Here is a 57,671-nt window from a genome sequence, read left to right on the forward strand (position 1 = left end):
CCGGGGCACCTTGTAGCCGGCGAGGTGCTGCCGGCAGGAGGAGCGGACCGATTCCGGGTCGGCGCCCACGCCCGGATCGAGAACCACGACGGCGATCACATCCTCGCCGCCGGAAGCGGCGGGCAGGCCGACGGCGGCGGCGTCGAGGACCCCGGGGATGCGGCGCAGCGCCTCCTCCACCTCGGACGGGTAGACGTTGAACCCGCCGGTGATGATCAGCTCCTTGATCCGGTCCACCACGGTCACGAAGCCGTCGGAGTCCATCGTGACGATGTCGCCGGTGCGCAGCCAGCCGCCGGGGAGCAGCATCTTCGCCGTCTCCTCCGGTCGGTTCCAGTAGCCGCTGAACACCTGCGGGCCGCGGACCAGCAGCTCGCCGGCCTCGCCGGGGGCGCGGTCGCGGGTGGGGTCCTCCGGGTCGACGATGCGTACCTCCGTGGACGGGAACGGCACCCCGACGGTGCCGGGCCGGCGGGTCGGGGCGACCGGGTTGCCCAGGGTGATCGGGGAGGTCTCGGTCATGCCGTACCCCTCGACGAGCAGGCCACCGGTCACCGACTCCCACAGCTCCACGGTGGCCGGCGGCAACGCCATCGCGCCGGAGATGGCGTACCGGACGGAGGTGAGGTCTACGCCGCGTTCCCGGGCGGCGGTGGCCAGTCGCTGGTAGATCGGCGGTACTGCCGGCAGGAAGGTCGGCGGGCGGCGGCGGACCGCGTCGAGCACCTGGTCGAGGTCGAACCGGGGGAGCAGCACCAGGGTGGCCCCGATGCTCACCGAGAAGGTCAGGCACAGCGTCAGCCCGTACGCGTGGAACAGCGGCAGCACGCCGTACACGGTCTCCTCGCCGTCGCGCAGGCCGGGCACCCAGGCGCGGCCCTGCGCGGCGTTGGCCCGGAGGTTGCGGTGGGTGAGCACGGCGCCCTTCGGGACGCCGGTGGTGCCGCCGGTGTACTGCAGCAGCGCCACGTCGTCGACGACGGGGGCGGGGTGGTCGGCGGGCAGCGGAGGTGCGGCGGCGACCAGCGCCGACCAGGACCGCGCGCCCGGCGCCGTCGCGGTCATCGCGGCGCGGGCGGCCCGCACCTTGGGCAGCGGCAGTCGCAACGCCCAGCGCTTGAGCCGGGGCAGCGCCCCGGTCAGGTCGACCGCGACCACGGTCTCGACCGCGCCGCGGCCGGCGACCAGCGGCGCCACCTTGTCCCAGGCCACCGCCACGCGGGCGCCGTGGTCGGTGAGCTGCTGCGCCAGTTCCTCGGCGGTGTAGAGCGGGTTGTGCTCGACGACCACCGCGCCGAGGCGCAGCACCGCGTAGAAGGCGACCACGTGTTGCGGGCAGTTGGGCAGCACCAGCGCCACCCGGTCGCCGCGCCCGACTCCGAGCCGGCGCAGCCCCTCGGCGGCCCGGGACACCTGGTCGGCCAGTTCGGCGTAGGTGGTGGTGGCCCCGAAGAAGTCCAGCGCCACCCGGGGGCCGAACCGGTGGGCGGCGTCGGTCAGCAGGTCCACCAGCGAGCCGGACGGCTCAGCGACGGTGGCCGGTACGCCGGGGGCGTAGCTGCGGGTCCAGGGCCGCTGCGCGGTCGCGTCCATCGCCGTCTCTCCTCGCTGCCGGATGACGGTCCTCAGCCTAACTTAACCAACCGGTAACCTACGCTCGCGTAAGTTGGCGACTTCGTCACACGATGCCGACGGATGCCGTGTCGAGAATGGGCCCCGGTCCCGGCCCGGGGCGTACCAGTTGCAGGCCGCGATCGCCGCGCTGCACGCCGAGGCCCCGTCCGCCGGGGAGACCGACTGGCCGCAGATCCTGGCCCTCTACGAGCTGCTGGAGCTGCTGGCGCCGAGCCCGGTGACCACGCTCGGCCGGGCCGTCGCGGTGGCGATGGTGCACGGCCCGGACGCACCACCAGTCTGCCTGAGCGGCGTTACCTGGAGAGCCGCGCCGCGCGCCTGGTCGACCCGCCGGCCGCTGTGGTCGTGCCGCGGGAGATACCCGGGTCAGCGGCGGCCGGCGGGCTGGTGCAATGCCCGGCGCGCCTTCACGAACACCAGCACGACGATGGCGATCAGCGCGATCCCGCCGATGATCAACAGCCAGCGGACCGCCTGGAGGAGCAGCCCGACCAGGATCAGCGCGCCGGCGATCAGGCCGACCACCCAGAGCAGCGCGCGCATCTCAGCCTCCCTGAGCACCGCGGATGAGCCCGCTTTCCCGTTCCGTACCGCCGCATGCCCGCCCGGGGCGGGTCAGTGTCGGGCCACGTAGACGGTGTTGGCCGCCTGACGGCCCTGCAACGGATTGGGGAAGCGGACGACGTGCGCCACCGAGGTCGGGAACACCTCGGTCAGCGTCCGCTGGAACTCCGGGTCGGGCGGGTCGTTCGACCAGAGCGCGAAGACCCCGTCCGGGTGCAGCAGGGCGGCGAGCCGGCGCAGCCCGTCGACGGTGTAGAAGTCGGCGTGGCTCGGGTGCAGCACCTGCCGCGGGGAGTGGTCCACGTCGAGCAGCACCGCGTGGAAGCGCCGGCCCGGCGACTCCGGGTCGAACCCGGCGCCGGTGGCCACCGCGGCGAAGAAGTCGGCCCGGACGAACCGGGCACGCGGGTCGGTGGCCAGCCCGGCGGCGAACGGGAGCAGGTCGCGGCGGTGCCAGTCGATCACGTCCTCGATCGCCTCCACCACCACCAGGGACCGCACCCGGGAATCCTCCAGCGCGGTGCGGGCGGTGTACCCGAGCCCGAGCCCGCCCACCACCACGTCCAGGGACTGCCCGTTCAGCGGCGCCAGCCCGAGCCGGGCGAGTTCGATCTCCGCGACGGGGAAGAGGCTGGACATCAGGAACTCGTCGTCGAGCTTCACCTCGTACACGTCGACGTCGAGCGACGGGTCGCGGCGCCGGCGCAGGCTGATCTCGCCGATCGGGGTCTCCCGCCAGGCCAGTTCCTCGAATCGCGCGCCCACGCGGTCGTCCTCTCCGCCCGTCCCGTGACGGCATGTTACCGGCCCGCCGTCCCGCCGTCGGGCAGGCGCGCTTTTCCGGCGCGGCCGGCATCGACCGGCCGGGGCCGGGTACGCCTACGGCGGCTCCAGCTCGGCGGGTCTACGGCGACCTGGGGCCGTACGCCGGTCGAGGCCGGAGGTGGAGGGAGCGGAGCGTGGCGGAGATGTTGGCCGGCCGGCTGCACATGGCCGAGCGGGCGCTGCGGGTGGAGTCGGTGCCGGTGCCCCAGCCAGGTCCGGGGCAGGTCAGGATCAGGGTGGCCGCGGCCGGGGTGTGCCTGTCGGACGTGCACCTGATCGACGGCACGCTGAGCCCGCTGCACCTGTCCGGTGACGTGGTGACCCTCGGCCACGAGGTGGCCGGGACGGTGGACGCGCTCGGCGACGGTGTGACGGGCTGGCAGCCCGGTCAGCGGGTGCTGCTGCAGGCGGGGGAGCGGGACCGGCGCGGCACCCTGCTCACCCGCGGCGTCGACTACGACGGCGGCTGGGCGGAGTACGCGCTGGCCCGCGAGGACACTCTCGTGCTGATCCCCGACGCCATGCCGTTCGAGCACGCCTGCATCGTTCCCGACGCGGTCTCCACCCCGTGGGCGGCGGTGACCGACACGGCGCGTACCCGACCTGCGGAGGCGGTCGGAGTCTGGGGTGTCGGCGGTCTGGGCGCGCACGCGGTGCAGCTGCTGCGGCTGGTCGGCGCGGCACCGATCATCGCGGTGGACCCGTTGCCGGCGGCCCGGGACCGGGCGCTGACCCTCGGCGCCGACCTGGCCCTGGACCCGAAGGACGGCGGATTCCGGGACGCCGTGCTGGAGTTCACCGTGGCCCGGGGGCTGGACATCGCGTTCGACTTCGCCGGCGTCACCCCGGCCCGAGAGCAGGCCATGACCGTGCTCGGCCCGCGGGGCCGGCTGGTCCTCGCCGGCATCGCCAACGAGCCGGTCACCATCCGGTCGGACAGCCGGTTCAACTACAGCCGCCAGGCGGTGCTCGGCCACTACGGCTCCGAGGCGGAACACGTCGACCAGTTGGTGGCGCTCGCCGCTCTGGGGCGGTTCGACCTGACCGCCTCGATCAGCGACGTGCTGCCGCTGGCCGACGCGGCCGAGGCGGTGCGCCGGGTCCACGACAAGCAGGGCGACCCGATCCGCCTGATCCTGCGCCCGTGAGCGGCCCGCACCCGATTGGCTCCGGTCGGGTGCGGAGCGGGCGGGTGTCAGTCGGCCGGCCGGCTGGCGACCACGACGGTGTCGAGGGCGTCGATGCTGCCGCCGTCGCTGGTGGGGACCGGGCGGTGGGCCGTCTCGGCGCGCTGGATGCGCAGCCCGGCGAGGCCGTCGACGACGGTCTCCGGGGTGAGCAGGACCGCGGGGTCCTGCGGACCACCGGTGCCGCCGGTGAGGTTGGCGAGGTCGTGGCCCACGACGACCAGGGTGCCGCCGGGGCGCAGCGCCCGCCGGGCCGAGTCGAGCACACCGGCCAGGTCGGCGGCGGGCAGGTGCAGGTAGCTGATCAGCACCAGGTCGTAGCTGCCGGGCACCGGTCGGTACGCGGTCACGTCCGCGACCCGCCACTCGATCGCCACCCCACGCTGGGCGGCCAGCTCGCGGCCCCGCTCGACGGCAACCGGGGCGAAGTCCACGGCGGTCACCCGCCAGCCCCGCTCGGCCAGCCAGACCGCGTTGCGCCCCTCACCGGCCGCCAGGTCGAGTGCCGTGCCGGGGGTCAGCCCGGCGACCGACTCGACCACGAAACGGTTGGCTTCGGCGCTCCACACCAGTCCCGGCGTGCTGGCGTACCTGGCGTCCCAGGCCTTGCTGTCCACGGTGTCTCCTCCTTCGGCGGCGCACCACCGCCCCCGTGACCGTACCCGCTGCGGCAAGGGCTCCCACGTGGGTCAGCCGGAGTGTCAGGCCGCCGGGGCGGTTGGTGGATGGCGGGTGCGGCTAGGGGCCCGCGGGCCCGACCGGGTGAACGGCGAGGGGCGCCCGGACCTGCCGGGCGCCCCTCGTGGCGGGGTGTCAGTGGCGGGACGAGGATCCCACCGGCGCCGGGGCGACCGGCTCGCGCCGCGCTGCCGGCTCCCGCCTGCCGCGCAGCACGGCCACCGCCACGGCGATCACGGCGGCGGCACCGACGCCGGCCCAGAGCAGCGGGTTGGTCCGCAGCCCATCGGGCAGCTGCTGGCCGAGGACGAAGACGCCCATCACCACCACGAACCAGCCGAACGCCTTGCGCAGGACGTCCGCCGGGATCTTCCCGGCGAGTCGACCGCCGAGGACGCTGCCGACGATGGCGGCGGCGGTGACGGCGGCGGCCAGGCCCCAGTTGATGTGTACGCTGGACAGGTAGCCGGCGAAACCGGCGAACGACTTCATCGCGATGACCACCAGCGAGGTGCCGACGGCCACCGGCATCGGCAGGCCACCGAGCAGGGCCAGCGCGGGCACCACCAGGAAGCCGCCACCGGCGCCGACCAGGCCGGTGACCAGGCCGACGACGATGCCGTCCAGGATCACCCGGAACACCGGCAGCTCGTGCGGCACGGGCTTGCCCTCCGCCGTGCGGCGGCCGCGGATCATCGCGATCGCGGTGGCCAGCATCATCACCCCGAAGCCGGTGAGCAGGACCGCGCCCGGAATGAACTCGGCCAGCCGGCCGCCGGCGTACGCGCCGGTCATGCCGGCGAGGCCGAAGATCAGGCCGGTGCGCCAGCGCACCCGCCCGGCACGGGCGTGCGGGAGCACGCCGACGGCGCTGGTGGCGCCGACGACGAGCAGGGAGGTCGCGATGGCCTCCTTGGCGGGCAGGCCGGCCACGTACACCAGCAGCGGCACGGCGAGGATCGACCCGCCGCCACCGAGCAGCCCGAGGCTGACGCCGATCAGGACGGCCAGCCCGACGGTCAGGATCAGGGTTGTGCTCATGCCCGCCCCCCGCGCAGTTGACCGACGATGGTGTCCAGGTCGCAGCTCGCGCCCCGGTTGTACGGCAGCTTGCTCAGCAGCATGCCCATCGCGCAGGTGTTGGTGAGGGCGGCGAAGGTGAGGCCGGCGCCGATGAAGCCGGCGACCCACTTCAGGCCCGGCACGAAGACCGAGCCCACCACGCTGGCCAGCACGATCGAGCCGGCGACCAGGCGGACCTGCCGCTCCAGGTCCCAGCGCGGCCGGCCCTGGTTGGTCGGGGCGTTGGCCGCCTGCCAGGCGAGCATGCCGCCGTCGAGGACCTTCAGGTTCGGCAGGCCGACGGTGGTGAGCGCCTGCTCGGCCTGGGTCGCACGGGCGCCGGAGCGGCAGATCAGCACCACGTCCTCGTCGAGGTGGTTGCGCAGCTCCTCGCGGTGCTCCTTGAGCAGGTCGAGCGGCACGTTGTAGGCGCCGGGAATGTGCGAGGTCTCGAACTCGCCAGGGGTGCGCACGTCGAGCAGCCGGGGGGACCGGCCGGAGTTGATCAGTTCCCGCAGGCTAGCGGCGTCCAGGGTGGCCGGGCGAGTGGTCTCCGAAGTGCTCATATCTCCTCGTTCTGGGACAAACCGCCAGGGCTGGCGGCAGGGTGGGCTGCCGGCCGGCGCCGGTGTCGGCGCCGGCCGGATCCGGTACGGGGTCAGGCCCGGTCGGCCATGGCGACGCCGGCCGCTTCGGCCTGGTCGAACTTGTCGTCGATGACGACGACCTCGCGACCGGCGTTGGCCAGCAGCGATGCGGCGGCGGTGGCGCGGTAGCCGGAGCCGCAGTGCACCCAGACCGCCCCAGCCGGCACGTCGGCGAGCCGCCGGGGCAGGTCGGGCAGCGGGATGTGCACGGCGCCCTCGACATGGCCGGCGCGCCACTCGTTGGTCATCCGTACGTCGAGCACGACGTCCGGGGCGGGCAGTCCGGCGGGGATGTTGCCCGCACGGGCCGCCACGAGGGCGGGGAAGTCGGTCATCCGCAGCTCCCGCAGCTGGTCGGGCGTGGCCGCCCACTGCTCGGCCGCGCCGGTGGCCCGTGCCGCCGGCCGGTCGATGCCGATCCGGACCAGCTCGCGCTGGGCCTCGGCGACCTGCTCGGGCGTCTCCGCGAGCAGGGTGATCGGGGCACCCCAGTCGATCAGCCAGCCGAGCCAGGTCGACATCGGGCCGTCCAGCCCGAGGCTGACCGTGCCGGCCAGGTGCGAGGTCGCGTACGCCTTGCGGTGCCGCAGGTCCACCACCCACTCGCCGGCGGCGATCCGGTCGCGGAGCTGGTCCGCGTCGGCCCGGGCGACCGGGGTGAGGTCGACCGGGGCGGGCCCGGCGTTGTTCGCCACGCCCATGTGTGCGTAGTACGCCGGGTAGGCGTCGAGGCCGGCGAGAGTCTCGGTGACGAACTGGTCGGCGGCGAGGCGGAGCACGGGGTTCGCCTGCTTCTCCCGCCCGATGGTCGAGTCCGGGGCGTCGGCCTGGCTGGCCGAGCAGAAGCTGCCGAAGCCGTGCGTCGGCCACACGTGCGCGCCGTCGGGCAGCAGGTCGGCCAGCCGCTTCGCCGAGGCGTGCTGGTGGTGGGCCAGCTCGTGGGCGTGCTCCTTGCCGAGCAGGTCGGTGCGCCCGGTGGTGCCGAACAGCAGCGAGCCGCCGGTGAAGACGCCCGCCGGCTGCCAACCCGCGTCGCCGGCCTCGTCGAGGATGTAGGACAGGTGGTGGAAGGTGTGACCCGGGGTGGCGACCACCCGCAGGCGCAGGGCGTCGGAGACGCTCATCTCGTCGCCGTCGCTGACCGGCATCCGGTCGAAGCCGACGTTGTCCGCCGCGGCCACCAGGTACCGGGCGCCGGTGATCCGGGCGAGTTCCAGCCCGCCGGAGACGTAGTCGTTGTGGATGTGCGTCTCCACGACGTGGGTGATCCGCACCCCCTTGGCGCCGGCGAGGTACAGGATCCGGTCGATGTCACGCTGCGGGTCGACCACGATCGCCACCTGGCCGTCCGAGGCCAGGTAGCTGCGGTCACCGAGCGAGGACGTCGCGATGACGGACACGTCGACTGCCATGTGCCGTTCTCCTTCCATTCCCTACATACCCCCCGGGGTATGTGGGAGACAGATTGCGGCCCGGGTTTCGGGCGTGAACTACCCGCCCGTGCCGCGCTCATGCGGCACGGGCGGCAGATTCCTCGGTCAGGCCAGGGCGAGGAAGAGCTTCTCCAGCTCCTCCTCGGTCATCTCCGGTTCCTCGCCCCGGTCGCGGGTGGTGCCGCAGTGGCGCATCCCCGATGCGATGATCTTGAAGCCGGCCCGGTCGATGGCCTTCGAGACCGCGGCGAGTTGGGTGAGCGCCGATCGGCAGTCCTCGCCGTTCTCCATCATCTCGATGACGGCGTTGAGCTGACCCCGGGCCCGCTTGAGCCGGGTCAGCGCCTCGCTGGTCATGTCAGGTTGAAGCTTCACCGCGTTACCTCCCATGCTCAAGATACCCCAGGGGGTACGGGCCTCGCCACTGGATACCCCCACGGGTATCGTCAACGGCAAGGGTCGACGGGGAATTCCCACCATCCCAGAGAAGAGATCCCCGGCGACCGCCCTGCTCACCCTTCCGGGAGGTTCCATGGCTCCGGCACGGCATCACCAGGTGGTCATCGTCGGCGGCGGCACCGCCGGCATCAGCGTCGCGGCGCGGCTGCGCCGGGCGGGGATCCGCGACATCGCCCTGATCGAGCCCGCCGAGCAGCACTACTACCAGCCGCTCTGGACGCTCGTGGGCGGCGGTCAGGCCACTGCGGCGGAAACCGTACGTCCGGAACGAAAGCTCATCCCCAAGGGCGCCACCTGGATCCGGGACCGGGCGACCGGGGTCGACCCGGACAACCGGAACGTGACGCTCGCCGGCGGCGGGACGGTCGGTTACGACCAACTCGTCATGGCGCCCGGGCTCCAGCTCGACTTCGACGCGGTGCCCGGCCTGGCGGAGTCGGTGGGCACGCGCGGCGTGTCCAGCAACTACCGCTTCGACCTCGCCCCCCGCACCTGGGACTTCATCCGGGCCGTACGGGGCGGCACCGCGATCTTCACCATGCCGGCCGGCCCGATCAAGTGCGGTGGCGCGCCGCAGAAGATCGCCTACCTGGCGGCCGACTGGTGGCGCCGGCAGGGCGTGCTGAACGACGTGCGCGTCATTCTGGTGCTGCCCACCCCGACCATCTTCGGCCAGCCGGACTGGGCCAAGGTTCTCGATGGCGTGGCCGCGGGTTACGGCATCGAGGTGCGCTACGAGTCGCAGCTCGTCGAGGTCGACGGCGACAGCCGGCGCGCGGTCATCCTGGACAACGCCTCGGGCACCAAGGAGACGATCGACTACGAACTGCTGCACGCCGTACCGCCGCAGAGCGCGCCGGACTGGCTGAAGGGCAGCCCGCTGGCCGACCCGGCGAGCCCGTTCGGCTACCTGGCCGTCGACCGGTACACGCTCCAGAGCACCCGCTGGCCGGAGGTCTTCGCGCTCGGGGACGTGGCCAACCTGCCCACCTCGAAGACCGGCGCGGCCATCCGCAAGCAGGCGCCGGTGGTGGTGGCCAACCTGCTCGCGGCTCGCCGGGGTGAGTCGCTGCCGGGCCGGTACGACGGCTATACCTCCTGCCCGCTGGTCACCGCCCGCAACCGCATGCTGCTCGCCGAGTTCGACTACGAGCAGAAGCCCGCGCCGAGCTTCCCGTTCATCGACACGATGAAGCCGCGCTACGACATGTGGCTGCTCAAGCGCTACGGGCTGCCGGCCATGTACTGGCACGGGATGCTGCGCGGCCTGGCCTGAGGGCCACGTCACCGAATCGCCGGCGGCCGGCCGGCTCCGGCCGGCATCATCTGAACCGAGGGAGAGAACATGAGCTACGCGATGACCGTCCGCCTGCCCGCCGGGTTCGGCCCGACCGTCGAGCGGGTCCGGGCGGCGCTCAAGGAGCAGGGCTTCGGGGTGCTGACCGAGATCGACATGCGGTCGACGCTGCGCGAGAAGCTCGGGGTCGACCTGGCCGAGCACGTCATCCTGGGCGCCTGCAACCCGCCCCTGGCGCACCGCGCCCTGCAGGCGGATCCGGCCATCGGTCTGTTCCTGCCGTGCAACGTCGCGGTCCGGGCGGACGGGCCGGACACCACCGTGGTGGAGGCCATGGACCCCCAGGTCATGGTGCAGCTCAGCGCCGCGCCCGAGCTGCGGGCGGTCGCCGACGAGGCCGGCGCCCGGCTGCGGGCCGCGTTGGACGCCCTGTCGGACTGAACCCGGGCGGGGGTGCGGGCGCCGGCCCGCACCCCCGGATCGCCGGATCAGCGGCCGGCGGCGCTCCCGGCCAGCTTCGCCCGAACCTCGTCCATGTCGAGGTCGCGGACCGCCTGGATCACCTGCTCCAGCGCGGCGGCCGGCAGCGCGCCGGGCTGGGCGAAGACCAGGATGCCGTCCCGGAAGGCCATCAGCGTCGGGATGGACCGGATCTGGGCGGCCGCGGCGAGGCTCTGCTCCGCCTCGGTGTCGACCTTGCCGAACACGATGTCCGGGTGCTTCTCGCTGGCCTTCTCGAAGACCGGCGCAAAGCTGCGGCACGGGCCGCACCAGCTGGCCCAGAAGTCGACCAGGACGATCCCGTCCCGGCTGACGGTCTCCTCGAAGTCGGCCGCGGTCAGCGCCACGCTCGCCATGTCCCACCTCCGTGTCTCGACGGCGTTCTGCATCGGGGTCAACATACCCGTGGGGGTATTTGTTCCCGGGGCTCCGCCCGTACCGCCGGTCCCGGGTGGCCGGAATGTCGGGGTGGTCGAAACGGGTTAGGCTCGACGTACATACCCCGGGGGGTATCCCCGAGAGCGAGGAGGAAACATGCGAGAGGTCGATCTGGCGCACTTCGCCGCCGCGCACGGCGAGGGTGCCGTGGTGGTGGACGTCCGGGAGCCGTTCGAGTATGTCGAGGGCCACGTGCCCGGCGCTCGGTCGGTGCCGCTGGCCCAGTTGCCCACGGTGGTCGGGGACCTGCCCCGCAACCGCCCGGTCTACGTCATCTGCGCCAGCGGCAACCGGAGCCTGGCCGGCGCGCAGTTCCTGGCCCGGGCCGGCGTCGACGCCCGCTCGGTGGGCGGTGGCACCGGCGGGTGGGTCCGCAGCGGTCGCCCGGTCGTGACCGGGGTGGGCGCGTGAGGCTCGGCGCGGCGCTGAAGGGGCTCTTCGGCAGGCGTTACGCCTCGGTGGACCCCGAGCGGGCGGCTGCCCTGGTGGCCGCCGGAGGGGTGCTGCTGGATGTGCGGGAGCCGGCCGAATGGCGGGCCGGCCATGCACCGCGGGCACGGCACATCCCGCTGGGTCAGCTGGCGGACCGGCTCGGTGAGCTGCCGGCCGACCGGCCGATCGTGACCGTGTGCCGGTCCGGGGCGCGCTCGCGGCAGGCTGCCGCGCTGCTCGCCCGCGACCACCGTCAGGTCCACAACCTGGCCGGCGGCATGCGGGCCTGGGTGGACGCCGGCTTCGCCCTCCAGGCAAAGGGTGGCCGCCCGGGCCGCTTGAGCTGAGCCCGGGACCGGGCTGAGGGTCCCGGAAAGGCGGGACCTTCGGCCCGGAATATACCCCGGGGGGTATACGCTATCGTGAGTGCATCGCCAGTCATCACTGCGAAGGAGTTCGGCACGATGTTGTTCACCCAGTACTACCTGGACTGCCTGTCCCAGGCGTCGTACCTGATCGCCGACCGGACCACCGGCCGGGCGGTGCTCGTCGACCCGCGTCGGGACATCGACGAGTACCTGGCCGACGCGCGTGCCCACGGCCTGACCATCGAAGGGGTGATCAACACCCACTTCCACGCCGACTTCCTCGCCGGCCACCTGGAGGTGGCCGCGGCGACCGGCGCGTGGATCGGCTACGGGCAGCGGGCCGAGACCGAGTACCCGAGCCGCAAGCTCAGCGACGGGGAGCGGATCAGCCTCGGTGACGTGACCCTGGAGATCATGGAGACCCCCGGTCACACCCCGGAGTCCGTCAGCATCCTCGTGTACGAGCACGCCGACGACGCCGTGCCGTACGGGGTGCTGACCGGCGACGCACTGTTCATCGGCGACGTCGGCCGGCCCGACCTGCTCGCCTCGCTCGGCGTCACCGCCGACGAGCTGGGCCGGATGCTCTACGACAGCGTGCAGCGCAAGCTGATGGGCCTGCCCGACGAGGTCCGGGTCTTCCCGGCGCACGGCGCCGGTTCGGCCTGCGGCAAGAACCTCTCCACCGAGCGGCAGTCCACCATCGGCGAACAGCGCCGCACCAACTACGCCTGCGCGCCGATGAGTGAGGAGCAGTTCCTCGCCCTGGTCACCGGCGGCCAGCCGGCCGCGCCCGGCTACTTCGCGTTCGACGCGGTGCTCAACCGCAAGGCCCGCGAGCTGTTCGACCACAGCCGGGCCCCGCAACCGCTCGACGCCGCCGAGTTCAACCAGGCCCGCGCCGAGGGCGCGCTGGTGGTCGACGCCCGCGACCCGCAGGAGTTCGCCGCCGGTCACCTCCGTGGCGCCGTCAACGTCCCCGCCGACGGCCGGTTCGCCGAGACCGCCGGCAGCGTGGTCGCGCCGGACCGCTCGGTGCTCGTCGTCGCGCCGCAGGACCGCGAGGAGGAGATCGTCGTCCGCCTCGCCCGGATCGGGTTCGACCACGTCGTCGGATACCTGCGCGAGCCCGAGGGCGCGTTCCTCGAGATGGTCGCGGACATGACCCGGGCCAGCCGGGTCACCGCCACCGAACTGCGCGCCGCGCTCGACACGCCCGAGCCGCCGGTGGTGCTCGACGTCCGAAACGCGGGCGAGCGGGAGCAGGGCGCCGTCGACGGCTCGCTGCACATCCCCCTTGCCGAACTCACCCGTCGCCTCGACGAGGTGCCCGCCGACCGGCCGCTCGTCGTGCACTGCGCCGGCGGCTACCGTTCCTCCGTCGCGGCCAGCCTGCTGCGCAACGCCGGCCGGGCGGACGTCTCCGACCTGCTCGGCGGGTTCGGCGCCTGGCAGACGCTGCACGCGGCCGTCTGAGTCCTGAACCACGGGTGACCGGGGGCGTTGCCCCCGGTCACCCGTTTCATGCCGGAGAAAAGATGATCGCGAACGACGTCACGCCGCGCCTGGGCCTGCGTGCCAACGCCGCCCAGTTCCTGCTCCTCGTCGCCGTCAACGCCCTGGTCGGCGGGCTGCTCGGCACCGAGCGCACCGTGCTGCCGCTGCTCGGCGAACGGGAGTTCCATCTCACCGCGTACACCGCCGTCCTGACGTACATCCTCGCCTTCGGCGCCACCAAGGCGGTGACCAACTTCCTCGCCGGCGCGCTCTCCGACCGGTACGGCCGCAAACCGGTGCTGCTGGCCGGGTGGCTGGCCGCGATCCCTGTACCGCTGCTGCTGATCTGGGCTCCGAACTGGGGCTGGGTGGTCGCGGCCAACGTGCTGCTCGGGGTGAACCAGGGACTCGCCTGGTCGACCACCGTCATCATGAAGATCGACCTGGTCGGGCCCCATCGGCGCGGCCTCGCCATGGGGCTCAACGAGGCCGCCGGCTACCTGGCGGTGGCCGGCACCGCGCTGGCCAGTGGTGCCCTGGCCGCCCGGTACGGGCTGCGGCCGGCACCGTTCCTGCTCGGCGCGGCGTACGTCGCGCTGGCCCTCGGCCTGTCCGCCCTGCTGGTGCGGGAGACGCGGGACCATGCCCGGCACGAGGCGGCCGGCCACCCGGGTGGCGGACGGCCGGACGGCCTCGGCACCCGGCAGGTCGTCGGCCTGGTCAGCTGGCGGGAACCGGCGCTGGCCTCGGTCAGCCAGGCCGGCCTGGTGAACAACCTCAACGACGGACTGGCCTGGGGACTGTTCCCGGTGCTGTTCGCCGCCGCCGGCCTCTCCCTGCCCCGGATCGGGCTGCTGGCTGCCCTGTACCCCGCGGTATGGGGGTTCGGCCAGATCCTCACCGGGCCGCTCTCCGATCGGCTCGGCCGCAAACCGCTCATCGTCGGCGGCATGGTGACCCAGGCCGGCGCGCTCGGGCTGGTCGCCGCCGCCGACGGCTTCGGCCTCTGGGCGGCGGCCGCTGTCCTGCTCGGCGCCGGCACCGCCATGGTGTATCCCGCCCTGCTGGCGGCGGTGGGCGACGTGGCGCATCCGGCCTGGCGCGCCCGCGCGGTGGGTGTCTACCGGCTGTGGCGCGACGGCGGCTTCGCCGTGGGCGCGCTCTCCGCCGGCCTGTTGGCGGACCTGGTGGGCATCCGGGGCGCGACGTGGGCGGTGGCGGCGCTCACCGCCGCGTCGGGCCTGCTCGTCGCCGTCCGGATGTACGAGACCCACCGGCCTTGCGGCCCGGCCACCTGAGGACGACACGCAGGGTCCACAGGGGATCGACGGAGCGTCTATCCTGTGCGCCGACGACCCAGGCGGAAGGGGCCCGATGCCGTCGCGGCAGGACCAGCTCCACTCCTACCAGTTCACCGTCCAGCGGGCGGTCGCGGCGCTGGTGATGCGGGAGACCGACCCGGCGCAGTCACCGTTCCGCCGGCTGGCCGGCGCGGGCCTGGCCAGCGTCCTGGTCGCGGTGGTCGCGCTCGGCGGCGTCGCCCTGTACGGCCTCTTCGCCGGAGGCGGCAGTTCCTGGCGCGACCCGGGCGCGGTGATCGTGGAGAAGGAGTCCGGCGCGCGGTTCGTCTACCGGGAGGGGAAGTTACACCCGGTGCTCAACTACGCCTCCGCGCTGTTGATCATCGGGGCGGAGCGCCCGAAGACGGTTCTGGTCTCCCGCCGCTCGATCGACGGCGTGCCGCGCGGATTGCCGCTCGGCATCGCCGACGCGCCGGACTCGCTGCCCGCGCCGGGGCGGCTCGCCTCCGGTGCCTGGACGGTCTGCTCGACCGTCGCCACCGAGGCGGGACGGGCCGGGGCCCGCTCCGCGCTGCTGATCGGCCGGGAGGTCACCGGGGGCCGCCCGCTCGGCGACCAGGCGCTGCTGCTGCGCCACCCGGACGGCACCCTGCACCTGCTCTGGCACGACCGGCGCTACCTGCTCCGCGACACCGACCGGGTGCTGGCCGCGCTGGCCGCGACCCGGGAACGGGCCGTGCGGGTGGCACCCGCGCTGCTCAACACCGTGCCGGCCGGCGTCGACCTGACGCCGCCCGCGCTGCCCGCGATGGGACATCCCTCCGACCGGGTCGAGGGCGCCACCGTGGGCGACGTCTACCTGGTCCGCAACTCCGGCGGTGGCCGCCAGTACGCGGTCGCCGAGCGGAACGGCATCGCCGGCATCACCGAATTCCAGGCCGCCATGCTGCTCGCCCGCACCGGCCAGGGCGACCCGAAACCGATCACACTCGGCCGCTTCGCCGCCCTGCCCAAGCTCCCGGGGCAGGTGCCCGCCGGACCCACCGCGCCGCCGACCGTGCCACCCCGGCTGGCCGCCGCCGACGGTGGCGCGCTCTGCGCCCGGGTCGGCGACGACACCGGCGTACGCGACGTCCGGGTGGGCGTCACCCCGCCGGACCTCTCCGCCGCGGCGCGGACGGGCGCCGGCCAGGGCGGGCTCGCCGACCAGGTGATGGTCGAGCCGGGCCGGGGCGCGGTGGTCGAATCGGCGGCGGCGCCCGGGGCCACCGGCGGCGCGATCAGTGTCGTCACCGACCTGGGCCGGCGGTACGTGCTCTCCGGCGCGGAGGTGCTCGGCATGCTCGGCTACGCCGGCGTCCGGCCGGTCCGGTTGCCGGCGGGCCTGGTGAGTCTGGTCCCGGCCGGCAGCCCGCTCGACCCGGCGGCTGCCCGCGCCGTCGCCGCCCCGGCCTGACCGGCCGCCCGCCCCGGCCTGACCGGCGGGGCCGGGCCGGCCGCCCGCGCTGCCGCCACTCCCTGCAGCCGTGATCAACACCGGTTGCGGGATGTCGGGGTATCCGGTGGGTGGAGGCACCGCGACATGCGCCATCTGGAGTGGAGCAACCGTCGAGCCGCGTGGGGCGACCCGCCGGTCGGCGATCGGGCGGGCGCGGGGCGCGGGACCGGTCAGGCCGCCGGCTTGCGCAGCACGGTCACCGCCCAGTCGGCATCGTCGTGCCAGGGGCGCAGGTCCCAGGTGGCGAAGCGGTGCTCCACCCGTAGCCCCGCCGCCACCGCGTCGGCGTCGAGGTCGGTGACCGGATAGCTCCGCCGGGTGTCGAAGCCGACCACCACCAGGCCGTCCGGCCGGACGTGCGCGGCGATCCGGGCCAGCACGGTCCGCTCGGTGCCGGCGGCCACGAAGACCATCACGTTGCCGGCGACCACCGCCGCGTCGAACGGCTCCGGCTCGCCCTGCGCCGCCAGGTCCAGTTCGGCGAGGTCGGCGACCAGGAAACGCGGGCCGGGATGGTCGGCGCGGGCGGCCTCGACCAGCGCCGGATCGGCGTCCACGCCGACCACCGGGTGGCCGCGCGCGGCCAGCGCGGCGGCGACCCGCCCGGTGCCGCTGCCGGCGTCCAGGATCCGCGCGCCCGGCGGCACGAGCGCATCCACCAGCCGGGCCTCACCGGCGAGGTCCGCGCCCTCGGCGGCGAGCTGGCGGAACCGGTCGATGTACCACTGCGAGTGTCCCGGCTTGGTCTCGGTCACCCAGCGGGTCGGCTTGCCCATGGCGTCACCGTATCTGATCTTGCAGGGTCGGGCGCGGGGAACGGGCGGCTCAGGTGACGGCGAGGAAGGTGGCGGCGGCGAGCGGGACGCCCGCGAGCGTGCCGGCGACGACCTGCGTCCAGGTGTGGTCGCGCAGCTCGACCCGGGACCACGCGACCGCCGCGACCAGCACCCACCCGAGATGCAGCGCCGGACCGAAGAGCAGCACCAGGACGGTGGCGGTGGCGGCGGCGCAGGCGGCGTGGATGCTCAGCTTCCACCAGTGGTTCACCACGGTGCACGCCGCGCCCACCACGAAGATGACCAGGATCATCGCGAACAGCACGGCCGGGGCGCGCAGTGCGGCGAGCAGGGCCAGCCCCACGGCCACCGAGGCCAGGCCGGTCAGCAGCGGCCGGGCCCGTTGGGTCCGGTCGCCGACGTGCCGGTCGCTCAGCGTGCCCCGGCGTACGCCGTGGACCAGCACGGCGATCGGGATGACCGCGCAGAACAACAGCGCGGTGCCGCCCCAGAGCAGGAACTGGCGCAGGTCGTGGCTGACCCGGGCGGCGCCCAGCAGCGGCATCGTGGTGACCAGGACTCCCGGGGCGAGCACCTCGGTGAGCAGTCGGGCGAGTCGGGTGCTGACGGCGCGTTCCATGGTCGCTCGCACCGGGTCATCCTGCGGGGTGGCGTCGGTCATGGTCAACTGGGCTGGCCGTGTCGAACCGGCTAATGCCTGTCGATCGACCAGTCGAGCTACATATGCCGATGAGGGCCGCCCTGCTGCGTCGGCTCGCCCGCTGGTCAACGCGGCGCTCGGGGCGGCCGAGCACGCCCTGGCCCGATCGCCGGCGTTCAGCTGGACCGCCGCGCTGGTGCTAAACGCCCCGGCCGAAGGCTGAGCCGCCGGCGTCGCCCCAGGCCCGACGCCGGCGGTGCGGGGGCAGGCCGTCAGGCGATGCCGGCCGGGGTGGTCGCGCCGGCCCGGAACGCGGACATCGGCGCGTCGTCGATCGCGTACCCGAGCGCGTCGACCACCTCGACCACGCCGCTCACCTGGCGGGTCATCCGCAGCGCGAGGTGCACCGTCGACCAGCGGTCGAGCTGCCCGGTGAGGGTCACCACCCCGCCCGACACGGTCACGTCGACCACGCCGTCGGCAACGCCGAGAGTGTGGTGCAGCACCTCGTCGACCACGTCCCGCCGGATGTCGGCGTCGGGCCGCAGGTGCACCTTCAGCAGGTCGCCGCGGGTCACGATGCCGATCAGGCGACCGAGGTCGTCGATCACCGGCAGCCGCTTCACGTGCCGCTCGTCCATGAGCCGGGCCGCCTCGACCAGCGAGGCGTCCGGCTGCACGGTGACCGGGGGAGCGGTCATCAGGTCGGCGGCCAGGGTGGCGCCGGCCTTCGCCCGGGCCTCCCGCTGGTGCCGGCTCGGGAAGATCCGCCGTTCCTGCGGCTGTCCCAGCAGCTCGACCTTGTACAGCAGGTCCGCCTCGGAGACCACGCCGAGCACCCGCCGCGCGCCGTCCACCACCGGCACCGCAGTCACGTGCCGGTCGGTCAGCACGTCGACGATCTCCCGGTACGCCGCGCCCTCTCCCACCGCCGCCACGTCGGTGGTCATCACGTCCTGCACCTGCCACGTACGCATGGCTGCCTCCTCGCTTCCACCTTTGACGCTAGGGGCGGCGGGTGGCCGGGGGCAGGGGCGCAGGGACCGCCCGGGCGGGCCGGAAGTCCCGGTGCTCAGCCGGCCGGCGCGACCGCGACGTCCATCACCGGCGGCTGTGCCGGCACGGCGGCCGCGTCGGCGGGTGGGTCGGCCGTCAGCAGCTCGGTCGGCACCGGCTCGACCTCGACCCGGCAGTCGTGGAACGTCGGCCCGCCGCCCAGGTCGGTGTCGCGCACCGCGGTGACCGCGTTGACGGTCGCCCGCCCCGGGCTCAGCCGTGCCCAGTACGCCTTGTAGGTGAATGCCAGCCCGGGCCGGGTCGCGTCGTCCACGGCCACCGCCGCCAGGAACGCGCCCCGGTCGTTGCGCACCCGCACCGCGTCGCCGTCGGCGAGCCCGCGCGCCGCCGCGTCGTCCGGGTGCAGGTGCACCCGCGGCGGGCCGGCCCGCCTGCTGTGCCACGGCAGCGAGGCGAAGGTGGAGTTCATCAGGAACCGCCCGGCCGGCGCGAGCAGCACCAGCGGGAACCGGCGGGCCAGCGCCGCGTCGCCCGCCTCGGCCGGCGGGGTGAAGCCGGGCACGGGATCCACGCCGAGCCGGGCCAGGGCCGGGTCGTGCAGCCGGGCCCGGCCGTCGGGGGTGGGGAAGCCGCCCTCGGCGTACGGGGCCGCCCCGACCGCCACCCCGGTGGTCCGGGCGTACGTCCGCCGGCCCAGCTCCTCGAAGCTGACCGGGGAGTCCCGCAGCAGCTGCCGGGCCAGCTCCTCGTCGCTGTCGCGCAGCCGGGGGTGGTCGATCCCGAGCGCGGCGGCGATCCGGCGGAAGATCTCGGTGTTCGGCAGCGCCTCGCCGGGTGCCTCGGTGGCCGGCAGGTTCAGGGTCGTGTAGTGGTGCCCGTACGAGGTCTGCAGGTCGAGGTGCTCCGGCTGCATGGTGGCCGGCAGCACCACGTCGGCGTAGTCGCAGGTGTCGGTCCAGCGCTGCTCCAGCACCACGGTGTGCAGGTCGTCCCGGCGCAGGCCGGCGAGCAGCCGGTTCTGGTCGGGGAGGGTGGCCACCGGGTTGGCGTTGAACACCACCAGCGAGGTCACCGGCGGGTCGGCCTCCCCGGTGAGCGTCGCGGCCAGCCGGCTCATGTTCACCGAGCGGGCGGGCGGGGCGGGCATGCCGGCCGGCCGCACGACCGCGTCGAGCGGCACCTGGTGGTGCCCGCTGGTGGATACGAGCGCGCCGCCGCCCGGGTACCGGAAGTCGCCGGTGACCAGCGGCAGCGCGCAGATCGCCCGGATCGCCTGGCCGGCGCCGTGGTGCCGTTGCAGGCCCAGCCCGACCCGGACCGCGGTGGGCCGGGTGGCGGCGATCCGTTCGGCGAGCCGCCGGACCACCTCGACCGGGAGGCCGCACTCGGCGGCGGCCCGCTCCACCGGCCATTCGGCGAGCCGGGCCGCCAGCTCCGGCCAGCCGACGGTGTGCGCGGCCAGCCACGCCTCGTCCGCCGCGCCGGCGTCCAGGACGCCGCGCATCAGGCCCAGCGCCAGCGCCGCGTCGGTGCCGGGCAGCGGGGCGACGTGCTCGTCGCTGCGCGCCGCGGTGTCGGTGCGCAGCGGGTCGATCGTGACCAGGTACGCGCCACGCTCCCGGGCCTGCTGCACGAACGGCCACAGGTGCAGGTTGGTGGCGAGCGGGTTGCCGCCCCAGAGCACGATCAGCTTGGCGTCCACGATGGACTCCGGCTCGAAGCCGACGGAGCTGCCGTAGATCGAGCGCAGCGCGGCCCGTGCGGCCGCCGTGCAGATGGTGGTGTCGAGCCGGGACGCGCCCAGGTACGCGAAGAGCCGCGGCCCCATCGTCCAGCCCTGCACGTACCCCATGGTGCCGGCGAAGTAGTAGGGCAGCACGGCCTCCGGACCGTCCCGGTCGATGCTCGTGCGCAGCCCGGCGGCGACCCGGTCGAGCGCCTCGTCCCAGCTCGCCGGCCGGTAGGAGACCCGCCCGGCTCCCTTCGGCCCGGTCCGCACGTACGGGGTGGTCAGCCGGTCGGGGCCGTTGACCGCGTCGAGGTAGCGGTTGACCTTGCCGCAGAGCGCGCCCCGGGTGAACGGGTGGTCGCGGTCGCCGCGCAGCGCGACGGCCCGACCGTCCTCCACGGTGAGCTGCCAGACGCAGGTGTCCGGGCAGTCCAGCGGGCAGGCGCCGGGATGGGTGGTACGGGCCATGCGGCGAGCCTATCGAGCCGCCTGCGCGGTGTGGGGCGGCGGCGAGGGGCCGGCTCGGGCAGGATGGACCGCGGGACCGGACCTGGGGAGGGCACGATGACGGTCACCGCCGACGATCTGGATGCCGCGGCGTCGCGGGTGGCGGCGGCCCTGGGGCCGGTGACCGCCGCCGACTGGTCGCAGCGGGTCGGATCGTTGGAGTGGGACTGCCGGCACACCGCCGAGCACCTCGGCGACACTCTGCTGTCGTACGCGGCCCAGTTGGTGGCCCGCCCGGACGACCGGTACGTGTGCTTCGTCGCCGCCGCCGAGCCGGACGCCTCGGCGGCCCAGTTGCTGGAGTTCGCCGTCTGCGCGGCCCGGATGCTCGCCCTGGTGGCCCGCGGCACCCCGGCCGGGGTGCGGGCGTTCCATCCCACCGGCCGCGCCGATCCGGAGGGCTTCGTGGCCATGGGCTGCGTCGAGGTGCTCCTGCACGGGGAGGACATCGCAGCCGGCCTCGGCGTGGCCGTCGACCCGCCGCGTCCGGCCTGCGCGCGGGTCGTCGCCCGGCTCTTCCCGGATGTGGCCGCCGGCCTGGCCGACGTCGACCCGTGGGACGCGCTGCGCTGGTGCGCGGGCCGGATCGCGCTGCCCGGCCGGCCACCTCGGGGCCGCTGGCAGTGGCGGGGTGCTCCGATCGGGGGCTGACCGGCGCGGGCGCCGCCGCGCACCGGGAGAGTGCGGGGTGACCTACCGTGGGCTCCGGAGTCGAGACCGGGGGAGCGCGTGCGCGAGATTGACAAGGTTGCCTGGATCCGGATCGAGGACGGTCGGGTGCTGAGCACCCGGTCCCGGGGCAAGGAGGTCTGGTACCTGCCCGGTGGCAAGCGCGAGGCGGGTGAGACCGACCTGGAGACCCTGGTCCGGGAGATCGCCGAGGAACTGGCCGTCACGGTCGTGCCGGAGTCGGCGGTGCACGTCGGCACGTTCACCGCGCAGGCGCACGGCCACGCCACCGGGACGCTGGTCCGGATGACCTGTTACACCGCCGACCACCGGGGCACGCCACGGCCGGCGAGCGAGATCGAGGAAGTGGCCTGGCTCGGCTACGCCGATCGGCCCCGGGTCTCCCCGGTCGATCAGCTCATCTTCGACCATCTGCGGGCGGCCGGCGCGTTGCGCTGACGCCTCCGCCCGCGACCCGCACGAGGCGCGGACCGCCCGCCCGACGACCTCGGGTCGCGCCCGGCTGACCAGACACGCTGCTGCGACCACTGTTGGCCCTAAACGACGTCGGGACGCGTGCGGGTGTGGCGGAACCCGGACCGGGAGGAGCCGATCCGGGAGCGTCGGCCGACGTGGCGACGGACGGAGAGCGGGGCCGCGCGGTGTTCAGCCGGACAGCAGCCGGGCCAGGGCGCGTAGCGCGGTGCGGACGGTCTGCTCGTCGGCGCTGAGACTGACCCGCAGCCCGGGTGGCGCGCCGCGCCGGGCCGCGAACTCCTCCACCCCGGCCACCGCGACGCCCCGGCGCCGGGCCAGCGCGGTGACCGCCTCGGCGTCGTGGTCGAGTCGTACCCAGGCGAAGGGTGCCGCTCCGTCGGCGGCCACCCGGTCGCCGAGCAGGTCCCGGGCGAGCGCGGCCCGGCCGGCCAGCTCGGCGGCGCGGGCGGCGGCGAGCTGGCGGGCGGTCCCGTTCAGCACCAGCTGGGTGGCGACCTCGGCGACCAGCGGCGCGGGCGCCCAGGCCAGGGCGCGGGCGGCGGCGCGCAGCGGTTCGGCCAGCGCCGCCGGGGCGTACCAGTAGCCGATCCGCAGCCCGGGGGCGAGGGTCTTGGTGATGCCGGCGAGATGCACGGTGCGCGGATGCCAGGCGGCGACCGGTGGCGGCCGGTCCGGCCGCAGCGCGCCGAACGGGTCCTCCTCGACGACCGTGAGGTCGTGCGCGGCGGCGACGGCGGCGATCTCCCGACGGCGCTCCGCCGGCATGGTTACCCCGGTCGGGTTGTGCAGGGTGGGGTGCAGGTGCAGCGCCGCCACCCGCCGGCGTGCGCAGAGCCGGTCGATCGCGTCCGGGCGTGCCCCGGCCACGTCGCTGGGCACGGTGGCCAGTTCGACGCGGAGCAGCCGGGCGGCGGCGAGCAGCCCCGGGTTGGTCAGCTCGGTGGTCACCACCACCTGGCGGGGCTGGGCCACGGCGGCCAGGGCGGCGGCCAGGCCGTGCTGGCCGCCCGCGGTCACCTCCACGGTGTCCGGGGCGGGCTGCCAACCGGCGTGGGCCATCCACCGGGCACCGGCGATGCGGTGCCGCACCGCGTCGGCGTCCTCCGCGCCGACCGCGAGGGGGTCGGCGGCGATCCGGTGCAGGATCGGCGCGACGGCCCGGTGCACCGGGCCGTGCCCGGGCGGATGCACGGCGGCCACGTCCAGCACCGGCACGCCGGCGGCCGGCGGGGTGGGCGCGGGGGCGACGAAGGTGCCCCGGCCGACCTCGCCGCTGAGCAGGCCGCGTCGGGCCGCCACCTGGTAGGCGCGGCCGACGGTGGCGATGGTGACCCCGAGCCGGCGGGCCAGCTCCCGCTGCGGCGGCAGCCGGTCGCCGGGGGAGAGCCGGCCGGCCGCGATGTCGGCGCCGATCGCGTCGGCGAGCGCCAGGTAGCGGGGCCCGGCCCCGGGCAGGCCCACGGGCTCCCAGATTGTCACCGTGACAATCTAGCCGCCGGAGGGCGCGCCCGCCGCCGGATTGTCACCGTGACAATCTGGCCGGTCGGCTTCCCGGGTACGCGCCGGACGCTCTCCGCATGACCGTCACCTCCGCCGCCCTCTGGCGGCACGCCACCTTCCGCCGGCTCTGGTTCTCCGATGCGGTCAGCACCCTCGGCACCCACGTCACCACGGTGGCGCTGCCGCTGGCCGCGCTGACCGTGCTGGGCGCCGGGCCGACCGGGGTGGCCGCGCTGACCGCCGCGACCACCCTGCCGTACCTGCTGCTGGGTCTCCCCGCCGGGCCGATCGTGGACCGGCTTCCCCGCCGGGCCGTGCTCGTCGCCACCGACCTGCTCCGGGCTCTCCTGCTGGCCAGCGTGCCGCTCGCCTGGGCGGCCGGCGTGCTGAGCCTCGCCCAGCTCGTCGTGGTGGCGCTGCTTGCCGGCTGCGCCACCGTGCTGTTCGACGTCGCCTACTTCGCCGCCGTGCCGGCGGTGGTACCGGCCGCGCGGCTCGCCGACGCCAACGCCCGCCTCGAGGCGACCCGGGCGATCGGGCAGACCGCCGGGCCGGGCCTGGCCGGAGTGCTGGTCGGGACTCTCGGCGCGCCGGTCGCGCTGCTGGCCGACGTGGCCAGCTTCGTCGTTTCGGCCCTCTTCCTCGCCGGCACGCCCCGGCTGGCCCGGTCGGCCGTGCCGGGTGGGGCCGGGGTCTGGCAGGACGCCCTCGGCGGGATCCGCTTCGTGTTCCGCGACAAGGTCGTCCGGGCGCTGACCCTCTGCTCCGGCCTGACCAACCTCTGGCACGCCGGGTTCCTGGCCATGCTGCTGGTGTACGCGGTCCGCGAGCTGCGCCTGCCCGCCGCCACGGTCGGTCTGCTGGTCGCTGGCGCCAACGTCGGGTATCTGCTCGGCGCGGCGGTGGCCGGTCGGGCCCGGGTCCGCCTCGGCGTCGGGCGGGCGGTCACCGGGGCGGCGGTGCTCCAGGCCGGCGCGGCGCTGGTGCTGCTGCCGCATCCGCTCGGCATCGGCGCCGGGCTGGCGGTGAACGCCTTCGCCAGCGGGCTCTACAACGTCAACGCGGTCAGCCTCCGGCAGGCCGCCACACCGCCCGCTCTGCTGTCCCGGATGACCGCCACCAGCCGGTTCGTCATCTGGGGGGCGATGCCGCTCGGTGCGGCCCTCGGCGGCGCGCTGACCGGGCTGCTGGGTGCGCCGGCCTATCTCGCGCTGGCCGCGGCGGGGATGGCCGCGGCGGCGCTGGTCACCCGTTGCTCGCCGGTCTGGCGTACCCGGGACTTCCCGGCCCCGGCGGACCTCGCCGTCCCGGTGGCGGCCGCCGACGCGGTCCCGCTCGGCGCGTGACCGCCGTTTGCCGCCGTCGGCGGGGGGTAACCGGCGGCGGCTGACGGCGGCCCGGTGGGCGACAGGAGGCGGACGTGCGGTTTCCCCGATTCGTCGAGGCGGTGTCCCGCCGCTCCGAGTTGCCCACCGAGCAGGCCGCCACGATCTCCCGCGCGGTGTTGCAGACCCTCGCCGACCGGTTGACCGGCGGCGAGTCGGCCGACCTTGCGGCCCAGTTGCCCGACGAGCTGAGCGGCTACCTCACCGCACCGGCCGGCGGCGGCTGGGACGGGGGAGCGGTGACCTTCCTCGGGCGGGTGGCGGACCGGGCCGGGGTGGACCCGGCGGTCGCCGAGGTGGGCACCCGGGCGGTGCTGGAGACGCTGCGGGAAGCGGTCACCGTCGGCGAGTTCCGGGACCTGGTGGCGCAGTTGCCGAAGGGCTTCGACGCGATGGTCGACCCGATCCCCCGTCCGCCGTACGATCGGTGAGGAAGCTCCCCCGGGTCGGGGTTGAGCTGCGGCGGAGTCGCCGCGCGGACGAAGATTCCACCGTCCGGAAGTATTTTCACCGGAAAATAACTCGCGAGTAGGTCCGTACGTCGAAAATCGTCTTCGCGCTAGGGGGATGATCGGACGAAATCCGCCGTCCGACGTTCCAGGGGGTCGTCCCCTCTTCGGGCTGACCCCGATCGATTCCCTTCCCATCGAGAGATTGAGCTTTATTCTGCTTCCATTGTGAAGTCCTGGGGGGGATTCATGGTTACATCCGTCGATCGCTGCGCGCCTGTCGTCTGTGGAGAGACATCAGCTCTCTGACATGGCTAAACCGATGATCATCAATCGTTTCGGTGAGGTCGCAGATCGTCACGGTGATCGTCCGGCCCTACTCGGCGAGACCCACGAGGTCCGGTACGCCGAGCTGGCCGGCGCGGCCGGGGGGCACGCGGCCGCGTTCGTCGCCGCCGGCGCCCGACCCGGCGACCGGATCGCACTGCTCACCGCACACGGCACGCCGACCGTCGCGGCGCTCCTGGGCGCCCTCGCCGCCGGCTGCGCGTACGTGCCGCTCGACCCGGGCTTCCCGGTCGACCGGCTGCGCCACATGCTCGCCGCCGCCGGGGTCGACCTCGTCGCCTGCGCCGCCGAGCATCGTGAGCTGGCTCGCGAACTGGCCGGCGACCGGACCGTGGTGCCGCTGGACGACGTGCCGGCCGCCGCGCTGGCGCCGGCCCCGGTCGACCCCGACGCACTCGCCTACGTACTGTTCACCTCGGGCTCCACCGGCGTGCCCAAGGCGGTCGGGCAGACCCACCGCAATCTGGCGCACGTCGTCGACAACCAGATCGGCGCACTGGCCATCGGGCCGGCCGACCGGCTCAGCCTGCTCGCCTCGTTCAGCTTCGACGCCGCCATCCCCGACCTCTACCCGGCGCTGCTCACCGGCGCCACGGTGGTCCCGGTGGACCTGCGCCGGCACGGGCTCGCGTACGCCGTCGAACAGCTCGACCGGCACCGGGTGACCGTGCTGCACTGCACGCCCACGGTCTACCGCCACCTGCTCGACACCCTCGGCGAGCGGCGGCTCGACGCCGTCCGGGTGGTGCTGCTCGGCGGCGAGCAGGCCGGCTACGCCGACGCGGCCCGCGGCCGCGGCCGGTTCGCCCCCGACTGCGAGCTGGTCAACGGCTACGGCGCCACCGAGATGACCTTCGTCGCCCGGTACGCCCTGCCACTGTCCACCGTCGACGCGGCCGCCGTCGGCCCGCTGCCGATCGGCGCCGCGTTCCCCGGCTACGAGCTGCACCTCGCCCCGGACACCGCGGAGATCGTGGTCCGCAGCCCGCACCTCGCCCCCGGCTACCTCAACCAGGACAGCGACCGGTTCACCGTGGACGCCGACGGGGTGCGGGCGTACCGCACCGGCGACCTCGGCCGCCGGCTGCCCGGTGGCGACCTGGTCTGCCTCGGCCGGCTCGACCGGCAGGTCAAGGTGCGCGGTCACCGGGTCGAGCTGACCGAGATCGAGGCGCTGCTCGCCGCCCAGCCCGGCGTGGCCGGGGTGCGGGCCATCGCCCGCGACGGCGAGCTGCTCGCGTACGCCCGACCGACCGCCGGGACCCGGCCGGACGGGACGGCGCTGCGGACCGCCCTCGCCGCGACGCTGCCCGGGTACGCGCTGCCCCGTGCGGTGCTGGTGCTCGACGAGTTCCCGCTCACCGTCACCGGAAAGGTCGACGAGCGCGCGTTGCCCGCCCCGGCCGGGGAGGTACCCGCCGGCGCCGCCCCGGCCACCGCCACCGAGCGCGCCGTGCACGACATCTGGTGCGCGGTGCTCGGCCGGGCGGCGGTCGGCCGCACCGACAGCTTCTTCGACGTCGGCGGCCAGTCCCTGCTCCTCGGCCAGGTGCAGCAGCGGCTGGCCGAGCGGTTCGGGACCCGGCTGCCCCTGCTGCGCCTGTTCGACCACCCGACGGTGGCCGCCCAGGCGGCGCTGCTCGACGCCCCGGCCGAGGCGGTCCACGCGCCGGTGCTGCCCGCGCCGGCCGCGCCCGCCACCGCGGCCCGCGAGTACACCGGCGACGAGATCGCCGTGGTTGGACTGGCCGGGCGCTTCCCCGGTGCCCCGGACGTGGCCACCTACTGGTGGAACCTCTGCACCGGCGTCGACTCGATCCACGACCACACTGAAGCTGAGCTGGCCGCGCTCGGCATCGGGCCGGGGCTGCGCAACGATCCCCGGCACGTGCGGGCCCTCGGCCGGCTCGACGGGGCGGCCGACTTCGACGCCGAGTTCTTCTCCTTCCGCGCCGACGAGGCCGCCCGCACCGACCCGCAGCACCGGCTCTTCCTGGAGACCGCCTGGGAGGCGCTGGAGGACGCCGGGCACGACCCGGCCCGGTTCCCCGGCCTGATCGGCGTCTACTCGGCCACCTCAGCCAACCGCTACTTCCTCTTCCACCTGCTCGACAACCCGGCCGTGGTCGGCGACGTGGACCCGGACGACTGGGAGGCCCGGCTGGTCGGCCGGCAGTTCACCGACCACCTGCCCGGACAGGTCGCGTACCGGCTGGGGCTGACCGGGCCGGCCCTCGCGGTGCAGAGCGCCTGCTCCAGCTCGCTGGTCGCGGTCTGCCTCGCCGCGCAGAGCCTCGCCGACTACCAGTGCGACATCGCCCTGGCCGGCGGGGTCACCGTCACCTGGCCCCGGCACCGGCACACCCCCGGCGGGATGGCCTCCCCGGACGGCCGCTGCCGCGCCTTCGACGAGGCCGCCAACGGATCCGGCTTCGGCTCCGGAGCCGGGGTGGTCGCGCTGCGCCGGCTCGCCGACGCGCAGGCCGACGGCGACCGGATCTACGCCGTCCTGCCCGGCTGGGCGGTCACCAACGACGGCCCGGACCGGGCCGGATACGCCGTACCCGGCCCGGCCGGGCAGGCCGCCGCCGTGGCCAACGCCCTGGCCACCGCCGAGGTCGCCCCCGGCGAGGTCGGCTTCGTCGAGGGCCACGGCAGCGGCACGCCGCTCGGCGACGCCATCGAGGTGGCCGCGCTGCACGAGGTGTACGCCGGTGCCGCCCCCGCCGACTCCTGCGCGCTCGGCTCGGTGAAGACCAACATCGGCCACCTCGACGCCGCCGCCGGCATCGCCGGGCTGATCAAGGCGGTGCTCGCCGTCCGGCACGGCGTCATCCCGCCGAACCTGCACTTCACCCGCCCGCACCCGGAGATCGACCTGGCCGCCGGCCCGTTCTACGTGCCCACCAAGGCCCGGGACTGGCCGGAGGCGCCGCGCCGGGTGGCCGGGGTCAGCGCCTTCGGCCTCGGCGGCACCAACGCGCACGTGGTGGTGGAGCAGCCCCCGCCGCAGGAGCCGGCCGAAAAGCCGGGCGACGGGCCGTGGCTGCTGCCGGTGTCCGCGCGTACCCCGGCGGCGCTGCAGGCGGCGCTGACCCGGCTGCGGACCCACCTGGCCGGCGCCGCCCCGACGCTGCCGGAGGTGGCCGCCACCCTGGCGCTGGGCCGGCGGGCCTTCGCCCACCGGGCGGCCGTGGTCGCCACGGACCTGCCCGGCGCGCTCGCCGCCCTGAACGAGCTGCTCGACACCGACGCCCGGATCGCCGGGCCGGGCGGCGCGCTGCGCGAGCTGGCCGCCGACTGGGTGGGCGGGCGGGACATCGACTGGACCGCCCTGCACCCCGAGGGCACGGTCCGCCGCACCGGCCTGCCCACGTACCCATTCCAGCGCCAGCGGTACTGGATCGACCCCGTGCAGAAAGGCCCACGTTGAACTGGTTCGTCTCCGCCGGAAGCCGACCCCAGGCGCCGGTGAGGTTGTTCTGCCTGCCCTACGCCGGCGCCGGCGCGAGCGCCTTCCGGCGCTGGCAGGAGGGGATCGGCCCGAACGTCGAGGTGCTCCCGGTGCAGCTGCCCGGCCGGGAAAACCGGATCAGCGAGGACCCGCGCTTCGACGTCGCCGACGTCGCCGCCGCCATCGCCTCCCGCGCCGACCGCCCCTACGCGATCTACGGCCACTCGATGGGCGGCCGGGTAGGCTTCGAGGTGGTCCGAGAGCTGCGCCGCGCCGGCCGGCCGCTGCCGCTGCGGCTCTACGTGGGCGGCGTCCGCGCCCCGCACGTCACCGCGCCCAGCCTCTTCGACGGGCTGTCCCAGGTGGACGACGAGGAGCTGCTGCGCCGTCTCGGCGAGGGCGGCGGACTCCCCGCCGAGCTGCTCGACCACCCCGAGCTGGTGGAGCTGCTGCTGCCGCTGCTGCGGGCCGACTTCGGCCGGGTGGACAGCTACCGGTACCTGCCCGGCGAGCCGCTGCCGGTGCCGGTCGTCGCCTTCACCGGCGTGCACGACCGGGCGGTGACCTGCGCCCACAGCGCCGCCTGGGCGGAGCACACCGCCGCCGGCTTCGCCCTGCACGAGATCGACGGCGGACACTTCTTCCTGCACGACCAGCTCCCCGAGCTGCTGGCGGCGATCCGTACCGACCTGGCCGAGGCGCTCGCCGCCCAGCCCGCCCCCGGTTCGCCGGCCGCTCCCGGCGCCGTGCACCGGGTGCCGCTCGGCGACACCGGCTGGTCGGTGTGGCGGGACGCGATCCTGCGCGGCACCGGCTTCCCGGCCGACGGGCTGACCCTGTTCCGCGCGCCACGAGCCGCCGCCGCGGCCGACGAACTGCTCGCCACCGGCACCGGCGAGGACCGGTTCGGCAAGGAATTCGACGAGGCGGTCCGCACCGCCGCCCACCAGCTCAGCGAGCTGGCCGGCCAGCCGCTGCTGCGCGAGGCCGTGACCTGGCAGAACAGCGGTGCTCTCGCCGCGCTGGACGGTCTCGTCAAGGGCGGCGGCGACGCGGCCCGCAACGTCCGCCGCCGGGATCGCGAGCGCGCCCTGGTGAAGTACTGGCAGCGCTACGCCGGCAAGAACGAGACCGTGGGCTTCTTCGGCCCCAGCTGCTGGGTCACCGTCGACCCGGATCAGCCCGAGGTCGCCCGGATCAGTCACGGGCCGGGGTTGACCCGCCGCCGCTGGGTCTGGTTCGAGTCGTGGGCGCTCACCGCGTACGCCGACACGCTCGGCGCGGACCTGGCGGTGCGCCGCTGGTGGCCGCCGATGCTCTGCTCCCACCTGAGCCTGCGCGACCGCGCGGTGCTGCGGCCCGGCCGGCCGCCGGTGGCCCTGTCCCCGGTGGAGGCGGCGCTGCTCGCCACCGTGGACGGCAGCCGGTCCGCGTACGACCTGGTGACCGACCCGGCCGTCGGGCTACGCCGCCCCGAGGACGGCTACGCGCTGCTGGACCGGCTGGTGGCCCGGGAGCTGATCACCTGGGACGCGGCGCTGCCGATCAGCCCCGAGGCGGAGCAGGTGCTCACCGAGCGGATCGGGGCCATCGGCGACGAACCGGCGCGGGCGGCGGCGAGCGCCGGGTGGGACCGGCTGCGGGCCGCCCGGGACGCCGTCGCCGTCGCGGCCGGCGACCCGGACCGGCTGCGCGCCGCGCTCGACGCGCTCAACGCCACCTTCACCGAGCTGACCGGAGCCGCGCCGCGGCGGCGCGACGGCCAGATGTACGCCGGCCGGACGATCTGCTACGAGGACACCAGCCGGGACCTCGACGTGGTCTTCGGCGCGCCGCTGCTGGCGGAGCTCGCCGCTCCGCTCGACGTGCTGCTGCGCGCCGCCCGGTGGATGGTCGGGGCGCTGGCCGAGGCGTACGGGAAGGTGTTCCGGGAGCTCTACGACGAGCTGCGCGCCGAGGCCGTCGACGGGCGGGTCACCCTGTCCGACCTGTGGTTCCTGGTGCAGGGCCTGTTCTGGGGCACCGGCGAGCGGCCGGTCGACGCGGTGTCCGCCGAGTTCGCGGCGCGCTGGGCCGGGCTGTTCGGGCTGGACGCGCTCCCCGCCGGCAGCACCGAGGTGCGGGTGCGGGTCGCCGACCTGGCCGCCCGGATCGACGAGGTCTTCCCCGGCACCCGCCCGGACTGGTCCAACGCCCTGATGCACAGCCCCGACCTGCAGATCTGCGCGACCGGCGTGCACGCGCTGCGCCGCGGCGAGTACAGCGTCGTCCTCGGCGAGCTGCACGCCGCCTGGTCGTCCTTCGACTGCGCGGTCTTCACCCCGTCGCACCCGGACGTCGAGCGGCTGCGCACGGCGCTCGCAGCCGACCTCGGCGAGCGGCGGATCCGGCTGCTGTTCCCGACCGACTGGCCGCGCCGCACCAGCCGCACCGCCGAGACGCTGGCCGGCCCGACCGACCGGCACCTGGCGTTCCAGTCGGCGCCGGGCGGGGAACCGGCCCGGGTACTGCCCACCGTGGACCTCACCGTCACCGACTGCGACGGCCGGCTGGTCGCCACCGCCTCCGACGGCCAGCGCTGGCCGCTCACCGAGGTCTTCGCCGGGCTGCTCAGCGCGCACGCGGTGGACGGATTCAAGCTGGTCGCCGCCGCGCCGTACACGCCCCGGATCACCCTCGACAACCTGGTGGTGGCCCGGCAGACCTGGCGGACCACGGTGGGGGAGAGCGGACTGGCCACGGTCACCGGGGAACGGGCCCGGTTCCTCGCGGTCCGGGCCTGGCGTCGCCGGCTCGGCCTGCCCGAGCAGGTCTACGTCAAGCTCGGCACCGAGACCAAGCCCTGCTTCGTCGACCTGGGCAGCCCCGCCTTCACCAACATGTTCTGCGCCCTGGTCCGGGCCGCCCGGGTCGACGGCGGCGACGGCGTGTCGCTGGTGGTCAGCGAGATGCTGCCCACCCCGGAGCAGGCATGGGTGCCCGACGGCGACGGCAAGCGGTACTTCAGCGAGCTGCGCCTGCAGATCGTCGACGATCACCTGGAGGACCCCCGATGAGCCACCTGCTGCCGCTCGGCGACACCGGCTGGTCGGTGTGGCGGGACGTGGTGCTGCGCACCGCCGGCTTCCCCGCGACCGGGCTCGACCGGTTCGCCGCACCGGAGGTGGCGGCCGTCGCCGACGCCCTGCTGGCCGGCGACGACAGTCCCGAAGTGCTCGACAAGGCGCTGCGCGATGCGTTCGCCGAATCCTCGGCGGTGCTCGGGGAGATCGCCGCGGATCCGCTGTTCCGCGAGGCGGTCACCTGGCAGAACCCGGACATGCTGTTCGCGCTCGACGGTCTGCTGCGGACCGACCCCGCGGCGCGCAACACCCGCCGACGCAAGCGGGAGATCGCGGTGCTGCGCTACTGGCAACGCTACTGCGGCAAGGCGGAGACCATCGGCTTCTTCGGACCGGTCTGCTGGGGTGCCGTCGACCCGGCCGAACCGCGCACCCGGCTGGCCCCCGGGCCCGGCCTGGTCGATCGCCGGGAGGTGTTCTTCGAGGCGTGGGCGTTGATGGCGTACGCCGACCGGCTCGCCGACGACCCGGCCGTCCGCCAGTGGTGGGCCCCGACGCTGCCGCCCCACCTGAAGGTCGAGGGACGGCGGCTGTGCCGGACGCTGCACGCGCCGGTCGAGCTGTCCGCCGTGGAGGCCCTCCTGCTCGCCGGGTGCGACGGCCGGACGCCGGCGGTCGAGCTGGTGGAGCGGGTCCGCGCCGAGGGCGGCTTGCGGACCGCCGCCGACGGCCTGCTGCTGCTGGACCGGCTGGTCGAACGGGGCCAGCTCTCCTGGGACGCCGGCCTGCCGAACGATCCCCGGGCCGAGCAGGTCCTCGACCGGCGGATCGCCGCGATCGGCGACCCCGCGGTGCGGGCCCGGGTGGCCGCCGACTTCGACCGGCTCCGGGCGGCCCGGGACGAGGTGGCCGCGGCCGCCGGGAACCCGGACCGACTCGGGGCGGGCCTCGCCGCGCTGAACGCCGAGTTCACCGCCGTCACCGGCCGGCCGGCCACCCGCCACAGCGGACAGATGTACACCGGCCGCACCATCGTCTACGAGGAGACCGGGCGGGACCTTCAGTTCGCCCCCGGGGCGGCGATCCTCGACGCGCTGGCCGATCCCCTCGCGGTGGTGCTCCAGGCCGCCCGCTGGCTGACCGCGGAGGTCGGCGCCGGCTGCGAACGCATCCTCGACGAGCTGTACGCCGAGCTCGCCGCGGCCGGCCCGGTGCAGCTGGCCGATCTGTGGGTGCTGGCCCAGGGCCTCGTGCTGGCACCCGACGGCCCGGTCGCCACGGCCGGGGCCGCCTTCACCGCCCGGTGGTCCGAGCTGTTCGGGCTGCAGGACGTGTCGCCGGAGCAGTCCGAGGTGCGACTGGACAGCGCCGAGCTGGCCGAGCGGGTCCGGCTCGTGTTCCCCGCCGACCGGCCCGGCTGGCCCTCCGCCCGGATCCACAGCCCGGACGTGCAGATCAGCGCCGCCAGCGTCGAGGCGCTCAACCGGGATGAATTCCTACTGGTCCTCGGTGAGCTGCACCCGGCCACCGTGCCGTTCGACAGCGCGGTGCTCACCCCTTTCCACGCCGAGCCGGCGACGCTGCGCGCCGGCATCGACGCCGACCTCGGCCCGGCCCGGATCCGGCTGCTCTACCCGGCCGACTTCCCCCGGCAGACGACCCGGACCACCTGGCACTTCGCCGGCCCGCTGGACCGGCAGCTCGGCATCGACACCGCCCGGGGCGGCGACGTCGACCGGCTGGTCCCGGTGACCGGGGTACGCGTCGAGTCCGTGGCGGGCGAGCTGGCCGCGGTGCTGCCCGACGGTTCCCGCTGGCCCCTGATGGAGGTGTTCGCCCACCTGCTCGGCTCGCTGCTGCTGGACAGTTTCAAGCTGGTGGCGCCGGCCGCGGTGACCCCGCGCATCACCATCGACCGGCTCGTCGTCGCCCGCCGCACCTGGCGCACCACGTTGGGCGAGTCCGGCCTGGCCGGTCACGTCGGCGAGGCCGAGCGGTACCTCGCCGTCCGGCGCTTCCGGGCCCGGCTCGGCCTGCCCGAGCGGGCCTTCGTCAAGGTCGGCACCGAGGTCAAGCCCTGCTACGTCGATCTGACCGGTCCGCTGTACGCGCAGTCGCTGTGCGCGATGGTCGACGCCGCCGCCCGCTCCGGCCCGGACGTCTCCCTGGTGGTCAGCGAGCTGCTGCCCGTGCCGGACCGGGCGTGGGTGACCGACACCCGCGGCGAGCGCTACGTCAGCGAGCTCCGGTTGCAGGTCACCGATCCTGCCACCTTCCGGACCAGTGAGGAGTCCCGGTGACCACGAACCCGCCCAACTCGGCCCTGTACGGCACCACGCTGCCGTACCCGGAGGCGACGCTGGTCGAGCTGATCGTCGCTCAGGCCGCCCGCACCCCGGACGCGGTCGCGGTGCGCCAGTGGGACGACGTGCTCAGCTACCGGCAGCTCGTCGCGCGCGCCGCCGAGCTGGCGGCGGTCCTGCGCGCGCAGGGCGTCGGACCGGAGACCCGGGTCGGCGTCTGCGCGTCGCGCCGGCCGGAGCTGGTGGTGACGGTGCTGGGCGTGCTGATGGCCGGCGGCTGCTACGTACCGCTGGACGCCGGCGGGCCGCGGCACCGGCTGCGGGACATCGTCGCCGACGCCGGGGTCGGCCTGGTGGTCGGCGACCTGGCCGAGGCGGAGTTCGGGGCGCTGCCGGGCATGCGGACGATCGCACCCACGGTCGCTCCGCCCGCCGCGCCGGCTGACCTGCCGGCCTGCCCGGTGGCCCCGGACAACACCGCCTACGTGCTGTTCACCTCCGGCTCGACGGGCCGGCCGAAGGGCGTGCTCACCACGCACCGCAACCTGGTCCAGTTCGTCGTCGGCTGTGCCGCCGACACCGACGCCGACCGGCACGTCCGGGCGCTCTGCTACGCCTCGCTCGGCTTCGACGCGGTCGTCATCGGGCTCTTCGTGCCGCTGGTGGTCGGTGGCTCGGTGCAGCTCATCGGCGACGAGGACCGGGCCGATCCGGACCGGATCCGGCGGTTCGCCGTCGCCCACGAGGTCAACTGGGGGCACCTCACCGTGCCGGTGCTGGCCCTGCTCGACCCCGCCGACCTGCCCGGCTGGCGGTTGGTGATGTGCGGCGGCGAGGCCGTCCCGGCCGACCTCGCCCGGCGGTGGTCCCGGGACCGCCGGTTCGTCGACACCTACGGACCCACCGAGACGACCGTGACGGCGGTCGCCGCCGAGCTGACCGGTCCCCTGACGGATCCGGTGTCCATCGGGCTCCCGGTGCCCAACCACCGGGCCTACGTGGTCGACGCCGACCTGCGGCTGGTCGAACCCGGCGCGGCGGGTGAACTGCTGATCGGCGGCCCCGGCCTGGCCACCGGGTACCTCAACCGGCCCGGCCTGACCGCCGAGAAGTTCGTGCCGGATCCCTTCTCCGGCCAGCCCGGACAGCGCCTCTACCGCACCGGCGACCTGGTCCGGCAGGAGCCCGACCACACCCTCGTCTTCCTCGGGCGCGCCGACCGGCAGCTCAAGATCCAGGGGCAGCGGATCGAGCCGGGCGAGATCGAGGCGGTGCTGCGGGAGCATCCCGAGGTGGGCGGCGCGGCGGTCGAGGCGGTGCCCGGCCCAGGTCGCACCGAACTGGTCGCCTTCCTCACCCCGGCCGACGCACCCGACCTCGCCCGGCTCCGCGGTCATCTCGCGGACCGGCTCACCCCCGCCATGCGGCCGAGCCGGGTGCTCCACCTGGACCGGCTGCCGGTCAGCGCGGTGACCGGAAAGCTCGACCGGGCGGCGCTGCGCGCCCTGGCCGCGCCGTCCGCCGCCGCGGAGCTCACCGCCGACGACGACGGCGACAACGGCGACGACCCCCTCCGCCGGCCGCTGGCCGGGTTCTGGCGGCGACTGGTCGGCGTGCCGGCCCGCGCGGACAGCGACTTCCTCGCCGACGGCGGCAACTCGATCGCGGCAATGCGGCTGGTCGCCGCGATCCGCGACGAGTTGGGCCGGCGGGTCGAGGTGGCGGACGTCTTCGCCGCCCGCACCTTCGCCGAACTGGTGGACCGGACGAGCCGGGCCGACCGCCTCCCCGAGCGGGAGCTGACCACCGGGAACCCACCCACCCTCGCCCCGCCGCAGCGGCGGCTCTGGTTCGTCGACCAGATCGCCCGCTCCAGCGCGCCGTACAACATCGCGCTGGCCCACCGACTCCACGGCGAGCTGGACACCGGCGCCCTGGGCGCGGCGCTGCGGGCCGTGGCCGAGCGGCACGACGTGCTGCGCTGGCGCATCCCACAGAGCGGCGGCGTGCCGTACGCAGTCTGCGAGGAGCCCACCGACGTGGCCGTCCCGGTGGTGGACCTGACCGGCCGGGCCGACGCCGAGGCCGAGCTGGCCGGGATGCTGGCCGCCGGTGCCGCGCACGCCTTCGACCTGGCCACCGGCCCGCCCTGGCAGGTGACCGTGTACCGGCTCGGCCCGGGCGAGCACGTGCTGGCCGTCACCCTGCACCACGCTGTCTTCGACGGCTGGTCCGAGGCGGTCTTCGCCGCAGACCTCGCCGCCGCGTACGGCCGGGCGGTGGCCGGCGAACCGGCCGCGCTGTCCGAGCCGGCGGCCCGGTACGCCGACTACGCGATCTGGCGGGCCGAGCGGGACCGGCGGCGGGGCGCCGCGGACCTGGACTGGTGGACCGAGCACCTGCGCGGCGCGCCGACCGTGCTGGACCTGCCCCGGGACCGGCCCAGGCCGGCGGTGCAGACGTACACCGGCGCGGAGGCCGCGGCCACCCTGACCGAGGCCGCCGACCGGGCGGTCCGCGGCCTGGCCCACCGGCACCGCACCACCGTTGCCGCGGTGCTGCTGGCCGGCTTCGGGGAACTGCTCAGCCGGCTCACCGGTGGCGACGACCACGTCCTCGGCGCGGTCATGGCCGACCGGCGGCTGGCCGCCTTCGACGACGTCGTCGGCTTCTTCATCGACACCGTGCCGGTTCGGGTCCGCACGGGCGGAGCCAGCTTCGCCGACCTGGTCGACCGCTGCGCCGTCGAGCTGCACGAGGTGACCGAGCACCCGGGCGCGCCCCTGGAGCGGATCGTCGACGCGCTGGGCGTGGGCCGGGACACCTCCCGCGCCCCGATGGTGCAGGTGCTGTTCAACGTGCTGAACTTCGTTCAGCCCCGGCTGGCGCTCCCCGGACTGACCGGCGATCCGGTGCCGGTGCCCCGGCCCGGTTCGCCCTTCGACATCACCGTCTACGTGGTCGAACGGGCCGGTCGGCTCGGCGTCGAACTGGTCTACAACCCGGACCTGTTCGACGCCGACCGGATCGCGGGGCTGCTGACGGACTTCGTCGCCCTGGTCGGCGCGCTGGCCGAGGCGCCGGACGCGAAGACCGCCGAGATCGCCGCCGGGCTACCCCGACCCGCCGTACGGGCGGCTCGGCTCGGCGCGATGACCGTCGCCGCCGCCGAGGCGCCCCGGCCGGTGCCGCTGCCCGCCGGCCCGGACGCGCTCACCGACACCGAGGAACTGATCGCCGGCATCTGGCGGGACGTGCTCGGCCGGGAGCGGGTCGGGGCCACCGACAACTTCTTCGACATCGGCGGTCACTCGATGGCCCTGGCCACCGTGCACGCCCGGCTCACCGAGGCCACCGGCCGCTCGATCACCATGCTCGACCTGTTCCGTCACCCGACCGTACGGGCCCTCGCCGCCAGCCTCGACGGCGCGGCCGACCGACCGGAACTGGCCCGCGCCGCGCTGCGCGCCGCCGCCCGGCGCGGCCGGGCCCGCCGAACCCCGCCCCGACGACCCCAGCAACCGTGACGGGCATCCCTCTCCGCCGCACCGCCTGAGCTAAGGACAACCCCGATGCAGAACGACATCCCTGCCACTGATGATGGCGTCGAGCCGATCGCGATCGTCGGGCTCGCCGCCCGGGTGCCCGGCGCCGCCGACGTCACCGAGTTCTGGCGCAACCTGGTCGACGGCGTCGAGTCGTCCACCGAGCTGACCCGGGAAGAGCAGCTTGCCCGGGGTGCCCGCCCGGAGGAGGTGGACGACCCGAGCTGGGTCAACCGCGCCCCGCTGGTCGACGGCTACGACGAGTTCGACGCCGGCCTGTTCGGGATGACCGCGCGGGAGGCCGAGATGACCGACCCGCAGCACCGGCTCTTCCTGGAGACCTGCTACGTGGCGTTGCAGGACGCCGGCTACGACCCGGGCCGCTACGACGGCGCGGTCGGCGTGTACGCGGGCACCGGCGGCAACAGCTACCTGCACAAGTTCGTGCTGGCCAACAAGCGGTTCGGCGGCGGCCTGCACGGCGGCGTCTCCATCGCCACCAGCAACTCGCCGAACTACGTCGCCACCAACGTGTCGTACCGGCTGGACCTGCGCGGGCCGAGCCTGACCGTGCACACCGCCTGCTCCACCTCGCTGGTCGCGTTCCACCTGGCCTGCGAGGCGCTGCGCAACGGCGAGTGCGACATGGCCCTCGCGGGCGGCGTCAACATCGAGCTGCCGCACGTCGGCTACCTCGGGATGGACGGCTTCACCTCCCCGGACGGCCGGTGCCGCCCGTTCGACGCCGGAGCGAACGGCACGGTCTGGGGCAGCGGTGCCGGGGTGACGCTGCTCAAGCGGCTCTCCGACGCCATCGCCGACGGCGACACCGTCCGCGCGGTGGTGCTGGGCAACGCCATCAACAACGACGGCGCCGGCAAGGTCGGCTTCACCGCCCCCAGCATCGACGGGCAGATGGAAGCGGTCGCCCAGGCGGTCGGCATGGCCGGCATCGACGCGCGCACCATCAGCTACGTCGAGGCCCACGGCACCGGCACCGCGCTCGGTGACCCCATCGAGGTGGCCGCGCTCACCGCCGTGTACACCGCGAACACCGACGACCGGGGCTGGTGCGGGATCGGCTCGGTCAAGTCCAACATCGGCCACCTCAGCCAGCCCTCCGGCATCGTCAGCGTGATCAAGACGGTGCTGGCCATGGAGCACGGCCTCATCCCGCCGACCATCAACTACGAGGCGCCGAACCCGGCGATCGACTTCGCGGACACCCCGTTCTACGTGACGAACACGCTGACCAAGTGGGACACCGACGGCGGGCCGCGCCGGGCCGGGGTCAGCTCGTTCGGCATCGGCGGCACCAACGCCCACGTGGTGCTGCAGGAGGCGCCGGCGGCGTACCGGGGCGAGCGGCGGCTGCGCCCGGCGCACCTGCTCCAGGTGTCGGCGAAAACCCCGACCGCCCTGGACGCCGCCGTGCGGCGGCTCGCCGACCACCTGGAGGGCACCGCCGAGGGCGGCGCCGAACTGCTCGCCGACGTCGCGCACACGCTGCGGACCGGCCGCCAGGAGTACCCGCACCGCGCCGCCGCCGTCGCCACCGACCTGGCGACGGCGGCCGTCGCCCTGCGCGACGCCCGCAAGGGCCACCGCGGCGCCGCCGACGGCCCGGCCCCCCGGGTGGCCTTCCTGTTCTCCGGGCAGGGCTCCCAGTACGCCGGTATGGGCGCCCAGCTCTACGCCGAGGACCCGGGCTTCGCCGCCACCGTGGACGAGTGCGCCGAGCTGCTCCGCCCCGAGCTGGGGCTGGACATCCGCGACCTGATCCTCGGCCGCGACCCGGAGGCGGGGGAGCGGCTCACCGAGACCCGCTACACCCAGCCCGCCCTGTTCACCGTCGAGTACGCCCTCGCCGTCGCGTGGCAGCGCGCCGGGTTGACCCCGGCCGCGCTGATCGGCCACTCCATCGGCGAGTACGTCGCCGCCACCGTGGCCGGCGTGCTCAGCCTCCCGGACGCGCTGCGGGTGGTGGCGGCCCGGGGCCGGCTCATGCAGTCGCTGCCCGCCGGCTCGATGCTGGCCGTGTCGCTGGACGAGTCGGCGGTGGCCCAGCGGCTGCCGGAGGGACTCTCCGTGGCGACCGTCAACGGGCCCGGCACCTGCGTGGTGGCCGGCGAGACGGCCCTCGTCGAGGAGTTCGCCGCCACCCTCAAGGGCAAGTGCAAGAAGCTGCGCACCTCGCACGCGTTCCACTCGCCGATGATGGAACCGATCCTCGCCGAGTTCACCGCGTTGCTGGCCGCCGTGCCGCTGCGCCCGCCGACCGCGCCGTTCCTGTCCAACGTGACCGGCACCTGGATCACCGAGGCGCAGGCCACCGACCCGGCGTACTGGGCGGCGCACCTGCGCCAGCCGGTCCGCTTCGGCGCCTGCGTGGCCACCCTGCTCGCCGAGGGCACCTGGGCGCTGCTCGAGTGCGGCCCGGGGAAGCAGCTGGCCAACCTGGCCCGGATGCAGGTGGCCAAGGCGTCCGAAGCGCAGCGCAAGTTCACCCCGCTGGGCAGCCTGCCCGGGCCGGGCGACTCCACCGGCGACCTGGCCACCCTGCTCGGCAGTGCCGGGGCGCTCTGGTGCGCGGGCGTGCCGGTGCGTCCGGCCGTCGACCCGGACGCCCGCCGGGTGCCGCTGCCCGCGTACCCCTTCGAGCGCCGTCGCTACTGGGTGGAGCCGGACCCGGTGGAGCAGGGGGCGGCGGCCCCGGTGGAGACCGGGCCCCGACCGCTGCCGGAGTGGTTCGCGGTGCCGGTCTGGCGGCAGTCCGCCCCGGCGCGGACCTCTGCGCCGCTGGGCCGCTGCCTGGTGCTGGCCGACGGCCCGCGCGGGGAGGCGCTGGTCACGGCGCTGCGGGCCGCCGGCGACGACCCGGTCGAGGTCCGCGCCGGTGCCGCCTTCGCGGCCACCGCCACCGGCTTCCGGCTGCGCCCCGGCGTCCGGGAGGACCACGAGGCGCTGGTCGCCGCGCTCGGCGCCGACCTGCCGCGCCGGATCGTGCACGCGTACGCCCTCGACGGGGAGCCGGCCGGCACGGACATCGCCGCCGCCTGGGCCGCCCAGGACCGGGGCTTCTTCAGCGCGCTGCACCTGGTGCAGGCGCTCGCCGGGGCCGGCCTGACCGCCGACGAGCACGGCGTGCGCCTCGACCTCGTCACCGCCGGCGTGGGCGACGTCCGCGGCGACGACCTGGTCCGGCCGGAGCACGCCACGCTGGCCGGCCTGGCCCGGGTGCTGCCGGTCGAGCTGCCCGGCCTCACCGTCCGGCTGGTCGACGCGGACGCCGCCGCGCGCGGGGTCGCTGCGCTGCTGGCCGAGCTGCGCAGCCCGGCCGACCCGGAGCATCCGGAGGTGGCGCTGCGCCGCGATCGGCGCTGGGTGGGCGGCTACGAGCAGGTCACCGTGGACGCCGAGGACGGCCCTGGGGTGCTGCGCGAGGAGGGCCGGTACCTGATCACCGGCGGCCTCGGCGGCATCGGCGTCACCCTGGCCGAGGACTTCGCCCGCCGGGTACGCGCCAAGCTGGTGCTGCTGGCCCGCTCCGGCCTGCCCGAGCGGGACCACTGGGACGAGCACCTGGCGGTGCACGGCGGTGCGGACCGCGCCGGCCGGGCGATCGCGGCGATCCGCCGGATGGAGGCGGCCGGGGCCGAGGTGCTGGTGCTCGCGGCGGACGTCACCGACCCGGCCGAGCTGCGCCGGGTCCGCGAGGCCGCCGAGGCCCGCTTCGGCGGGCTGGACGGCATCGTGCACGCCGCCGGCCTGCCCGGCGGCGGCATGGCCGAGATCAAGGAGCGGGTCGAGGCGGAGCGGGTGCTCGCCCCGAAGCTGGCCGGCACCCTCGCCCTCGCCCAGGTCTTCGGCGACCTGCCGCTGGACTTCGTGGCGCTCTGCTCGTCGATCACCGCGGTGATCGGCGGGTTCGGCCAGGTCGACTACTGCGCGGCCAACAACTTCCTGGACGCCTGGGCGCGGGCCGGTGCCGGTTTCCGCGCGCCGGTGGTGTCGCAGAACTGGGGCGGCTGGGCCGAGGTCGGCATGGCCGTGGAGACGAACGCGCCGGCCGCCTTCCGGGCTGCCGGCCGGGACACCGTCACCAGCGCCGTCGACCACCCGGTGCTCACCACGAAGGTGGCCGGCCCGGACGGCACCGTGCTGCACGGCCTGGTCTCCGCCGACACCCACTGGCTGCTCGACGAGCACCGGATCGGCGGGGTGCCGGTGGTGCCCGGCACCGCCCACCTGGAGTCGGTGCGCGCCGCGGTGGCCGCCGCCGTGCCCGCCCCCGGGCCGGCCGCGGCGGTGGAGCTGCGGGACGTGGTCTTCCTCGAGCCGTTCTCGGTGCCGGACGGCACGGTCGCCCAGTACCGGGTCGAGCTGGCCCCCACCGAGGACGGCGTCGACTTCACCGTGGCCAGCCTTGCCGCCGGCCAGCTTCGTACCCACGTGCGGGGCGCCGCCGGGTGGACCGAGGAGCCGGCCCGAGCGGTGGGCATCCCCAGCGTGGTGGGCCGGCGGGTCGACGACGACGCCTCGTTCGGCCGGGGCCGCACCAGCATGCTCACCTTCGGCCCGCGCTGGGCCGGGCTCGCCGAACACCACCTCGGCGAGGGCGAGGAACTGGCCCGGGTCGCGGCCCCGGAGGCCGTGCTCGGTGACCTGCCCGCGTGGGGGCTGCACCCGGCGCTGCTGGACGTGGCCACCGCGTTCGGCCGGGGCCAGGGGTCCGGCACCTACCTGCCGCTGTCCTACGGCCGGATCGTGGTACGGGCGGCGCTGCCCGCGGTCTTCCACAGCCACCTGCGGCACCGGGCCAGTGCCACCGACGAGGTGGTCGCCGCCGACCTTTCCCTGGTGGACACCGAGGGCCGGGAACTCGTCGAGATCAGCGACTTCGTGCTGCGCCGGGTGGACCAGGGTGCGGTCACCGGCGGGCTCGCCGACACCCCGGCCGCCGACGCGGACGCCGCGCCGGCCCCGGTGACCGAGGACATCCGGCCGGTGGACGGGGCGGAGGCGTTCCGGCGCAGCCTCGGCGCCGGGCTCGGCGCCCAGGTGGTCATCACCACCCGCACCGTCGCCGACATCCGGCGCCGGGCCGCCCGGGTGACCACCGACAGCCTGGAGACGGAGACCGAGCCGACGGTCTCCGCGCCGGCCGCCACCGGCGGCGGCTCAGCCGCTCCCGCCACCGAACTGGAGAAGGTGATCGCCCAGGTCTGGCGGGACGGACTCGGCGTGGCCGACGTCGGCGTGGACGACGACTTCTTCGCCCTCGGCGGCAACTCGCTGGTGGCGGTGCAGCTCATCGCCGCGATGCGCAAGGCCACCGGGGTTCGGCTGCCGATGCGCAGCCTCTTCGAGACCCCCACCGTGGCCGGGCTGGCCGCCCGGATCGAGGAGCTGCGGGCCGACCAGCCCACCGACGAGGCGGCCGCACCGGCGGCGGTCCCGGCCATCCCGCGGCTGCCCCGCGCCTGACCGCGACAGACAGGAGAAACGCACCATGAGCGACACGATCGCCACGCTCCCGGTGGTCATCGAGAACGACGGCCGGGCACTGACCGACCTGATCGACGCCCGGCGCGCCGAGCTGCGTGCCGCCCTCGCCGAACACGGCGGGCTGCTCTTCCGCGGCTTCGACGTCGGCGGGGTGGACGGCTTCGACGCGGTGGTCCGCCACCTCTCCGGCGAACCGCTGACCTACACCGAGCGGTCCTCGCCCCGGCACTCCCTCAAGGGCCGGGTCTACACCTCGACCGACTACCCGCCGGACGAGGAGATCTTCCTGCACAACGAGAACTCGTACCAGGCGCGCTGGCCGCTGACCCTGTTCTTCTACTGCATCACCCCGCCGGAGACCCGGGGCGCCACCCCCCTCGCCGATGTGCGCCGGGTGTACGACGCCATCGACCCGGCGGTGCGCGAGGAGTTCATCCGGCGGCGCTGGATGCTGGTGCGCAACTTCCACGGCGACTTCGGCACCCGCTGGCAGGAGGTGTTCAACACCGAGAACCGGGCCGAGGTGGAGTCGTACGCGGCCGCGAACGGGATCACCGTGGAGTGGGTGGGCAAGGACGGCCTGCGCACCCGGGCGGTCCGGGACGTGGTCCACCACCGACCCGGCTCGGACACCCCGCGCTGGTTCAACCACGCCACGTTCTTCCACGTGACCACCCTGCCCAAGGACTACCAGGAGGGGTTGCTGGCCATGTTCGGCGCCGACGGGCTGCCGTCGAACACCTACTACGGCGACGGGGGCGAGATCCCCACCGACGTCATGGACCACCTGCGGGCGGCCTACCGGTCGGCCAGTGTCCGCTTCGACTACCACCGGGACGACGTGCTGGTCGTGGACAACATGACCGCCGCGCACGCCCGCGAGCCCTACACCGGCCCCCGCAAGATCGCCGTCGCGATGGCGGAACCGCACACCCCCGACACCTCTGGAGCGAACTGAGATGGCCGAGACCCGATTCCTGGTCGTGCGCAACGACGAGGAGCAGTACTCCATCTGGGCGGCCGACCGGGACCTCCCCGCCGGCTGGCACGACGCCGGTTTCGCCGGCAGCCGCGGGGAGTGCCTGGCCCACATCGACACCGTCTGGACGGACATGCGTCCCCGCTCGGTCCGTGAGGCGGCCCGGTGAGCGCGCGGAGTGCGGCGCGGCGCAGCCCCGCGGTCGCGAACGGGAAGGCACGACGATGAGCCAGGAGTGGAGCTTCCCGGTCTCCTTCGCCCAGGAACGGGTGTGGCTGGCCAACCAGCTCGACCCCGCGTCACCGGTGTTCAACATCTCCTGCATGTGGCTCTTCCCCGCCGGCATCGACGCGGCCGGCGCCACGGAGATCGTCAATCAGGTGGTGGCCCGGCACGAGTCGCTCCGGACCCACCTGCGGGTCGACGACGGCGCCGTGGTGCAGGTGGTGCAGGCCCACGTGCCGGTTCCGCTGCCCACCGAGGACCTGAGCCACCTGCCCGTGGCCGAGCGGCGCGAGCGGCTGAACGCCCTCCACGCGGAGCTGTCCCGCACCCCGATCCGGCTGGACGAGCCGCCGCCGTGGCGAGCCCGGTTGGTCCGGACCGACGACCGCTGGATCCTGCTGTTCGTGGTGCACCACGCCGTCTTCGACAGCGCCTCGGCGGTGCTGCTGAACAAGGAACTCGACGCGCTCGGCGAGGCCGCGCTGACCGGCGCCCCCGCCGCCCTGCCCGAGCTGCCCATCCAGTACGCCGACTACGCGGTCTGGCAGCGTGGCCAGCTCACCGGCGTGGAGCTGGACCGCCAGCTCGCCTTCTGGGTGGACCACCTGGCCGGCGCGCCGCCGGTGACCGGCCTGCCGCTGGACCGGCCCCGCCCGGCCCGGCTCGGCTTCGCCGGCGACGAGGTGCGCTTCGACCTGCCCGACGGGCTGCTCGACCGGGTCGGCCGCCTGGCGGCCGGGGCGGCGGCCACCCCGTACATGGTGCTGCTGGCCGGCTTCGCGGCGCTGCTGTCCCGGATCTCCGGCGACACCGACGTGGTGGCCGGGGTGTCCACCGCGGGCCGGGACAGCGCGGAGCTGACCTCCCTGATCGGCATGTTCGTCAACCCGGTGGCGCTGCGCAGCGACGTCTCCGGCGACCCGACCTTCCGCGAGCTGCTCGACCGGGTCCGGGACGGCCTGCTCAACGCGATGGAACACGGGCAGACCCCGTTCCAGGAGATCGTCGAGGCGGTCCAGCCGCAGCGGGACCCGTCGGTGCAGCCGATCTTCCAGACCGCGCTGAACTTCATCCCCGACTCCGGCCTGGACCCGGCGGAGCTGGGCACCACCAAGGACGACCTGGCCTTCGACATCACCACCGGGCAGAGCCGCCTGGTCTACCGGACCGAGCTGTTCGACCGGTCCACCGCCGAGGCGATCGTCGACCGGTACGTCCGGCTGCTCGACGCCGCGGTCGCCGACCCGGACCGGCCGGTCGCCGCGCTGCCGCTGCTCGCCGACGCCGACCGGGACCGGGTGCTGGAGACCTGGAACGACACCGCGCACGACGTGCCGCCGGCCACGGTGGTCGACGAGCTGCAGCGGCGGGCGGCGGTCAACCCGGACGCCACCGCGCTGGTCAGCGACGGCGTGCCGCTGACGTACGCCGAGCTGAACACCGCCGCCAACCGGCTGGCCCGGCTGCTGGTGTCCCGCGGCGCCGCCCCGGAGACCCGGGTGGCGCTCGCCCTGCCCCGCTCCTTCGAGCTGGTGGTGGCGATCGTCGCGGTGCTCAAGGCCGGCGCGGCGTACGTCCCGGTGGACACCGCGTACCCGGCCGGACGGATCGCGTACCTCCTGGAGGACGCGGCGCCGACCCTGGTGGTGGCCACCCCGGAGACCGCCCCGCTGGTGCCGGGGGAGGCGTTGGTGCTGGACGGGGAGGTGGGCGCCGACCAGTCCGACGTGGACCTCACCGACGCCGACCGGCACGCCCCGCTGCGCCCGGAGCACCCCGCCTACGTGCTGTACACCTCCGGCTCCACCGGCCGGCCGAAGGGCGTGGTGGTGGAGCACCGCGCGGTGGCCGCCTACCTCGCCTGGGCCCGGCACACCTACCCGGGCCTGGCCGGCACGGCGCTGCTGCACTCGCCGGTCTCGTTCGACCTCACCGTCACCGGCCTGCTCGGCACCCTCACCGCCGGCGGCACGGTCCGGCTGGCCGCCCTCGACGACGACGGCGCCTGGATCGGCGGGCGGCCAACCTTCATGAAGATCACTCCCAGCCACCTGCCGTTGCTGGAGCCCGAGCTGTCGCCCACCACCGACCTGGTGATCGGCGGCGAGGCGCTGGCCGGCGAGCAGCTCGCCGGCTGGCGGGTCGCGCACCCCGACGTCGCGGTGATCAACGAGTACGGCCCGACCGAGGCCACCGTCGGCTGCGTGGCCGCCCGGATCGCCCCCGGCGCACCGGTCGCGGCCGGCCCGGTGCCGATCGGCACGCCCACCTGGAACACCCGGGCGCTGCTGCTCGACGCGGCCCTCCAGCCGGTCCCGCCGGGCGTGGTCGGCGAGCTGTACATCGCCGGCACCCAGCTGGCCCGCGGCTACCACCGCCGGCCCGGCCTCACCGCCGAGCGCTTCCTGCCCTGCCCGTACGGGCCGCCGGGACAGCGGATGTACGCCACCGGCGACCTGGCCCGCTGGCGGGCCGACGGCACCCTGGAGTACCTGGGCCGCCGGGACGAGCAGGTCAAGGTGCGCGGCATGCGGATCGAGCTGGGCGAGATCGAGGCGGCCCTGCTGGCCCACCCGGACGTCCGGGCGGCCGCCGCCGCGGTGCGCGTCGACTCGGGTGAGCCGGTCCTGGTCGGCTATCTGGTCGGTCCGGCCGTCGAGGAGTCGGTCCGCGCCGAGCTGGCCCGCGAGCTCCCCGCGCACCTGGTGCCGAGCGCGCTGGTGCGGCTGGACGCGTTGCCGCTGACGCCGAACGGCAAGCTGGACCGGGCCGCGCTGCCCGCCCCGGCGGCCACCGTCCCGGCCGAGGACAGCTACCTACCGCCGCGTACCGCCGCCGAGGCCCTGGTCGCCGAGGTGTACGCCGAGATCCTGCAGGTGGAGAAGGTCGGCGCGCTCGACGACTTCTTCGCCATCGGCGGCAACTCGCTGCGCGGGATGCGAGCGATGGCCCGGATCCGGGCGGAGGTGGACGTCGAACTGCCGATGCGGGCGCTGTTCGGCAGCCCGGTGGTGGCGGACCTGGCCGCCCAGATCGAGGAACGGATCGCCGCCGAACTCGACGGACTCTCCGACACCGAGGTCGCCGCGCTGCTCGCGGCGGAAGAGGAATCGAGCTGATGACCGACCTGAAGGATCCGACCCGGGAAGCGGCCCGGCAGGCGCTGATCGCCCGCCGACTGCGGGCCCGCCAGGCCGCCCCCACGGCGCGGATCACGCCCCGGCCCGCCGACGCCGAGGTGCCGCTGTCGTACGCCCAGGAGCGCGTCTGGTTCATGGACCAGCTCGCCCCGGGCGAGGCGGCGTACCACATCGCGGTGCCGCTACGGGTGCGCGGCCCCCTCGACGAGGCCGCGCTGCGCGCCGCCCTGGCGGCGCTCAGCGCCCGCCACGAGTCGCTGCGCACCCGTTTCCCGGCCGACGCCGACGGGCGTCCGACCGTGGTGGTCGAGGAGACCGTCGAGGTGCCCCTGACCATCGTGGACGCCCCCGACGAGGCCGCCGCGCAGGCGCTGGTCGATGCGGCCGCCGCCGAGCCGTTCGACCTGGCGCGCGGCCCGCTGCTGCGGGCCCTGCTGATCCGGCTGGCCCCCGACGACCACGTGCTGTTCCTCGGCAAGCACCACATCGTCGGCGACGGCTGGTCGGTGGACGTGCTGCTGCGCGACCTGATCACCCTCTACCGGGGCGGCGAGCCGCCCACCCTGCCCGTCCAGTACGGCGACTTCGCCGTCCGGGAGGCGCGGGAGCTGGCCGGCCCGCAGGCCCGAGGGCACGTCGACTACTGGAAGCAGCGGCTCGCCGGGATCACGCCCCTGGAGCTGCCGCTGGACCGGCCCCGCCCGGCCACCCAGACCTACCGCGGCGACTTCGTCGAGTTCACCGTCGACCGGGCGGTCGTCGACCGGCTCGGCGAGCTGACCCGCGCGGCGGGCGGCACGCTGTTCATGACCCTGCTCGCCGCGTACCAGGTGCTGCTGGCCCGGCACGCCGGCCAGGACGACTTCGCCGTCGGCGCCTCGGTGGCCGGCCGGTCCGCGCCGGAGCTGGAGAACGTGGTCGGCATGTTCATCAACATGCTGCCGCTGCGCGCCGAGCTGGCCGGCGACCCGACCTTCACCGAGCTGCTGGAGCGCACGAAGCGCAGTGCGCTGGACGGGTTCGAGCACGCCGAGGTGCCGTTCGCGAAGGTGGTCCACGAGCTGGGGCTGCCCCGCGATGTCAGCCGCTCCCCGGTGTTCCAGGCCATGTTCGTGCTGCAGAACTACGAGATGGGCCGCTTCTCCGGCGTCTCCCGCGCCGACGACGTCAGCTTCACCTGGACGCCGATGGAGCTGCGGGCCACCCGTTTCGACTTCGAGCTGCACGCGGTCGAGGTGCCCGACGGGCTCTGGGGCAAACTGGTCTTCAACACCGACCTGTTCAGCCGGGACACCGTCGAACGGATGGCGCGGCGGTGGACCACCCTGCTGGGCGCGATCGCCGCCGCCCCGGACACCCCGGTCTCCCGGCTGGCGCTGCTCCCCGCGCCGGAGCGGTCGCTGCTGGCGGCCTGGAACGACACCGCCGCCGACTTCCCGCGCACGCAGACCCTGCACGGCCCGATCGAGGAGCGCGCGGCCGCCACCCCGGACGCGGTGGCGCTCACCATCGAGGGACGCAGCCTGACCTACGCGGAGCTGAACGCCGCCGCCAACCGGATCGCCCACCGGCTGCGCGCCGCGGGCGTCGGCCCGGAGACCCTCGTCGGAGTGTGCGCCGAACGCTCGGTCGAGCTGGTCGCCGGCCTGCTCGGCGTGCTGAAGTCCGGCGGCGCGTACCTGCCGCTGGACCCGGAGTACCCGGCCGACCGGCTCGCTTTCATGGTCACCGACGCGGACGCGCCGGTGGTACTGGTCCAGCAGCACCTGCGCGACGTGCTGCCGGAGACGGCCGCCGACGTCCTCGCCCTCGACGACGACGCCGTCTGGGCCGACCAGCCCGGCACCGACCCGCAGCCGACCGCCGGCCCCGACCACCTGGCGTACGTCATCTACACCTCCGGTTCCACCGGCCGGCCCAAGGGCGTGCCGAACACCCACCGGGGCATCGTCAACCGGCTCGACTGGATGCAGAAGACGTACCGCCTCGGCGCGGACGACGCGGTGCTGCAGAAGACCCCGGCCAGCTTCGACGTGTCGGTGTGGGAGTTCTTCTGGCCGCTGCGCGAGGGCGCCCGCCTGGTCCTGGCCCGGCCCGGCGGGCACAAGGACGCCGGCTACCTGCGGGATCTGCTGGTCGCCGAGCGGATCACCACCGCCCACTTCGTGCCGTCCATGCTCACCGTCTTCCTCGGCGAGGAGGGCATCGAGGCGGCCACCGCGCTGCGCCGGGTCATCTGCTCCGGCGAGGAGCTGCCGCTGGTGTCCGCCGTGGACTTCACCGCCCGGCTGCCCTGGTGCGGACTGCACAACCTGTACGGCCCCACCGAGGCGGCCATCGACGTCACCGCCTGGCCCTGCGACCCGGCGCTGCTGGCCGAGCTGAGCACGGTGCCGATCGGCGCGCCGATCGCCAACCTGCGCCTGCACGTGCTCGACCCAGCCGGGGCGGAGTGCCCCGTCGGGGTGGCGGGGGAGCTGCACATCGGCGGCGTCGGGCTGGCCCGCGGCTACCACCGCCGGCCGGCGCTGACCGCCGAGAAGTTCGTCCCCGACCCGTTCTCGGGCGAGCCCGGCGCCCGCCTCTACCGCACCGGTGACCTGGCCCGCTGGGTGCCCGCGTCCGGCGGGTCGGGGGAGGCCGGTGTGATCGAGTTCCTCGGCCGGATCGACCACCAGGTCAAGCTGCGCGGCCTGCGGATCGAACTGGGTGAGATCGAGAGCGCGCTGCGTGAGCAGCCCGGCGTGACCGAGGCGGCGGTGATCGTCCGCGAGGACAGCCCCGGTGACAAGCGGCTCACCGCCTACCTGGTGGGACCCGCCGAGCACGCCACGGTGAAGGCCGCGCTCAAGGAGACGCTGCCGGAGTACATGGTGCCGGCCGCGTTCGTCACCCTCGACGGGCTGCCGCTGACCCCGAACGGCAAGCTCGACCGCAGGGCGCTGCCCGCCCCGGTGGTCACCCGCGAGGCGTCGGTGGCGCTGGTCGAACCGCGCGACGACACCGAACGCGCGCTCGCCGCCATCTGGTCCGAGGTGCTCGGCGTCGACACCCTCGGCATCGACGACGACTTCTTCGACCTGGGCGGGCACTCGATGCTGGCCACCCAGGTGGTCGCGAAGATCCGCAAGGCGGAGCTGGGCGGCCGGGCAGTCGGCGTGATGGACCTGTTCCAGCAGCGGACCATCCGCGAGCTGGCCGCGTTCATCTCCGGCGACGCCGCCGACGAGGGCTCGCGTCGGCTGCTCTACGAGCTGACCAAGCCGATCCCGGCGAACCAACGGGTGCTGTCTTACGTCTGCGTCCCGTACGGTGGCGGCAGCGCGATCGTCTACCAGCCTCTCGCCGACGCGCTGCCCGCCGGGCACGCCCTGTGGTCGCTCGCCATCCCCGGACACGACGTCGGCCTGGCCGAGGACGCCCTGCCCTTCGAGGAGCTGACCAGCCGCGTCGCCGGGGAGATCCTGGAGCGGGTCGAGGGACCGATCGCCCTCTACGGCCACTGCGGCGTCGGCAGCGCGATCATCGCCGAGGTGGCCCGCAAGGTCGAGGCGGCCGGGCGTGACCTCGAGGCCGTCTACATCGGCGCGATGTTCCCGTTCGCCCGCCCCAAGGGCCTGTTCGCCCGGGCGCGCAACCGGCTGGAGCAGCTCAGGAGCAACCGGCACTACGCCAGCTGGCTCAAGTCGATGGGTGTGGACACCGACGAGCTGGACCCGGAGCAGGCCGACCGGATCATCAGCAACATGCGGGCCGACTCCCGGGCCTCGGAGGAGTACTTCACCGGGCTGCTCGACCAGCAGGCGACCAAGCTGCACGCCCCGATCATCTCGGTCGTCGGTTCCGAGGACCCGGTCACCGACTACTACCGCGAGCGGTACGCCGAGTGGCAGTTCCTCAGCGACACCCTCGGGCTGGTGGTCCTCGACCAGGCAGGGCACTTCTTCCTGAAGTATCGCGCCGAGGAGCTGGCCGAGATCGTCACCCAGGTGCACCCGGCGGTGACCGCCGGGGACGTCGCGGCGCTCGGCCCGCAGGCCCGGGGCGAGGACGCCGGCTGGGTGGTCCTGGACCGGCTGCGGGTCGGGGCGGAGCAGCCCGGGAAGGCCCCGGTGAAGCCGAGCATGGGCCGGTTCCTGGCGATCACCGCCGGCCAGCTCGTCTCCAGCACCGGCTCCGCGCTGACCGCGTTCGCCCTGCCGATCTGGCTGTTCAACCGGACCGGCTCGGTGGCCGACCTCGGCCTGCTCTGGGCCCTCGCGCTGATCTGCGGCGTGCTGATGCTCCCGGTGGCCGGCGCGATCGTCGACCGGGTCAGCCGGCGGCGGATCATGATGCTGGCCAGCGCGGTGGCCGGCTCGATCCAGCTGGTCCTGGCCGGGCTGCTGTGGACGGACAACCTGGTGCTCTGGCACATCTACCTGCTGGTGGCGCTCAGCTCCGTGGCCGGGTCGTTCCAGCGGATCGCGTTCCAGTCCGCGGTGCCCCAGCTGGTGCCGAAGCGCTATCTCGGTCACGCCATGGGCATCACCCAGCTCACCACCGGCGTCGCCACCCTGCTCATGCCGGTCTTCGCGGCCGGCCTGCTCGCCGCGATCCAGCTCAAGGGCATCCTGCTGGTCGACGTGGCCAGCTACCTGGTGGCGGTGGCCACCCTGGCCGTGGTCCGCTTCCCCGACCTGCTCGGCTGGCGGCCCCGGGAGCGGCTGCTGGTGGCCATCGCCAACGGCCTGCGCTACTCCTGGCAGCATCGGGGCTTCCGGCTGATGCTGGGCTACTTCGCGCTGGGCAACATCTTCCTGGCCCCCGCCCTGGTGCTCACCACGCCGTTGGTGCTCTCCTTCGGCACTCCGACACAGGTGGCGCAGGTCGCCGTCGCCCAGGCGATCGGCGCGGTGGCCGGCGGCGTGCTGATGTCGCTCTGGGGTGGCCCGCGCAAGCGGCGGATGATCGGCGTGCTGATCGCGAATCTCGGCACCGCGATCGGCTGCGTGCTGATCGGCCTGGACGGCTCGGTGGCGATGATCTGCGTCGGCTTCTGCTGGCTGGCGATGGCGATGACCACCGCGCAGTCGATCTACGCGACCATCGTCCAGGTCAAGGTGCCGCAGCGCTTCCACGGCCGGGTGTTCAGCCTCAACCAGACCATCGCCTGGTCGACGCTGCCCATCGGCTTCGCGCTGCTCGCACCGGGGGCCACCGCGCTGTTCGAGCCGATGCTCGCCCCGGGCGGGGCGCTCGCCGGGTCGGTGGGCGGGGTGATCGGCACCGGTCCCGGCCGGGGCATCGGCTTCGCGTACGTCTGCTTCGGGCTGATCCTCGTGCTGATCACCCTCGGCGGCTTCGCGATCCGCCTGCTGCGCCGCTTCGACATCGAGGTGGCGGACTCCCTGCCCGACGACCTGATCGGCGCGCAGGAGCGGGAACGGCGGCTCGCCGCCCGGACCGTCGAACGCGAGGAACTGCCGGCCGCCGCGTGACGCCCGGGGGTCTCCGGTCGCGGCCGGAGACCCCCGGCGTTCACCACTCGGTGGGCGGGTCGGCCAGCTCGGCCTCAGGCAGCTCCTCGGGCTCGGCCACCCACGCCGAGTAGACCGGCACGCCGTGCCACGGCCCGCCCGCGGTGTCCGTCGCCACCGCCACCACCGCGTACGGGTGCCCGAACCGTAGCTCCGCCAGCCGGACGATCCCCTCCGGGGGCAGCCCGGCCGCCACGCCGAACGCGGTCACCGCGGCGGCCTCGAAGCCGAACCGCCCGAACCGGGCCACCGCCGCCTGCGCCACCTCGTACGGCGGCCGCGGCGCGCCGATCAGCTCACCGAGCGCCCGGGCCGCGGCGGCGAACCCGAACCCGGCCCCCGACAGGTCGTGCCGGCTCTGCGCCGACCAACAGGGCAGCACCGCGTCGGCGTGCTCCTCCCGGCCGTCGGCGGCGAAGGTCCGGGTCGGCTCCTCGCGCAGCGTCCACAACGGCGTCTCGCCGAGCGGCAACTCGAACAGCGACCGCCGGCCGGGCCTCACCCCGTCCGGCGCGGTGGCGGCCGCCGTGGCCACCTGCTGCGCGGCGGCGAGCACGTCGACGGCGGGCACGTCCGGCGCGGCGGCGACCGAGATCACCAGCAGCCCGGCCGCCCCGTCGGCGTCGCCCGGCCGGGCCGGCGCGGCGTGCACGGCCACGTCGCCGGCCCGCGCGGTGGCCGCGATCCAGCACCGGTGCCCCCACGGCGGGGTCCGCAGCACCCGCCGCAGCCGGCCGGCCCAGGCGCTGCCCGAGCCGAGCTGCGCGGCCGGCGCCACCTCGAACGGGTCCGCCCAGGACACCTTGGTGGCCAGCGCGCTGGCCAGGATCAGCAGCGTCTCCGGCGTGGCGTCCAGCGGGAACCGGTCGATCAGCCCGCCGGTGCACTCCCGGGCCCAGGCGTCGAGCGCCGCCCGGTCGGGCAGCGGACCGGTCTGCGTCCGCTCCGGCAGCCCGCCGCGCCAGCCGGCCAGGCCTTCGAAGGGGCGGCGCTCCCACGCGGCGGTGGCCGAGGCCACCAGCGGGTGCGGCGCCGACAGCAGCGCCCGGGCCGCCTCCGCCGCCGCTGCCACGTCGGTGCCGAGCGCCTCCGCCAGCTCGGTGCGGGTGGCACCGGTGGCGGCCGGCCCGGTGAGCGCGAGGAGCAGCCAGGCGCCGAGCGGGGAGGCGATGTGGTGGGCGTCGCCGGCGGCGCGGTGCAGCCGCTCGGCGTAGTGGGCGAGGGGTCCGTGGAGAGGGTTCACCGTTCCACTGTGCCGGTTGTCGGTGGATCCGTCAGGACCACAGCTCGAACGGTTCGTCGATCTCGTCGCCGGCCAGGAACGCCGGCAGCAGCTCGGGCAGCCGTCCCGGATAGCAGCGAGGCCGGTCGGCGACGACCTGGGCGACGGGCCACCAGCGGAAACCGAAGTAGTCCTCCACCTCGTAGTCGAGCCGGAGCGCCTCGTCCACGTCCGGTCCCGGTCCGGGCAGCCGGACCGGCACCACCACCTCGTCCTGGAGGTGGCGCAGCTGCCGGTGGATGAAGCTGGCCCGGCGCCGCCAGGTCGCGGCGCCCACCTCGTCGGGCCGGACCACGATCCCGGTCTCCTCGCGCAGCTCCCGCACCGCCGCCTCCAGGTAGGTCTCGCCGGGGTCCAGCCCGCCACCGGGCAGCTCCCACCAGGTGCCGAGGCGGGGATGCTCCGGGTCCCGGGTGTGGAACAGCAGCACCCGGTCGGTCGTGTCGAGCACCACCAGCCGTACCGCGCTGCGCTCGATCACCGGCAGGTCGCGGGGCAGTTCGGAGTGCACGATTCCTCCTGGGGTCGGCGGTCGCCGGAGCGTCTTGCGACGATGGCGATCATGTCGCAACTCTTCGGTGAGGTGGCCGGCGATTACGACGAGGCCCGCCCAGGCTATCCGGCGGAGATCGTCGACGCGGTCCGCGCGTACCACGGCGGGGTGCCCGGGGTCCCTGGTCGAGGTGGGTGCCGGCGCGGGCCTGGCCACCCGGACGCTGCTCGGCCCGGGCGCGCCGATGACCTGCGTCGAGCCGGACCGGCGGATGGCCCGGGTGCTGGCCGGCCGCTACCCCAGGTCGAGGTGGTGACCGTCCCGTTCGAGGAGTGGACGCGCCGGCCGGTGGGGCGCCGGCGCTGGCCTGCGCGATGGCCTGGCACTGGCTCGACCCGGCCGTCCGCAACCGGCGGGCACACGCCGCGCTGCGCCCCGGCGGCACCCTGGCCGTGTTCGGGCACCGCTACGCGTTCGTCGACCCGGTGCCATGGCGGTGGCGGCGGTATTCAAGTCGACCGATCCGACACGGTGCTGCTGGACCTGCGCACCACCCTGGTCCTGGCCCGCCGCCCCACTTGACCTCCGCCGCCCGCCGTGCGCCCCTTGTGGGAGGTTCGGAGATCTTGGGCAGGTATCGGTGCCAACGGGATTTGTCCAAGATCAGGCCGGTGCCGGGCCGGTGCCCACCGCGTCGACCACCCGGGCCACCTCGGCCGGCAACGGATAGGGGCGTTCGACCGGCAGCAGCTCCGCAGCGCCCGGCTCGTCGCCGGCGGTGACCCGGTGGTGCACGGCCCGGGCCAGGGACGTGACGTCGGTCAGGCCGACCAGCCACTCGTCCACGTAACGGTGCACCGCCTCCCCGGCGAGCCCCACCTGGACCGACCGGTACGGCAGCGGTGCCAGCCGCAGCGACCGCTCCGGGTCCCACTGCACCCGGACCGGTGCGGCTCGCGACTGCCGACGCCAGGCGGCCCGGTCGACGTGCAGCCGGGGGTCGTATCCGCTGAGGCAGGCGTGCGCGAGTGCCCACTCGAAGCCGGCGCGGCTGATCTCGACCGCCAGCACCCGCTCCTGCCCGGGCTTGAGCGCCCAGCCGCAGCGGTACATCATCCATCGGAACGAGGGCTTGACCCAGGTCATCCGCTCCCGCTTGAACGGCGGCACGAACCGGCCCGCGGCCAGCGCCGCATCGGCGATCTCCGGCGGATACGCCTGGTAGACGGTGATGGTGCCGGCGGTGAAGGCGGCCCGGATCTGGTGGCGGGGAAGGGTCACCGGAGGATCGTCGCCGAGCGGCGGACGGTGCGGCCACCAGGTTTCGTCGTGCTCCGTAACGCGCGCCGGGTGCCCGCGGACGATAGGCTGCCGGCCGTGGCAGGTCTGTTGAGGAACGTGGCGTCCCGGCTCGGTCGGATCACCGGGGGCGCGGCCGCGCCGGCCCGGACCCCCGGGCCCATCCCGGCCCAGGTGGCCCGGCGTCGCCAGGTCGCCGCGCTGCAGCGGCGCGAGCTGTCGTACGCCCCGGAGTTGGACGGCGAGGCCGATCCGGGGGAGATCGTCTGGACCTGGGTCCCGTACGAGGACGACCCCCGCCAGGGCAAGGACCGTCCGGTGCTGGTGGTCGGCCGGCAGAGCCGGACCCTGTTCGGGCTGATGCTGTCCAGCCAGAGCGACCGGGACGGGCAGCGGCACTGGCTGGCCCTCGGCCCGGGGGAGTGGGACCATGGCCGGCGTCCGAGCTGGGTACGCCTCGACCGGGTGCTGACCATGCGCGAGGACAGCATCCGCCGCGAGGGCGCGGTGCTGGACCGGCCGCGGTTCGATCGGGTGGGTCGGGCGCTGCGCGCCGGCTACGGCTGGCGCTGACGGGCGGCGCGTGGACCGGCAGCTCGCCGCCCGGGTCGCCGGGGAGTTCGGGCTGACCTTCGTCACCGCCGTACCGGTGGACCTGGGCGCCGATCCGGCCGCCCGGATGTGGCGGGCCACCACCGCCGACGGTCGCGGGTACGCGGTCAAACTCACCGGCGGCGGCACCGCGGCCGGCCTGATGGTGACCGCTCGGCTCGCCGCGCGGGGGGTGCCGGGGATCGTCGCGCCGCTGACCACCCGCGACGGGCGGCTCGCCGCTGTCCACGACGGACGCCGGCTGACCGTGACACCGTGGGTCTCCGACCGGCCGGCCCCCGCCGGCGGCATGCGCCCCGTTCACTGGCGCGCGTACGGCGCGCTGCTCGCCGCCGCGCACGCCGTCCCGGTGACCGAGGCGCTGGCCGAGCTGCCCCGGGAGGACCACAAGCACGCCGCGGTCGCCACGGCGGTACGGGAGACCGACCACCGGCTGCGGGCGGTGGACGACCGCGCCGACCGGTGGACCCGGCAGACGGCCACCCACTGGCGGGACGCCGCCGCCGACCTGGCCCGGTTGCTGGGCGCGGTGGACCGGCTCGGCGCGGAGCTGCGCGCCCGACCGGCGGAAACGGTGGTCTGCCACGGCGACCCGCACCTCGGTAACCTGCTGCTGGGCCCGGACGGGCAGGTCTGGCTGATCGACTGGGACGACGCCGTGCTCGCCCCGCGCGAACGCGACCTGATGTTCGTCGTCGGCGGCGGTCCGGCGTTCGCCCCGGAGGGACGGGTGGACGAGGCGGCCTTCCGTGCCGGCTACGGGCCGGTGCGGCCGGACCCGGTGCGGCTGGCGTACCACCTCGGGGTGCGGGCGCTGGACGACATGTGGAGCTGGTCCGCGGACGCGGCCGGTCCCGATCGCCCGGAGGCGGACCGGGTGCGGGCGCTG

At 74.9% G+C, this 57,671-nt stretch carries 41 protein-coding genes and 1 pseudogene (1 of these 42 running past the window's edge); 25 read left to right on the plus strand and 17 right to left on the minus strand.

Features of this window, described 5'->3' with window-relative positions; translation table 11 throughout:
• On the minus strand, positions 1-1,593 hold a 1,593-nt coding region (locus tag ACL02O_RS16270), incomplete at its 3' end, for a long-chain-fatty-acid--CoA ligase (RefSeq protein WP_412818913.1).
• Between the two features lie 133 nt (positions 1,594-1,726).
• On the opposite strand from ACL02O_RS16270, the pseudogene ACL02O_RS16275 reads away from it, so the two are divergent.
• Positions 1,727-1,906, plus strand: a pseudogene (locus ACL02O_RS16275) (RNA polymerase sigma factor); the annotation flags it as partial.
• A gap of 95 nt (positions 1,907-2,001) precedes the next feature.
• Here the strand turns inward: ACL02O_RS16275 and ACL02O_RS16280 are convergent.
• Complete coding sequence (locus ACL02O_RS16280) at positions 2,002-2,178, minus strand: hypothetical protein (RefSeq protein ID WP_412818914.1); 177 nt, start codon at positions 2,176-2,178, stop codon at positions 2,002-2,004.
• 72 nt (positions 2,179-2,250) lie between these two features.
• Complete coding sequence (locus ACL02O_RS16285) at positions 2,251-2,964, minus strand: polyamine aminopropyltransferase (RefSeq protein ID WP_412818915.1); 714 nt, start codon at positions 2,962-2,964, stop codon at positions 2,251-2,253.
• A gap of 203 nt (positions 2,965-3,167) precedes the next feature.
• Here ACL02O_RS16285 and ACL02O_RS16290 point away from each other — a divergent pair, with 203 nt between their 5' ends.
• On the plus strand, positions 3,168-4,172 hold the full coding sequence (locus ACL02O_RS16290) for a zinc-binding dehydrogenase (protein WP_412818960.1): 1,005 nt from the start codon (positions 3,168-3,170) through the stop codon (positions 4,170-4,172).
• 47 nt (positions 4,173-4,219) lie between these two features.
• Here the strand turns inward: ACL02O_RS16290 and ACL02O_RS16295 are convergent, their stop codons facing one another.
• From ACL02O_RS16295 to ACL02O_RS16315, 5 genes are all read right to left on the minus strand, one after another.
• A complete protein-coding gene (locus ACL02O_RS16295) occupies positions 4,220-4,828 on the minus strand; it encodes a class I SAM-dependent methyltransferase (protein ID WP_412818916.1) in 609 nt (202 codons plus the stop codon).
• A gap of 196 nt (positions 4,829-5,024) precedes the next feature.
• Positions 5,025-5,930, minus strand: coding sequence for a sulfite exporter TauE/SafE family protein (locus ACL02O_RS16300; protein WP_412818917.1), 906 nt, complete (start codon positions 5,928-5,930; stop codon positions 5,025-5,027).
• Positions 5,927-6,517, minus strand: coding sequence for a rhodanese-like domain-containing protein (locus tag ACL02O_RS16305; RefSeq protein WP_412818918.1), 591 nt, complete (start codon positions 6,515-6,517; stop codon positions 5,927-5,929). Before ACL02O_RS16305 ends, ACL02O_RS16300 begins: the two co-directional genes overlap by 4 nt.
• 92 nt (positions 6,518-6,609) lie before the next feature.
• Positions 6,610-8,010, minus strand: a complete 1,401-nt coding sequence (locus ACL02O_RS16310; RefSeq protein ID WP_412818919.1) for an MBL fold metallo-hydrolase — start codon at positions 8,008-8,010, stop codon at positions 6,610-6,612.
• 126 nt (positions 8,011-8,136) lie between these two features.
• Complete coding sequence (locus ACL02O_RS16315) at positions 8,137-8,406, minus strand: metal-sensitive transcriptional regulator (RefSeq protein ID WP_412818920.1); 270 nt, start codon at positions 8,404-8,406, stop codon at positions 8,137-8,139.
• Positions 8,407-8,563: 157 nt separating this feature from the next.
• Here ACL02O_RS16315 and ACL02O_RS16320 point away from each other — a divergent pair, with 157 nt between their 5' ends.
• Together ACL02O_RS16320 and ACL02O_RS16325 are read left to right on the plus strand one after the other, a co-directional pair.
• Positions 8,564-9,766: an NAD(P)/FAD-dependent oxidoreductase gene (locus tag ACL02O_RS16320; RefSeq protein WP_412818921.1), complete on the plus strand. Its 1,203-nt coding sequence runs from the start codon at positions 8,564-8,566 to the stop codon at positions 9,764-9,766.
• Between the two features lie 69 nt (positions 9,767-9,835).
• On the plus strand, positions 9,836-10,228 hold the full coding sequence (locus tag ACL02O_RS16325) for a DUF302 domain-containing protein (protein ID WP_412818922.1): 393 nt from the start codon (positions 9,836-9,838) through the stop codon (positions 10,226-10,228).
• Positions 10,229-10,275: 47 nt separating this feature from the next.
• Here the strand turns inward: ACL02O_RS16325 and trxA are convergent, their stop codons facing one another.
• Positions 10,276-10,677 carry a thioredoxin gene (gene trxA, locus ACL02O_RS16330; RefSeq protein WP_412818923.1) on the minus strand — a complete coding sequence of 134 codons (402 nt, stop codon included), beginning with the start codon at positions 10,675-10,677 and terminating at the stop codon, positions 10,276-10,278.
• 145 nt (positions 10,678-10,822) lie between these two features.
• Here trxA and ACL02O_RS16335 point away from each other — a divergent pair, with 145 nt between their 5' ends.
• The 5 genes from ACL02O_RS16335 (at position 10,823) to eccB (ending at position 15,780) form a co-directional block, all read left to right on the plus strand.
• A complete protein-coding gene (locus tag ACL02O_RS16335; protein ID WP_412818924.1) occupies positions 10,823-11,137 on the plus strand; it encodes a rhodanese-like domain-containing protein in 315 nt (104 codons plus the stop codon).
• The gene (locus ACL02O_RS16340) at positions 11,134-11,505 is read left to right on the plus strand and encodes a rhodanese-like domain-containing protein (protein ID WP_412818925.1); all 372 of its coding nucleotides are present in this window, start codon (positions 11,134-11,136) and stop codon (positions 11,503-11,505) included. The genes ACL02O_RS16335 and ACL02O_RS16340 overlap by 4 nt, the downstream gene beginning before the upstream one ends.
• A 117-nt stretch (positions 11,506-11,622) precedes the next feature.
• A complete protein-coding gene (locus ACL02O_RS16345) occupies positions 11,623-13,002 on the plus strand; it encodes an MBL fold metallo-hydrolase (RefSeq protein ID WP_412818926.1) in 1,380 nt (459 codons plus the stop codon).
• A gap of 62 nt (positions 13,003-13,064) precedes the next feature.
• Positions 13,065-14,321 (plus strand): MFS transporter, encoded by a 1,257-nt coding sequence (locus tag ACL02O_RS16350; RefSeq protein ID WP_412818927.1) that lies wholly within the window; start codon positions 13,065-13,067, stop codon positions 14,319-14,321.
• A gap of 76 nt (positions 14,322-14,397) precedes the next feature.
• Complete coding sequence (eccB, locus tag ACL02O_RS16355; RefSeq protein ID WP_412818928.1) at positions 14,398-15,780, plus strand: type VII secretion protein EccB; 1,383 nt, start codon at positions 14,398-14,400, stop codon at positions 15,778-15,780.
• 212 nt (positions 15,781-15,992) lie between these two features.
• On the opposite strand, the gene ACL02O_RS16360 is transcribed toward eccB, so the two are convergent.
• The 4 genes from ACL02O_RS16360 to ACL02O_RS16375 all read right to left on the minus strand — a co-directional run bounded on the left by ACL02O_RS16360 (position 15,993) and on the right by ACL02O_RS16375 (position 20,473).
• Entirely contained in the window at positions 15,993-16,598 is a 606-nt protein-coding gene (locus tag ACL02O_RS16360; RefSeq protein WP_412818929.1) for a class I SAM-dependent methyltransferase, read from the minus strand.
• A 49-nt stretch (positions 16,599-16,647) separates the two neighbouring features.
• Positions 16,648-17,250, minus strand: coding sequence for a phosphatase PAP2 family protein (locus ACL02O_RS16365; protein WP_412818930.1), 603 nt, complete (start codon positions 17,248-17,250; stop codon positions 16,648-16,650).
• 281 nt (positions 17,251-17,531) lie between these two features.
• Positions 17,532-18,236: a CBS domain-containing protein gene (locus tag ACL02O_RS16370; protein ID WP_412818931.1), complete on the minus strand. Its 705-nt coding sequence runs from the start codon at positions 18,234-18,236 to the stop codon at positions 17,532-17,534.
• A gap of 95 nt (positions 18,237-18,331) precedes the next feature.
• The gene (locus ACL02O_RS16375) at positions 18,332-20,473 is read right to left on the minus strand and encodes a molybdopterin-containing oxidoreductase family protein (RefSeq protein WP_412818932.1); all 2,142 of its coding nucleotides are present in this window, start codon (positions 20,471-20,473) and stop codon (positions 18,332-18,334) included.
• A gap of 96 nt (positions 20,474-20,569) precedes the next feature.
• Here ACL02O_RS16375 and ACL02O_RS16380 point away from each other — a divergent pair, with 96 nt between their 5' ends.
• Positions 20,570-21,163: a maleylpyruvate isomerase N-terminal domain-containing protein gene (locus tag ACL02O_RS16380; protein WP_412818933.1), complete on the plus strand. Its 594-nt coding sequence runs from the start codon at positions 20,570-20,572 to the stop codon at positions 21,161-21,163.
• A 78-nt stretch (positions 21,164-21,241) separates the two neighbouring features.
• Positions 21,242-21,640 carry an NUDIX hydrolase gene (locus tag ACL02O_RS16385; protein ID WP_412818934.1) on the plus strand — a complete coding sequence of 133 codons (399 nt, stop codon included), beginning with the start codon at positions 21,242-21,244 and terminating at the stop codon, positions 21,638-21,640.
• A 207-nt stretch (positions 21,641-21,847) separates the two neighbouring features.
• Here the strand turns inward: ACL02O_RS16385 and ACL02O_RS16390 are convergent, their stop codons facing one another.
• Positions 21,848-23,158, minus strand: coding sequence for an aminotransferase-like domain-containing protein (locus ACL02O_RS16390; RefSeq protein WP_412818935.1), 1,311 nt, complete (start codon positions 23,156-23,158; stop codon positions 21,848-21,850).
• 98 nt (positions 23,159-23,256) lie between these two features.
• Between ACL02O_RS16390 and ACL02O_RS16395 the strand changes: the two genes are divergently transcribed.
• The 11 genes from ACL02O_RS16395 to ACL02O_RS16445 all read left to right on the plus strand — a co-directional run bounded on the left by ACL02O_RS16395 (position 23,257) and on the right by ACL02O_RS16445 (position 53,057).
• Positions 23,257-24,525: an MFS transporter gene (locus tag ACL02O_RS16395; protein ID WP_412818936.1), complete on the plus strand. Its 1,269-nt coding sequence runs from the start codon at positions 23,257-23,259 to the stop codon at positions 24,523-24,525.
• A gap of 74 nt (positions 24,526-24,599) precedes the next feature.
• Complete coding sequence (locus ACL02O_RS16400; protein ID WP_412818937.1) at positions 24,600-24,995, plus strand: DUF2267 domain-containing protein; 396 nt, start codon at positions 24,600-24,602, stop codon at positions 24,993-24,995.
• 340 nt (positions 24,996-25,335) lie between these two features.
• A complete protein-coding gene (locus ACL02O_RS16405) occupies positions 25,336-28,794 on the plus strand; it encodes an AMP-binding protein (RefSeq protein ID WP_412818938.1) in 3,459 nt (1,152 codons plus the stop codon).
• A complete protein-coding gene (locus ACL02O_RS16410) occupies positions 28,791-31,871 on the plus strand; it encodes a thioesterase domain-containing protein (protein WP_412818939.1) in 3,081 nt (1,026 codons plus the stop codon). Before ACL02O_RS16405 ends, ACL02O_RS16410 begins: the two co-directional genes overlap by 4 nt.
• Positions 31,868-34,177, plus strand: coding sequence for a lantibiotic dehydratase (locus tag ACL02O_RS16415; RefSeq protein WP_412818940.1), 2,310 nt, complete (start codon positions 31,868-31,870; stop codon positions 34,175-34,177). Before ACL02O_RS16410 ends, ACL02O_RS16415 begins: the two co-directional genes overlap by 4 nt.
• Positions 34,174-37,707 (plus strand): amino acid adenylation domain-containing protein, encoded by a 3,534-nt coding sequence (locus ACL02O_RS16420; protein WP_412818941.1) that lies wholly within the window; start codon positions 34,174-34,176, stop codon positions 37,705-37,707. Before ACL02O_RS16415 ends, ACL02O_RS16420 begins: the two co-directional genes overlap by 4 nt.
• A gap of 45 nt (positions 37,708-37,752) precedes the next feature.
• Positions 37,753-43,212, plus strand: coding sequence for a type I polyketide synthase (locus ACL02O_RS16425; RefSeq protein WP_412818942.1), 5,460 nt, complete (start codon positions 37,753-37,755; stop codon positions 43,210-43,212).
• A 25-nt stretch (positions 43,213-43,237) separates the two neighbouring features.
• Complete coding sequence (locus tag ACL02O_RS16430; protein WP_412818943.1) at positions 43,238-44,191, plus strand: TauD/TfdA family dioxygenase; 954 nt, start codon at positions 43,238-43,240, stop codon at positions 44,189-44,191.
• Position 44,192: 1 nt separating this feature from the next.
• The gene (locus ACL02O_RS16435; RefSeq protein WP_412818944.1) at positions 44,193-44,381 is read left to right on the plus strand and encodes an MbtH family protein; all 189 of its coding nucleotides are present in this window, start codon (positions 44,193-44,195) and stop codon (positions 44,379-44,381) included.
• Positions 44,382-44,436: 55 nt separating this feature from the next.
• Positions 44,437-47,556, plus strand: coding sequence for a non-ribosomal peptide synthetase (locus ACL02O_RS16440; protein ID WP_412818945.1), 3,120 nt, complete (start codon positions 44,437-44,439; stop codon positions 47,554-47,556).
• The gene (locus tag ACL02O_RS16445) at positions 47,556-53,057 is read left to right on the plus strand and encodes a non-ribosomal peptide synthetase/MFS transporter (RefSeq protein WP_412818946.1); all 5,502 of its coding nucleotides are present in this window, start codon (positions 47,556-47,558) and stop codon (positions 53,055-53,057) included. Before ACL02O_RS16440 ends, ACL02O_RS16445 begins: the two co-directional genes overlap by 1 nt.
• 40 nt (positions 53,058-53,097) lie before the next feature.
• Here ACL02O_RS16445 and ACL02O_RS16450 read toward each other — a convergent pair whose 3' ends face one another.
• Positions 53,098-54,339: a serpin family protein gene (locus ACL02O_RS16450; RefSeq protein WP_412818947.1), complete on the minus strand. Its 1,242-nt coding sequence runs from the start codon at positions 54,337-54,339 to the stop codon at positions 53,098-53,100.
• A gap of 31 nt (positions 54,340-54,370) precedes the next feature.
• Positions 54,371-54,889: an NUDIX hydrolase gene (locus tag ACL02O_RS16455; protein WP_412818948.1), complete on the minus strand. Its 519-nt coding sequence runs from the start codon at positions 54,887-54,889 to the stop codon at positions 54,371-54,373.
• Positions 54,890-55,061: 172 nt separating this feature from the next.
• Between ACL02O_RS16455 and ACL02O_RS16460 the strand changes: the two genes are divergently transcribed.
• On the plus strand, positions 55,062-55,187 hold the full coding sequence (locus tag ACL02O_RS16460; RefSeq protein ID WP_412818949.1) for a hypothetical protein: 126 nt from the start codon (positions 55,062-55,064) through the stop codon (positions 55,185-55,187).
• 347 nt (positions 55,188-55,534) lie between these two features.
• Here ACL02O_RS16460 and ACL02O_RS16465 read toward each other — a convergent pair whose 3' ends face one another.
• Positions 55,535-56,152 (minus strand): DUF4291 domain-containing protein, encoded by a 618-nt coding sequence (locus ACL02O_RS16465; RefSeq protein ID WP_412818950.1) that lies wholly within the window; start codon positions 56,150-56,152, stop codon positions 55,535-55,537.
• 96 nt (positions 56,153-56,248) lie between these two features.
• Here ACL02O_RS16465 and ACL02O_RS16470 point away from each other — a divergent pair, with 96 nt between their 5' ends.
• The gene (locus ACL02O_RS16470; protein WP_412818951.1) at positions 56,249-56,743 is read left to right on the plus strand and encodes a type II toxin-antitoxin system PemK/MazF family toxin; all 495 of its coding nucleotides are present in this window, start codon (positions 56,249-56,251) and stop codon (positions 56,741-56,743) included.
• 10 nt (positions 56,744-56,753) lie between these two features.
• On the plus strand, positions 56,754-57,671 hold the 5' portion of the coding sequence (locus tag ACL02O_RS16475) for a phosphotransferase enzyme family protein (protein WP_412818952.1). It continues 87 nt past the right edge of the window; 918 of the gene's 1,005 nt are visible here — the first part of the coding sequence; its start codon is at positions 56,754-56,756; its stop codon lies off the right edge, out of view.

Source organism: Micromonospora mangrovicola (genome assembly GCF_047200535.1).
GTDB lineage: Bacteria > Actinomycetota > Actinomycetes > Mycobacteriales > Micromonosporaceae > Micromonospora.

What these genes read in the sequence shown, in the direction of transcription:
- ACL02O_RS16310 (WP_412818919.1), bottom strand. Translation starts at nt 8,010, where the DNA reads ATGGCAGTCGACGTGTCCGTCATCGCGACGTCCTCGCTCGGTGACCGC.
- ACL02O_RS16290 (WP_412818960.1), top strand. Translation starts at nt 3,168, where the DNA reads ATGTTGGCCGGCCGGCTGCACATGGCCGAGCGGGCGCTGCGGGTGGAG.
- ACL02O_RS16435 (WP_412818944.1), top strand. Translation starts at nt 44,193, where the DNA reads ATGGCCGAGACCCGATTCCTGGTCGTGCGCAACGACGAGGAGCAGTAC.
- ACL02O_RS16430 (WP_412818943.1), top strand. Translation starts at nt 43,238, where the DNA reads ATGAGCGACACGATCGCCACGCTCCCGGTGGTCATCGAGAACGACGGC.
- ACL02O_RS16345 (WP_412818926.1), top strand. Translation starts at nt 11,623, where the DNA reads ATGTTGTTCACCCAGTACTACCTGGACTGCCTGTCCCAGGCGTCGTAC.
- ACL02O_RS16320 (WP_412818921.1), top strand. Translation starts at nt 8,564, where the DNA reads ATGGCTCCGGCACGGCATCACCAGGTGGTCATCGTCGGCGGCGGCACC.
- ACL02O_RS16280 (WP_412818914.1), bottom strand. Translation starts at nt 2,178, where the DNA reads ATGCGCGCGCTGCTCTGGGTGGTCGGCCTGATCGCCGGCGCGCTGATC.
- ACL02O_RS16305 (WP_412818918.1), bottom strand. Translation starts at nt 6,517, where the DNA reads ATGAGCACTTCGGAGACCACTCGCCCGGCCACCCTGGACGCCGCTAGC.
- ACL02O_RS16445 (WP_412818946.1), top strand. Translation starts at nt 47,556, where the DNA reads ATGACCGACCTGAAGGATCCGACCCGGGAAGCGGCCCGGCAGGCGCTG.
- ACL02O_RS16415 (WP_412818940.1), top strand. Translation starts at nt 31,868, where the DNA reads ATGAGCCACCTGCTGCCGCTCGGCGACACCGGCTGGTCGGTGTGGCGG.
- ACL02O_RS16375 (WP_412818932.1), bottom strand. Translation starts at nt 20,473, where the DNA reads ATGGCCCGTACCACCCATCCCGGCGCCTGCCCGCTGGACTGCCCGGAC.
- ACL02O_RS16335 (WP_412818924.1), top strand. Translation starts at nt 10,823, where the DNA reads ATGCGAGAGGTCGATCTGGCGCACTTCGCCGCCGCGCACGGCGAGGGT.
- ACL02O_RS16325 (WP_412818922.1), top strand. Translation starts at nt 9,836, where the DNA reads ATGAGCTACGCGATGACCGTCCGCCTGCCCGCCGGGTTCGGCCCGACC.
- ACL02O_RS16350 (WP_412818927.1), top strand. Translation starts at nt 13,065, where the DNA reads ATGATCGCGAACGACGTCACGCCGCGCCTGGGCCTGCGTGCCAACGCC.
- eccB (WP_412818928.1), top strand. Translation starts at nt 14,398, where the DNA reads ATGCCGTCGCGGCAGGACCAGCTCCACTCCTACCAGTTCACCGTCCAG.
- ACL02O_RS16405 (WP_412818938.1), top strand. Translation starts at nt 25,336, where the DNA reads ATGATCATCAATCGTTTCGGTGAGGTCGCAGATCGTCACGGTGATCGT.
- ACL02O_RS16300 (WP_412818917.1), bottom strand. Translation starts at nt 5,930, where the DNA reads ATGAGCACAACCCTGATCCTGACCGTCGGGCTGGCCGTCCTGATCGGC.
- ACL02O_RS16425 (WP_412818942.1), top strand. Translation starts at nt 37,753, where the DNA reads ATGCAGAACGACATCCCTGCCACTGATGATGGCGTCGAGCCGATCGCG.
- trxA (WP_412818923.1), bottom strand. Translation starts at nt 10,677, where the DNA reads ATGCAGAACGCCGTCGAGACACGGAGGTGGGACATGGCGAGCGTGGCG.
- ACL02O_RS16370 (WP_412818931.1), bottom strand. Translation starts at nt 18,236, where the DNA reads ATGCGTACGTGGCAGGTGCAGGACGTGATGACCACCGACGTGGCGGCG.
- ACL02O_RS16395 (WP_412818936.1), top strand. Translation starts at nt 23,257, where the DNA reads ATGACCGTCACCTCCGCCGCCCTCTGGCGGCACGCCACCTTCCGCCGG.
- ACL02O_RS16380 (WP_412818933.1), top strand. Translation starts at nt 20,570, where the DNA reads ATGACGGTCACCGCCGACGATCTGGATGCCGCGGCGTCGCGGGTGGCG.
- ACL02O_RS16360 (WP_412818929.1), bottom strand. Translation starts at nt 16,598, where the DNA reads ATGGGCAAGCCGACCCGCTGGGTGACCGAGACCAAGCCGGGACACTCG.
- ACL02O_RS16440 (WP_412818945.1), top strand. Translation starts at nt 44,437, where the DNA reads ATGAGCCAGGAGTGGAGCTTCCCGGTCTCCTTCGCCCAGGAACGGGTG.